Here is a 57,671-nt window from a genome sequence, read left to right as displayed (position 1 = left end):
TGCCAAATAAGGAAGTCCGATCCTTCCGCTTCGCCATCACCGTTGGCATCTCCTGTGGCGGGATCTGCGGAGTTCCCATAATTTGCCATGAAAATTGCCAAGTCATCGCCGTCGACAATCGTGTCGCCATTAAAATCTGCCATCAGCCCACCGAATGAGGAGAAGGCGAGCAGCAGATCCGCTCGGAACTGACCGGTGTAGCCTTGCGTGTCTGCATCCGCTTCCGTGACCGGAGTCTGCCCGAGTACGTTGACCCAGGTGTTTGCGATAACTTCTAGGTCGATCAGATTGACCAAGTTGGCGTCAATCGCGTTGAACGCATAGCTCGGGTCGATGCTCGCAAAGTCGCCATCGATCCAGGTTTCTTCCGTCTGACCGGCTATCGTGAAATAGTTGGCCGCCATAATGTCAAGGTCTAGGAAATCGATCGATCCATCAAGATTGGCATCGCCGTCTTGGATGTCTGTAAAGTCCTGCAGAATCTTGACATCCTTCCAGTCGACGACCACGGCCCCGTTCGAGACGTGTTCAAAGCGCTGATCGTCCGGGTCGAAAGCCAACTCGGCATTGCCGTTTAGGTCAAACTTATTGTTCATTGAGTCCGCGGCAGTGCCACGCGTTCCAAGCGCCGCCCCAAACATGGCAAAGTCGTCGTTATCAACGACATTGTCCCGATCGAAGTCGCCGATTTTATAAGCCAACACTCCAACCGGAGCGTCTAGTGTGTCGTCAGTGTAAATGAGTTCATTGACGGCGAAGCCTGGTGTATTTGTTGTGCGGACTTGAAGATCGAGGACTGTATCGTTGCGTCCGACGCCGTTGGCCACTTGGAAATCGTTGTGCTCGGCCTCGCTGGCAATCTTCGCGAAACGCCCCTCCGTGTCATAAACGAAAATGCCATCGGTGCGGATCTCATGAAAGTAAAGGTTTCCAACTGCGTCGGCAGTCAGTGACAGGTATTGCGGGGCGCTGTCTCCGATGTATTCGGCGAAGTCACGGAATTGCTGATCGGTAAATAGCGGCTTGAGCCGCGTAGCGGTCGATCCACCGGCATCGAGATAGACGTTGACTCCGCCCTCGTTGCCGCCCATCGCAGAGCCCTCGACGACGATCTGATCGCCTTCGGCTGAGTTTGACGGATCGAAATTTCGGACGGACGTGTGAATGATTGCCGGCTCACTATTAATCCGGCTGCCGCTATCAGTCGTGCGCGTATCGATCCGAATTCTTTGCGCGGGAGATTCGCCGGTCGCATCGATACGGTAGATTCCCCCCGTGTTTGATCCCGCATCAACGGCGTAGAGCGACTGCCCGTCGCTTGACCAAGCAAATGACCTACCAAAGTTGTCGCTGCCACCATCGCGGAGGCCGAATTGCTGCTGCCACGTCAGGAAGTCAGACCCTTCGGCGAGGCCGTTACCATTTGTGTCGCCGGTGGAAGGCGTTGCTGCATTACCATAGTTGCTTCGCCAAGTTTGGATGTCGGTTGCTCCGACCTGCATGTTGCCGTTGAAGTCTGCTGAAAGTGAAGCGACAGTCGCGTCTTGCAAGTCTTGCTCGCTCATCACGATACTGAAGGCATCGTTGAAGTCGGTGAATCCGAACGAGCCAAACGTGATCGTGGTGCCGACGCCGTCGGTAATTGCCGCGGTGGCAAAATCCGGCTGCTGACTAGTGGGGCCACTAACGCGCGTACCGTTGGGATTGTCGACCTTTCTCAGGTCGTAGCGATAGATCTTTTTCGTTGCGGCGAGCAGTGGCGTTCCATCCGGTTCGGCAAGCTGCCCCATCGCGTCGCTAACGTAGGCGAGTTCACCGGGTTGATAAGTCTGCTGTGTTGTACCGCCAGAGCCCGTAGGAATCGTAAGCGTCAGCGGCGCCGGATTGAGTAAGAAGCTGGCGGGGGTGCCAATCTGGGGGCCGCCTAAGTTGGCATTGGCGATGCCAGATGCGAGGTCGACCGTGCGATAGAAGAACGCAAGATCCTCGTCCAAGACATGGGGCTCGGCAACCCAGCCTGAGCCGCTATCGGTGATTTTGCTTATTCTTGGCACCGGAATTGGAGCAACGATCGGGCTCCGCCCTATCACCCAGAAGTCACCATTGGAGTCAAACGTCACCGAGCCAAGATCGCCAACTCCCGCGGTTTGGCCGGAGAAGTAAAACACAAACTGGTCTTGAGCGTGAGCCCTGCTGATAGGAAGTGTGAAAAGAGCAAGGGACGCCAGTACACAAAAAAGTAATCGTACGCTGTGGAATGAAAGCTTCATCGGTTGTCAATCAATCGGCGCAGCGGTGTCGTCCTGATTCAGCTGAACTCGGTGTCGATGGTGAGAGATGACCGTTCCGGTGGTCACAACTCGAAACAGGTCGTGCTGAGGTACTCGACATGTCCGTCGAAGAACAGCGTGTTTTGGCCGCACCCAGTATCGCTTTGTCTGGGGTGTGGACGCTGAAACACTTCTTTGTAGACGTCGTAGAAAGGGTCGTTCTTCGACATCGTCCGAATCGTTAATCCAGCCGCGTCGCCTCGCCAGCCACTACGGGCAGGCAGGCTAACTGTGTTGCACCAAGCCCACGCGATTCGGGCCATCTTCGGAGGGTCGTCGACTGGCGGCTTGAGCAAGAACTTCGCGACTTTTGCATTATAAGCATAACTGACGCCCCATAGTCTGCTCATTTCCTCAAGGTCAGGGCATTTGAAGATGCCGCTCTGCGGAGCGATGAGACGATCGCCTACGAAGGTCGCTTCCATGCCGAATCGTTCGGGCAGCGATCGATTCGATTCGGGCCATTTCCGTCCGTGTGAGACGCGGAAATTGCTACTACCCCGCGTGACCGTCACATAATCCTCGCCCTCAAAGATTTCTTGCTCGTCATCCTCAAGCTCCGCAGGCTTCTTCTTCTGCAAAGCGAAGCCGCCGAGATCGTCGATGGGATGTGGGAAGCGTCCCTTATGGGTATCACGGTACATCTGCGTCAACAAACCAATCTGACGTAGGTGATTAGTACAGGCAACGTAACGAGCGGACGAGCGAGCTGCCTGAACCGCTGGCAGCAACAGCCCAATCAGAACCCCAATGATCGCAATCACGACAAGCAGTTCCACCATGGTGAAACCTGCAGGTCTTGGACCGAGAGTCGCAGAGCGTTTTCGAGGTGTGGATAGCATGACTTGTAATCGCCAACCGAGGGTAGCGGACATCCACATCGGTCCAGCCAGAATGTGCAGATCAACCAAATTATTAATATAGCAACTTGCCAGAAGATGTGATGAGAATCACGATGAGATAGCATAAAAATATTGACAATCGAGCGGGCAAAACGCACGATGGTTGAAAGGCCTTCAGGATCCTTGAATCGCTTGTTTTTCGGTTCACCACAATTCTTCGAGTTGCTGTGAACAAGCCTTTTTTTTGCGCATCATCACAGGAATCCACGTGGTTCGATTTCAACTAGCTTCTGTTCTGGGACTCTGTCTGCTCTATGTCTGTGGGCTTAGCCAGCAGTGCCATGCCGACCCCGTTATTGAATTGCTCTATGTCGAAAACCAGCTCTTAGACGGTGCTGAAAATCTTCCGGGGTTTGACTCGTTCAGAGACCGTGTTCGTCCCAACGGACAGCGTCGTATCACCGCAGCTCTTAATGGGAACTTCGTGGGTGCCGTGAACACTGATAGTTCTCAGGGGAACTCCGGTTTCGTTGGCACCTATTACTTGTTCGGGTCGAGCGATTTTGGAGCAACCCCCACTGCATTGAGGCGCGAGGCGACCTTAAGTGGACTTGAGCAGGAAACAATTGGCTCGAACGGCATCGACTACGCAGGCAACGTCACCTACTCCGCGACACTGGTCAATCCGAACGCCCCGCCCAATCGTTTTGCTAGTCTTTGGGAGAACGACATCAACATCTTCGTCGAGGGCGATACGATCCCCGCTGGCCCGCTGGCTGGCCAGATGTTCGACTCTGCGTTGGGTGTCTATCGTTCTCCGTCTGGTGTGTCGAGCTGGATCAGTGAGTATGTCGGCACACAGAGCGGCTATGCGATATTTCAAGACACGACCGACTTTAATGTGCTTCTCAAGTCGGGCGATATGGTTGGGTCTGAGGGAACCATCGTAGACGAATCGTTCGCGATTAGTGGAAATATCCGTTGGTCTGATTCGGGGACGCATTACATGACCGAAGTAGACGTCGAAAATGGCTTCACGGGTACGGATGAATTACCTGTGATCAATGGAGCTCCAATCACGACACCTAGTGGCGCGATCATTCGCGAAGGAAATCTCGTCCCTGCCGCCGATGGAGGACTTCCTGGAGAAACTTGGGACTTCGCTGGCCTCTTCGACATCAACGATACCGGTGATTTTGTATTCAGTGCATTTAATGACAACGTAGCGAACGACTCGGTACTTGCGGTCAACGGTGCTATTGTGCACCGTGAAAACGACGTGGTGGATGGGATTACGCTATCTGGGCAAGTTCAGGGGGTGGCGATCAATAACGCTGGGGACGTTGCATTCGTGTGGAACGACACGGTGTTTATCAACGACCAAAAGGTCGCTGGCCTGGGAACGCTTGTTGATACCAACGACGATGACATCGGCGACGATCCAATCGTGAACTTCTCGCTTGGTCGCCTAGAGATTACTGATCAACCAGCTGCCGGAGGCGACGGATTTCCTGTGACTTACTTTGCAGGTAGGGTCTCCGGCGATCGAAGTATGTACGTTCGGCTGAAGCCGGCAACCGGAGACCCCGACTTCGACGGCGACTTTGACGTCGACGGAACGGACTTTCTGACATTCCAGCGAGGATTTGGCATCGGTACGACCCAAGGCGAGGGAGATGCCGACGGTGACGGTGACGTCGACGCTGATGATCTAGCACTGTGGAAACCAGCATACGGTGCTTTCGCATCCCCGCTCCCAGCCGGAATTGCGATCCCAGAGCCAAGTTCAACTTGTCTAATGTTCTGCGCGTTGCTGTTTTCTCACTTGGCAACAAGGTGCCGTGACGTTGACAATTCCTAGTAGTGAGTCGGACGTATTTATCTCCGATAGGTAATCGGGCCTCTCGCGAGAAAATGGAGCACCGTTGCATGAAAAACCCTAGCCCTAGCCTTGCCTTAATGGCTTTGGTCTCGCTAGCGCTAGCTCTCGCGTCGAGTTGGTCGCAGGCAGCGCGACCGAAGCCACGCCCGTCGCTTTCTTCCAAAGAGCGCGCTACGCATATTGCAGAACTACGTGAGCAATACTCGAAACCCCGTGATGCTTGGCCAGCTCCCGACGTCGATGAAGGCATCGAATGGGTCGAACTGGGACCAATTCCCGAGATCAATCATCCCGAGAATAATCTGGGCACAAAGGCGAAGATTGAACTCGGCAAGATGCTCTTCTTTGAACCCCGTCTCTCCGGCAGTGGTCAGATCGCATGTGCCTCGTGTCACGAGCCCGACATGTACTGGAGCGATGGTCGCGCCGTCTCATTTGGTCACAACAGAACACCGCTCAAGCGGAACGCACCATCCGCCCTCCACTCTGGTCTGCGTCGTTCATTATTCTGGGATGGACGAGTTTCGAGTCTTGAGCAGCAGGCTCAAGACGTCCTGAACAACCAAGAGGAGATGCACTCATCCGAAGAGACCATCGTCGAGAACCTGTCCAAATTGCCCGAGTATGGCGAGCGATTTGAAGCTGTTTTTGGTAACAGCCAGCCGACGATGGAACGCGTTACTCAAGCCATTGCGGCATTCGAACGCACACTCAAGGGGGGGAGAAGTCGCTTCGATTACTTCCTAAATGGGAAGACGAAAGCACTCTCCGACGAAGAACTCGCAGGCTTACACTTGTTCCGCACGACGGCTCGTTGCATCAACTGCCACCATGGGCCGTTAATGACGGATGATGAATTCCACAACATTGGGCTGAGCAACTATGGTCGTAAGTTCGAAGACCTAGGACGGTATCACATTACGAAAGACCCCAAGGATGTCGGCGCCTTTCGTACACCGTCGCTACGCAACGTCACGGCAACAGCACCCTACATGCATAATGGCATGTTCACGTTGGAAGAGTTACTAACGCTATACAATGCGGGCATGCGAAACCCACGCCCTCGGAAAGATCAGGTCAACGACCCTTTATTCCCAAGCACGACGCCCATCTTGAAACCGCTGCACATGAACAAACAAGACTTTAAAGATCTAACTGCGTTCTTGCATACTCTAGCGGAGCCCCCACGACGGATCTTGCCACCCAAGTTGCCTCCGTTCGAGAAATGAACGGTCGTATCACCTGAGCAACGTTATTTCGTGTCCAATGAGGATGAGCTGACGTGTAGGTGCACTTCTACGGCATCTAGCCCCTGCACTCTATTCAAGACAACGAGTGCAGATCTTGTGGAGAAGCGATTGACGTCCCATCATGGGCTTATTCCTCAATGGAATTGCTCTTCTTTAGATAGATCGACTCAAACAGTGCCGGCTTCTCGGTCACGGCGGCATCGTAGAAGAAGACCTCCCCTTCGAGGCCGACCTCGCGATTCGCGCGAACCATTGCCGCGATATTCTCTGCACTGTTGTAAACCCGATCTGAGGTCTGGATCAGAATCCCAGGCTTGACCCGGACTCGATTCTCTTTTGAAACCTGCCTGTTGATGATTTTCTCGAGCTCATTTCGGTAAGCGGCCAGGTCTTCGCGATAAATCTGAGGGCAGATTTCATCAACCCACCCCTGCTCTACCCAAGTTGGCCAATCTTGCAGGTATTGGTACTTACTCCAAGGATAGATGCTCGGTGCCATGGAAATCGTTGCGTTGGGATACTTCGCTTTCGTTTCGTGATGCAACCTCTCCATAAACCGATTCAACAAGTTTGCCCTCCAGGTCACCCAGTCGGGATCCAAGGGGTCCTCTGGTGGAGATGCTCCTTCATGATCATTCTGGTAGAGTTCGACTGTCCACGCATCGTAACCAGACGTGCTCGGACAAGCAGGTAGTCGATCGTCACCTTGGATGCCGTCAACTTCGTAGTTCTCTAGGACTTCGTGGATCAATGACAGGAGAAAGTCCTGCACCTCGGGACGAAACGCGTTCATCCATTGAAACCCATTCTTGGTGACGAGTTTCCCTGAGCTATCTTTGGCGGCCCAGTCAGGGTGCTTGCGAATCAGCAGGCCGCCGTCGGGTTTGCGATAAGAACAGGAAAAGCCAAATTCAAACCAGGCGATCACCCGCATCTCTTCGGCATGAGCCGTGGAAACGAACTCCTTGAGGACATCGAAATCCGCGTAACGTGGATCACACGCTTTCCCTACCTCGCGTTGCATCACAGCGCTCGGGTAAGTCGTGGCCCCTCGATTCCAGACCACAACGTAGAGAGTATTAAGCCCGCATCGCTTGGCTTGGCTAACAAATTGACGAATACTTTCGGGGCTCGACAACACACCGGAGGCAACGTTGGCAACCCAGACGCCTCGGACGGGCTTACCTTGAGAATCTGAAGCGAATGAGAGCCGAGCGAAACCTGACATGAAAACTAAGCCAAGCAGAGCGAAAAGCGAACGGCGCAATGTGCTGCTCATGGATTTTATGTCTGCACGCAATCGGTAACCGCTAGTTGGCTGGTGAGAAGCGTCTTTCGCCCTACTTCGGCAGTTTCAGCGGAGGTCCCGTAAGGCGGAATTCAAAAGGCTCGTTGCCCTCTGCTTTCACTTCCGCAGTAAATCCGCTGGTGTCGAAAGACGTGTATTTTCGGGGGATCAACAAGGCTCCGATCGAACGCTCTCCAACAACCGGCTTGCTTTGTGCCGCGGGACTTTGCGAGGAGTAGCAGTTGATACGCACTTTTTGTGGGCCGACAGTCGCTCCATCCTCGGGGCTAAATGAGGACATGACGAAGGAACCGTCTGGTTGAATCTTCCCCGTTGCCGGTTGCCCTTTCGCCGGTTGGAACATGACGGATCCAAAGGGTAAGGGTTGGTCGTTGTAATAAACCTTTCCCGTTGCCGGGGCGATCTCAGGCCCGCTGTCGCAACCGCATGTGATGACGATGAGGCACGACAAGCTGGAGAGCAGAATGGTTATTGGACGACGCTCTTCAAAAATCTGAGTTAACAACTTCTTCCCCATTGGCGGTGGCAAGTGCTTTGAGCGTAACGAGTTCGATATCATCGGAGATCGTACTCACACTCCCATCAATATACGCTACTTGGATGATTCCCGGATGATAACTTCCCAATGGCAAATGGTTGAGTGGTACTGGGGTGTTTTGTCGGTGAACACAGATATTCGGAGCATTCTCCACCACCTTTAGATGGTAGGGAACGTCGCCGAAGCCGCCGAGGTACCAGGGACGGACGTTGCCAGGAATATCTTCAGGCAGGATCTGTCCGAATTCGCAGTTAATGTGAATGTACTCAGCGAACATCATAGTATTGCTCTGCCCATCGGTAATCTGCCTCAGCTCTCTTCCTTCAGACACTCCCGTTGGGAAGGTGTTGTTCACCAGTTCCTGTCCCATCAAGAAGGCCCCATTGTCAGGAATAGATCCCTCGACAGAGGGAACAAGGTTCTCTCCTTGGTTTTGAATAGCACCTCCAACGCCTGTGTACGTTACGATCGCTCCCAGTCGATACTCGAAATTCGGGGCCGCCGCAGTGATTACTTTTTCGAAAGGCCAGCTCGTGCAAACGAATGGTTCGATTGAGACATCTCGAGCAGGATCGGCGAAATACGCCTGTCCTTGATCGTAGTAGTCGAGTACCAGAGTATCGACGGCACTCTGTTGTTCCATGTAGGGGAGGATCTCGTTAAAGAGCCCCCGTTTGACGAACGAGCGTCTCGTATCGAGCGCGTCCTCGAGTTCCCGACCGTAAGCTGGTGGCAGTGTGTTGTGGGTGGAAGCGTAGTTCTGCGCCGCCAATCCCATTTGGTGGAGGTTGTTGGAGCATTGTGCACGTCGAGCAGCTTCTCGAGCGGCTTGAACCGCGGGCAGCAACAGTCCGACCAGGACTCCGATAATGGCGATAACGACCAAGAGTTCAACAAGAGTGAAACCCTGATTCGTTCGGTCTCGATTTTCACGTCGCATGTAGAGTCTCCTTTCGCGCCGCGAGAGGTCTTTCTACGCGACGATTCGCATTTGCCCAAAACTGACAAAACTCATCGTCAAGCTAGCTTGCCGGCTGCCCCAACCGGCGAGCTGAGCGAGATGACAGTGTCAGCGGGTTCTTCTTGCCGGGAAGCAACTCAGGAGGCCACAAATCACGAGCCCGAAGGTCGAAGGCTCGGGCACTCCTGCAGCAGCGGCGACTACCGGTACGGTTCCGTAGTCAGATTGCCATTGCGGTATCAGTGACGCATTCGTGCGTTGGATCGCTAAGAAGTCCGCTCCGTCGACATCGCCGTCGTCATCAACATCGGCGTCGGCAACTGCTTCCCCGAGTGAGAAAATGTGAACATTGCGATTCGAGATGTCCAGCAATGCCAAAGTTTGCGAGACGGAATCAAAGTCGTAGTCGTACCACCCCGCACCGTCTTCAGGCAAAAACGGCGAACTGTCGGCGTTCGGGAGAAAGGTGAAAGTGGCCGTCTGCTCGGTGCCTGCAGTATCGATGACTTTCGTTACGTCGGAAAAAGCCTGCATGCCGCCTCCGACGCTGCGGTCGTTGAGAATCAGGAGGTCGCCATCGTTGTCGGTATCGAGGAACGCGATGTGCTGATAGTTCACAAAGGGCCCATCAGTGAGATCAAGAAGTAAAGAGTTGTTGCCTTGATTCGTCGAGTTGTCGCCGTTGCGTTCGGCAAAGAAGACGTCGTTGCGAGACCTAATGAACATGTCGCCCGTGTCAGGATCGAAGGCGATGTCACGGGCAAAGTTGTTCGAGACTCCGGCATTTGGTACCCAAATCATCCCGTCTGATGGCGTCCAGATGTCTGCCCCTGTTGCTGCATCTTGCAGTGCGCGTCGTCCGCTTCCGAAGGATTCGATGTAAGCAACGCCAGAACCGGCGGCGGGGTTGCCACCGGGAAAGCCGGGATCGAAATCGACGCCGCTACCACCGCGTACAGCCTTTGACCAGCTTTGTGTGTTGTTGGTCGTGTCGAAAACCTGAATTCCCAAAGGAGTGTTGGCAAGTCCATTGTCGAACGAAGCCGCCAATTGCGAGCCATCGGGGCTCAATGCCAAGCCGGTAAACCCCCGCCCCCCTGGCGTGAAGGTATCGGTCGAGAATTTTGCACTGTATGTAGGAGTGACCAATCCGGTCGCGGTTGGATTGGTGACTTCGATGATGCTAGTCTCACCGAACGAGGCGCTATTGTTATACCCCGCCAAATAAAGACTAGTTCCGTTCCAAGCCATCGCCACCGTGTTCACTCCGACGTCATCCGCGTCGGGCGGAGGATTCTCTAAATCGGTTGATGTCGCACTAATGTCGAAGCGTGCAATCTCCGTAAAATCCACGGCAAATGCAGTTGGGGTCGAACCGAGTAAAAACAAGCTCGACAAGACGAGTGGCCGGATAAGTTTATTCATTGCCTTCTCCCCCGAAGACCCAGAACGGATCGAATACGAATGTGCTGATGACATGTTTAAAAAATGCCGCAGCTATCGAGGCTTCGATAGCTGCGGCCCGTTTCAGTATGGCCTTAGGAAACTCGACGTTTGCGAGAAACTCCTACCAGTCCAAAGGCAACCCCTAGTAAAGCCAGTGAAGCGGGCTCAGGGATTTGAATAATCGAATCGAAATCGGTCGACAGTCGGATCTCATCAAAGAAAGCCGCGCCCGACTGACCGGGCGACTCATACTTTGACTGTGTGAATGGCGCAAGAGAACTCGTCAAGTCTTGGTCGGTAATGATTACATCAGCGGTGCCAAGAGGATCAACGCTACTGGGGTCGGCCCACACAGAGATTGTATCGTTGCCGACGGGGTCAATCTCTAGCTTCACCAAAACGTATTGATTGTCACTGGATGCCGTATCGGCAGCAATCACGGTGTTGATACCGTTCGAGCGAAGTACCAAGTCAGGGTTAGCATCTTGGCCAGCCGAGTTGTCATAACCAACTTGCAGGCCATTGCCGCCAGCATCGGTGAATCCACCAACGACGTAGGTATCGTTTGCCGGATCATTTCCCCAATTCAAGCGGTTGACCATGATGCTCATCCACCATTCGCTTGAGCTTGGCGTTGGATTGAGCTGACGTGTGATGTTGCGATCGAATGGGAAATTTGGGACACCGAGCCATTGGACGCGCCCTCCTTGCTCGTAAGCGACGGCAGCAGAATCTTCTCCGAGCGCGTTCGCTTGGAAGTTGCCTGTACTGCCTGAGTGAGGGATGCCAAACCCGTCAAGACCTGACGTTCCAACCCAACCGAGTGCTGCGGCGCCCATGGTGCGCATGTCGTTGCCAGCGGTGTACTCCCCTGCCCCTCGGTTGTTGCCGCTGAGAAACGGATCATACGCGACCAGTTCCGCCTGGGACTTTGCAGCGCAACTGCCAAGCAGCAGGGCGCACGCTAGCCCGTAGAAAAGCTTTTCAAGTCTCATTAGTCATCCCTCCAAATAGAAATCTAGTGACAAGACAGAGAACAAATTACCTAGTTCTTACTCGCTATGCAGGTAGGCTTTAGGTTTGAAGCCAGTTGCATCCTAATATTCCCACCTGTGAACACCAAGCGATTGTGCGTATATTTTTCCATCAAAAGCGCACGAGCCGGATCTAACTGCTATGCAGCCCTTTGCGAAAGGCCAGCGGGGTTTGGCCGTACTTCTTGCGGAAAGCGACTCCGAATTGGGTCGAACCCGCATAGCCACACGCGGTCGCGACGGACTCGACGGAAATCTCTGACTGAGCCAGGAGTTCCTTGCCGCGTTCCAGTCGTAGATGGCGTATTTCTTCGGCCGGGAGTCGCCCAAAATACCTTTTGAACTGCTGCTCAAGATATCGACGCGAGACGGGGACTTCACGCAGCACGTCTTCAACGATGATTCCCGCAAAGGCGTGCGTCTGGATGAATCGCATCGCCTTGACGACCATCGGGTCGTTGATCGCCAGTGCATCGGTCGACTGCTTGCTCACGACTCCGATCGGGGGAACCAATTCCGGTTCGCTTGGTGTTTCGCCCTCGTGGATCATGCGATGGAGCATGGCGGCAGCCTCATAGCCCAGTTTTTGGCTGGCTACGACAATGCTGGAAAGGGGCGGACTACTCAACTCGCAAAGCAGGTCGTCGGTATCTCCCGCAAGGATTGCCACCTCATCGGGTACGGCAATTCCTTCCATGCTGCAGACCTCGGTCAGTTCGCGCCCGCGTCGAGCATCGACTGCCAGAATCGCCACCGGACGGGGCAGCTGGTTCAGCCAACGCAGGATACGCCGATGTTGCTCGTCCCGACCGATTCGTCGGCTCACCCGATAGCCCGGCTTGTAAACGTGACATTCCGTTCCTATTTCGGCGAGCGCTTTTACGAATTCCACTTCCGAACATCTCGAGTACTCGTTGCTTGGCGGAGCGTAATAGGCAAACTTCGTCATGCCGCGCTCCCGAAAGTGATCAATCGCCAGGCGCGCCTTTTCTGCTTGATTAGTAAGCACATTGCCCACTCGATTACGGTTGGCATAAACATCATCAACATTCACACTCGGCAACTTTGTGTTGAGGATTTCCTCCAGTTGTGGCGGCGTACTGATCCGCGCAATGATGCCATCGCCACGCCAGCGGTCAGGCAATGACCACCGCTGGCTGTAATCGCGGGGATCGATCAGAAGGTTCCAGGGTCCAAACTTGCTGGCGAAATCAGCAATCCCCTGCACAACACTCCGCCCCCAACTGTTGTCCGTTTCTACAAGGACAGCAATCTCAAGCGGCTTGTGTTTGGCAGGTGCTGTCATGGCAAGTTTGGGGCTCGTGGGATACTTCCACTGTAAACCAAAGTTGCTGCCCCCTGCGCTTTATGTGGAAAAAAATGCGCTTTATGTCAGGCCGTTCTACCCTTCCGCTGTTAGACTGAAAACACGCTTTCTCTAGGAAATCACGCCCCATTTTTGGCAAATAGGCAACAATCCATTGGCACCTTCCCCGTTGTATCGTTCGGTAGGCTTGGCCAGCTCGGCCTCCGGTGATGGGGTCGAAGCGGCGGTGATCGACACCGACGGACAGGACGAAGTTCACTCGCTCGGTGGGATCTCGCTGCCCTACGATGATCAGCTGCAGTGGAGCATCTTGGAAGCGACTCAGAATGACTTGCCGACGACCGAAATCCTGCGACTAGAGAAGAAACTCACGCAGCATCACATCGAGGCATTCGGAAAACTGCGAAGTGAGTGCCAAGCTGCGGTCGCAGACACGCAACTCGTTGGCTTTCGGGGACACCTGCTTCGTCATATTCCTAGCCAAAGCCTGTCATTAGAAATTGGCAACCCTTGGCAGCTCTCTGAAGCTCTCGACTTGCCGGTTGTCAGCGACTTTCGTAGGCATGATATGACCATCGGCGGGACAGGCGCACCGCTGTCAGCCATGTTCCACTGGGCCTTGATGGCCAAAGAGCCACGCCCGGCACTGATGTTGAATCTCGATTCCATCGCGAGTGTCACTTGGCTTAGTCGCGAGAATGAGATTATTGCTGGTGACGTAGGGCCTGGTGTCGGATTGCTCAATGAATGGGTCCAGGAGATGGCCCAGCAGCCGCACGATCTTCACGGAAGAATCGCCAGCGAAGGGAAGATTGATCAGGCGCTTGTCGAAGCCTCTCTCCAAACTCCCTTCTTCAAACGTCCGCTCCCCAAAGCTGCGGATCGACACGAGTTCGACCATATTGACCTGGGAGGGCTCAGCGCTGCCGACGGAGCAGCGACCATGTGCGCGATCACGGTCCGTGCTTTTATTGAGGCAGCAATGCTACTTCCTGAGCCCGTCGATCTCGTTTGGCTGACCGGCCCCGGCAGTGAGCATCCCGTCATCGTGGAACTCCTGAAAGAACACATTGACAGGGTTCAAAACGTCACGCAACGAGACTTGAACCCTCACACGATGTCGGCTGAGTGTTTTGCCTGGATGGCGGTACGCCATTTGCGCCGCTTGCCGATCACAACTCCAGAAACCAGCAACTGCCGCAACGCTGAATGCGCGGGCTTTAGCACGTTGCCGCTGCAATAGAGCTATTCCATGTCGACTGAACCATCATCCAACAAGAGAATCGGTTACTACGATTACCGCCTCGATAACTTCCATGCGGAAGTTTATCTGTCGGCTCTTCGTGGTCCTCTGGCAGATCGAGGTTTCGAAATAGCAGGGGCGACAGCTCTAGAGCCTGAACCCAGTGCTACTTGGGCCGCAGAGCGTGACCTGCCTTACTACGATACGATCGAGCAGCTAGCGGGTGAGGTCGATTACCTGATGGTACTCGCCCCCTCCAACCCCGAGTTACATCTTGAGATGTGCCAACAGGCATTCCCGCTGGGCAAACAAACCTTCGTCGACAAGACATTTGCTCCTGATGTTGCCACGGCTCGCGCCATTTTTGAGCTTGCTGATGCCCACGACCTACCGATTCAATCCACCTCCGCATTACGCTCGACACCAATTCAGGAATTCGTGAAACGGCAAGATGAGAAACCCTACAGTGTTCACATCTGTTCCTCTGGCAGCACCCTTGAGGAGTATGGAATCCATCCCTTGGAATTGGCCGTCAGTTGTCTTGGGCACGAGGTTCAGTCACTGATGCGACACAAGGCTGACTGGGGCCTGCAACTCTCGTTGACTTACCACGATGGTCGGATTGCCGTTATTGATTTTCTCAGCGGCACGGACTGCCCGTTTAGTGCGACGCTGACAGATCGAGAGGGAAGCCATCACTTTGAGGTTGATGGTGGTCACCTGTTCGTCGACGCGGCGGCAAGCATCTTGGATTTTTTTGAAGCTGGGGAGAGCCTGATTGACAGCCGAGAAACGCTCGTCATTCGTCGGCTCCTCGATCTGGCAACCTCAGCCAACGACAGCCACAAGTTGATTCCGGTTTCCACGAACTCGCGGCCGTTGGCCGCGCCCCACTGGAAGACGACACCGCAGACGGCGTCGCAAAGAGAAAACTAATACGTTGCCAGAACGGCATTCACAGGCCGCTTGTCGAAGCATAAGGACATTCGGGAGACATGAAACTAGGGATCATTGGCGCCGGAGCGATTGGTAAAAAGCACGCCCAGGCTGCGCAAACGGCGGGCATACCGATCGGTATGGTTGTCGACAGCAACCAGGAGATTGGTCGCGCATTCGCGGAAGAGTTCAAGACCACGCACGCGCTAGCGCCTGAGGCGCTTTACCAAGACGGTTCGATCGACGCGGTCGTGATCGGCATTCCCAACTGGCTGCATCAATCCTTTGCCATCGCAGCCCTGCGAGCAGGGAAGCACGTACTTCTGGAAAAGCCAATGGCTCTCTCTTACGAGCAGTGCGAAGAGATTGATCACGTCGCCCAGGCCGCGGAACGAGTGCTCCAAGTCGGTTTCGTTCACCGCTTCACCGGCGTTGCCGAGGCTGCGAAGAAGATTATCGAAAGCGGAGCTCTCGGCGACCTCTATTTCGCTCAGGCTTTCCTGTTCCTCCGCCGTAACGTGCCGGGGCTAGGGCGTTGGTTCACAGACCGCGAGCGTTCGGGAGGTGGAGCGGTGATTGACGTGGGAGTGCATCTACTCGATCTGGCACTCTACGGATTCAATTTTCCACCCGTTCAAGAAGTTGCGGGACAGACCTTCCAGCACTTCGGGGTGCGTATGGAAGACTACAAGTATGAAGACATGTGGTCCGGACCGCCCGACTACTCTGGTGTTTGCAACGTGGAGGACGCTGCCCAAGCGATGGTGAAGCTGGCAGGAGGCAAGACTCTTGATTTCCACGTTGCGTGGGCCGGTAACTATCCTCAGGGACTCATGCCACCTTCCATGGTCAGCTTCTGCGGTACGAAAGGCGGAATTGCCTTCGAACTCTTCGGCGACAAGATCCACCAGACCACTGAACGCGAGCAACTTCACGACGAAGTGATTCCCGTTGAAGAGAACGACTTCTTTTTAAAGCAGTTGCTTGACTTTCAAGAGAATATTGAGTCGCGTACATCTGTCGGTGCCAACTGCCATGAGGCCTCGGAAGTGCAGGCGATCGTTGACGCGATCTACGCTTCCAGCCAGCAAGATGACTCGCCTCAGAAAGATTCACCAACCAACCTTTTCGAGTCGCTCCCCAGCATCTCGGTCGAGTAAGCTCTTCGACGCTCGAACCCTCTCTGCCATCCTATGGAATTTGCCAAAACTCACAGCATTGATGTGGCGGTCATCGTCATCTATCTGGCGGGTAGTTTTGGCATTGGTATCATCGCCAGTCGGATGTTGAACACTTCGACCGATGAAGAGGGGTTTTATCTGGCCGGACGCCGCATGCCAGGTTGGGTGAACGGAATTTCCTACGCCGTCACGGCGATGAATGCCGATGTTGCCCCGCTCTATTGCGGCTTGGCCGTCGTGATCGGTCTGCCGGTCGCGTGGTTTTATCTCTCACGGTTTGCTTTCGCTTGGTTGATCGTCGCCCTGTTGTTTGCCGTGCGGTGGCGGGCCCTAAGAATCACCACGGGGCCGGAGTTCTACTCGCTCCGTTTCGGTGGCCGCGGTGCGAAAGTGGTACGTGTGATCTCCGCCTTGTTTGCCGTGTCAATCAATATGATCCCTTGGATTGGTGCTGGCCTGCTGGGAATGCACAAGATCCTCGCCCCAGTCTTTGGGATTGAAAGCAAACTCACGACGCTGATCTGCGTGTTGCCAATTCTCGTTTCTTACGTTTGGATTTCTGGATTCGCGGGCGTCGTGATTACAGATGTCTTGCAATCGGCGATCATTGTCCTAGCAAGCTTGTTTTTGCTTTGTAGCGTACTCTACGAGCATGGAGGCCCAAGCGGGCTGGCCGAGGCGGTGGTCGCGGCGCATCCTGAAGAACACGGAGAGATTCTGTCGGTTACCCCGGTCCCTGGGCATGAAGTGCTTGCCCCAATCGTTGTGCTCGCTTGGCTGATTGTGCCCACGATTGGCCGAGGCGGAAGCGTCGATCTCGAAGGACAAAGGCTCTTCTCGGCTCGTAGCACCCACGAAGCAGCGAAAGTGCCGATCTGGGCAGCCGGTTCTCTGTTTCTCATGCTCTTATTGCTCACCTTACCCACCCTGGGCGTGATCGCCACTCATCCCGAAATGTATCACGCTGATAAGGATCTCCGTGAAGAGACTTATGGAATGATGCTGCAAGAGAATCTCCCAGTCGGTGTGTTAGGAGTCGCGATTGCAGCGTTACTAGCGAGCGTGATGTCCACGATTGATAGCCACCTCAACTACGGAGCGCAAACGATCGTTAATGATGTTCTGAGGCAAATCTTTCCCAAGAGTCAGCTGCTCGATGCTTCCAGTCGTGCTTGTTTGTGGATCGGCCGCTTCGCGATGCTCGGGATTTTAGCGCTTGGCGTCGGAGTCGTGTTCGCGACGGATTCACTTTTCGATATTGTCACCGTCATTGCCGGAATGTTTGCTTCTAGTGCCGCGTTTTACTGGGCTCAGTGGTGGTGGTGGCGGGTAAATTTCCCCTCGTGGGTCGCCGCGATGGTTGGTGGCCCCGTGGTCTACCTCAGCCTCGGTTGGTTGCTTCCGCAGTGGTCGTGGTGGAAGGAGCAGCTTGCTGTCAGTCCGACCAACGCCGATGCGATGGCCATGCTGCAAGCGATCATCTCGATTGGGCTGACCTCGCTCATTTGGATCAGCGCTGTCCTGATCTATCCACCGGAGAGTGAAGCGACTTTGAAACGCTTCTACCGCCGCGCTGCCCCACTGGGCCTGTGGGGGCCCATCCGCAGGAAAGTGCTGAGCGAGCAACCGGGGACCGAGGGTCACGACTTTCCTTACCTGTTTACGGGCGGTCTAGCGGTCGCGTGCCTGGGGGCTATTTTTCTAATTGCGGGTGTCCTGGGTATCGCGCAAATATTGGTCGGAAAGTATGGCATAGCAACGATCTTAGCGGCCGCCTGCCTGGTCTCCGGTGGAATATTTCTACCCGCTTTCCGCTGGCACATTCGCCGAATGGAAGATTCGCAAGTCTTGCTTGCCGACGCAGCAGTTGAACCAACCTAACGCTCTCGCGATTGTACACATAATGAATCGAAATCAAGAAAACGCGAACTGGATAATCGTACAACGTCTTCAAAAGCTAATCGTAGCCGCGTTGCTCCTCGGCATCGTCGGAAACACTGCTGGTGGAGCCACGCCAGAGCCAACGGAGACGCACGAGTTCGACGTCATTATTGCCGGAGGATCAACAGCCGCCTTTGCCGCGGCTTTGTCTTCAGCGAAGAGTGGAGCACGCACGGCACTGCTGGAGCCTACTGATTGGGTCGGCGGACAACTCACCTCCAGCGGCGTGCCAGCGATTGACGAAGCGTGGCACAAGATCACCGACAAAGAGACTGGAGAGCAGTTGCTGAATGTCTCGCAAATCGCTCGCGACCCCAAAAACATCACGGGCAACTTTCTGCAAACTTTGACAGGCCTCGACGAATGTGGCGATTGCTGGGTGAGCCGGTTCTGCTTCCGCCCAACAATCTATTTAGAGAAGCAACTCATGCCGCTTCAGGAAGCAGCAGGCGAGAATCTGGTGGTGTTTCATGAAACGGTGGTCAAGTCAGTCACTCTGGATGAACAGGGAAAGAAGATTCGATCGCTGATCGCGATCCAAAGAAGCCCTCGTTCGTCCCTCGTTGCGCGCGGCTACGACCTCCTGCCGTCGCAAGATCTAGCGGACTGGTACTCGCCCGACGATTCACAGCGTTTTACGAAACGTGTTTTGAAATTCTGTGCCAGTGCAGGCAAGATGCCGGTGTTCATTGAAGCTACCGAGTGGGGCGAAGTCCTCGCACTCAGCGGTGCGGACTATTTGCAAGGGGCAGAGATCGAAGAGCAGAAGAAAGACTGCCTCGACACCGCCGGTCAGTCCACCGTCTATTGTTTTGTCCAAGAGATCCACGACACGGCTCAGACGCAGCCAGAAGCGGGGCAAGAAGTTGAGCACCTCGGTTATGGCGATTACCAGGAGAAGCCGAACGCTTGGGACCTCATCTGGACGTATCGACGTATCGGCGGCGAAGGGCCTCCTGCAGTGGGCGACCTTTGTTTGCAAAACTGGGGTTACTCGCCAAGTCGCGAACAAGGCGGCAACGATTATCCGTTCGGCTATTTATTCCTGTCGAAGGATAAGACGGCTGCTTCGGTTGACGACTGGCGGGGAGGCATCAATCTGGAGACGCTTGCGGCAGCGGAAGCGCGTGCTTACGGCTGGCATCATTGGTTTCGGAAACAGGCACCGGAAAAGTTCTCTCCCGAGAACATCGCACTTAACGGGCGGGAGCTCGGCACCGCCCACGGCCTCGCGAAGCTCCCTTACATTCGCGACACCCGTCGCTCGATCGGGTTGGACGACTTCGTCCTTCAATTTGCTAGCCTGACTGGACCCGCTTCCCAAGTAACCGGTGAGAAATTCCCTGATCGCATTGCATTAGGGGCCTATGCCGCTGACATTCATCCGCTCACCGGTAAAATTCTGCCGGAGTATTTGAAGGAAGCGCACGACACGCTGCCGTTTTACATTCCGTTCCGTGCACTGACGCACTACCAGTTCGAAAACCTGCTGGTTGCCGGAAAAACGATGTCGCAGAGTTTTCTCGCGAACTCCGCGACGCGACTGCACCCTATTGAGTGGTCGACGGGGACTGCTGCAGGTGTCGTGGCAGCAGATATGGCCAAAGAAGGGAAAACGACACGCGAGCAGTTCGAGTCGATCGAAAGGGTCCAGAAACTTGTGAAGCAGCGCACCCCCATCGACTGGGATCTTACGAAGCACCAAGCGAATACGCCGTAGCCACATTCGCCAGAAAGTGGAAACGAGAACCACAGTTATGCTAACCCACATCCGAAGATCTACGCTTCTTTTGACGACGCTTACCGCGGCAATGGTAGCGAGTACACTTCTTCAAGCGGCACCAGCCGAAGTGCGCGGCACCTGGCTCACAACGACCGGGCCGGACCATATTCGCTCTGGTTTCAACACGGAGTCGGTCACCGGCGATCTACGCTCGATTGGATTGAATACCGTCTACGTCGAAAGTTGGAAGAACGGCTACACGAACTTTCCTTCTCCGACCCTTGCTACACTGACCGGCGGGCCTGATCGCTCAACTTTTCTCGGCAGTAATCGCGACCTGATGCAGGAGACGCTCATCAATGCCCACCGCAATCAGATGAACGTCTCCGCTTGGTTCGAGTACGGCTTTGCCGCCCAATTCGTTGGCTCCGGAGGTACTCCCTCGAATCCACTAGCCACTCACATGCGCAATCAGGGCTGGCTTCTGCAGGATCAAACTGGGCAATTCGCGAACGGTTCCAATGGCTTCGCTTGGATGAATCCGGCGGTTCCCGAAGTGCGGCAGTTCCTCATCGATATCACGTTGGAAGCCGTCGAACGTTACGATCTCGATGGGATCCAGTTCGATGATCGACTGGCTTGGCCGCGTGAATTTGGCTGGGATCCGACAACCGCTGGCCTCTATCACGCTGACACGGGTAATCTGCTTCCGCTGAACGTCAACGACACCGCCTTTAGCAACTGGCGTCAGCAACAGGTGAGCGAGTTTGCCGCTGAGTTGTCCGCAGCCGTCCGCTCCGCCCGACCTGATTTGCAGCTTTCCGTCAGCCCGTCGATCGCCGGATTTTCAGAGCCTAACTTCAACGCCGATTGGACGACTTGGGTTGATGACGATCTGTTCGATGAGTTTGTGCCGCAAGTTTATCGCAGCAGCATCGGCTCGTTCAATTCGACAATCGACTCCCAAGTCGCCCCATTCGAGCCGAACGATCTCGACGAACTGATTGTTGGCATCCGAATTAACGGTTCCGGTGCTGCCACGCCAGCCGCGGATGTCCTGCAAATGATCAACCGCACCCGGCAAGAGGGGGCTGCTGGACATAGCCTCTGGTACAGTAGCGGCGTGCGCGATCTGTACGATGACGAGCTTGAGTCGTTCTATGATGTCGCAGGCGAGGGCCATGCCGACAACCCCAACTTCCCGACCGACCATCGCCCGGCACCGCTCGTGGCAAGTTCCGTCGGCGCCAACGACTGGAATGTTAACGTCACCGAAGCCGGACGCTACCGTGTTATTGGCAGGCAGGGTGGTATTTGGAAAGAACTAACCGTAGCGGCTTTGGACGCCGGCACGCACCAACTGGCGGCAGCCAATGTCACGCAGCTCGAGTTGCTGGTAGATCGCCGTAGTTCAACGGTACTGCTGGGCGATTTTGGCGACGATGGCAACATCGCCGGCAACGATTTTCTCAAATGGCAAACGGCCAAAAGCCTTGTTAACCCAGAGAGTTCTCTAGGAGATGCAAACCTGGATGGCCTCGTCGACTCCCTGGACCTCGAACGCTGGCAGCTCAACTACGGGTGGAGCAGTTCGCCACTGGCCCAACAGACATTCCTCGTACCGGAGCCAGGTTCAATCGGTTTGTTCGTTTTAGGGTTCTTGGCTGCTTCAATCAGATCGCGCAGCGGCAACCTCGGGCGCGGACTTCGTTGATGACCCAAGTCACTCCACACGAAGCACAAGCTGAAGGACGAAATCGACCCCCGTCTTCAGAACGACCAGCAGCGCGATCACCGCCCACGACCCGCCGAGTGCCATTGCTAGGAACACGCCAAGGACAATCGTCACGTGCAACACGAGCATCCGCGGATAGGGCCGCCACATGAGTTGGTTGGGGCTTAGTTGTCGTCCACGGCCTTCCCAGAGATATTCGTAGATGAAATCGAAAGCATGACTACCGACCAATGAAATCGCGGTCAGACCCAACAGCCACCAATTGTGTTCCCAGATTTTCCCGCCGTAGTATTCCTCGCCAACGAATCCACCTAGGGCGAAGACAAAGACGCCGTGCACAAGTGTAAAGATCCCGTAGTGCAATGCAAAGAATCCGCCGGTGCCAACACGTTCTTTGATTTCTCCTCCCTTGCAGAGAAAGATTTTCAGCGCCGTTGTGACCCCCACGGCAACATTCTCTAACCAGTACAGCAACAGGATGATGAAGGGACTCCAGTCCCAGAGAATCACGCCTACAAGCGGGAGAAAGTTGGAGACGAGCAACAATGCCGCGCTGGGAGGAAACTTCGGCCACGGCCACTGACTCAATTCATCGAGGCTGCCGGTCGGCGTTGCGTGTGGTGGGCATTGAAGTAGCAGCTAAACATGTTGCATGGTTCGGGCGACGACATTCGCGATTTGCTCCACTTTCCATTCCCACACACTGCGCAACCCACCTTGCGGCGTGATGACATCTTCAACAAGATTGGCAGCCAAGTTTTCCGCAGTGAAGAAGGTCTGCATTTGTTCGTGTTCGAGGTACTTCATATTCCAACCGAGAAACAATCGCGATTCGATTGGCTGCACTGAAAGTTCATCTTGAATCGTGTGCCGCGTGTCCTTTTGCAGTCGCTCTCTGAGCGATCGAAGGGCAGTCTCCGGCCCCTCAACGTACTGATAGAAATAATGCATGTGAAATGTCAGAAAGCCAGTGAGTCCTTCACGCGCGTTTCGCTCGCCTGAAGAGGCCGCCAGCTCTTGTAGCAACTCAGGATTGAATTCAATCGTGGCGTGGCTGATGTACGAGTAACGATGCTCTTTCATGGCCAAGTCAGGGTCTTCTTGCGCAGTTTTGAGAGTCGAGCCTGACTGAGCGATAGCATAACTCAAGGGGCGGTCGTGTCGATAGTCGTGATGTCGGCTCACGCCTCATACCCTAGATTAGGCCGCAGCCAACGCTCGACCTCTCCCACGCTCATCCCTTTGCGGCGGGCATAGTCTTCGACCTGTTCTTTGCTAATTCGATCGACAGCAAAGTAGCGTGCCTCGGGGTGGGCGAAATAGAGCCCACTGACGCTTGCAGCGGGGTGCATGGCGAGCGATTCCGTGAGCGTTACGCCAGTTTCTTTCTCTGCGTCTAACAAGTCGAAAAGTGTCCGCTTTTCCGTGTGGTCCGGCTGCGAAGGATAGCCGGGGGCCGGGCGAATACCGCGGTATTTTTCGGCGATGAGGTCTTCGTTATTGAAGCCTTCGTTTTTGCCGTAGCCCCACTCGTGGCGGACTTGTTCGTGGGCATACTCGGCAAAAGCCTCTGCGAGGCGATCGGCGAGTGCCTTCACAAGAATCGAATTGAAGTCGTCGTGTTCAGCATCGTATTTCGCAGCAAGCTCATCGCAACCGATACCGGCGGTCACAACGAACCCGCCCAGGTAATCGTTTCCTCGCGGTGAGATGAAGTCTGCTAGGGAATAGAACGTGTCTTGTCCTTTGCGTTCCCACTGTTGTCGCAAGCAACAGAATCGTGCTTGAACTTCTGCCCGCGAATCGTCCGTGAAAACCAGAATGTCGTCACCATCGCTGGTGGCGGGCCAAAAGCCATAAACGCCCTTGGCCGTTAAGGAACCATCCGCAATGATTTGGTCGAGCAGTTCATTGGCATCGTCGAAAAGGCGTTTCGCTTCTTCGCCAACACTCGGGTCCTCGAAAATCCTCGGATATTTACCCTTCAATTCCCACGTCAGGAAGAAGGGGGACCAGTCGATGTAGTCTCGAAGCTTGCAAAGCTGAACGTCCTCGAAACGACGCACCCCAGTAAAAGCAGGTTGAGGAATATCGATCGCATCCCAATCGGACCGGAACTGCTTCTCCTTCGATTCTTGGTAAGGCAATAGTGCCACAGCCTGTCGCTTTGCGAACGACGCGGCAAGTTGCGCCTGCTGCTCACGGTTCTCCGCATCAAACGCAGGGCGGCTCTCGGGGTTGATCAGCTTCTCAACAACGCCCACGGACCGCGACGCATCGAGCACGTGGGCAGTAATGTTCTCGTAGTGCGGGGCGATTTTCACGGCCGTGTGCTTAGCACTGGTCGTAGCTCCGCCAATCAGCAGTGGCGTGTCGAACTCGGTACGCGACATCTCCCGCGCGACGTGGACCATCTCGTCGAGGCTCGGAGTAATGAGCCCCGAAAGGCCGATCAAATCCACGTCGTGCTTCTTCGCTTCTTCGAGAATTGTCTCGCACGCAACCATCACGCCCAGGTCAACCACTTCAAAGTTATTGCAGCCAAGCACGACGCCGACGATATTCTTGCCGATGTCATGCACATCTCCTTTCACCGTCGCCAGGAGCACTTTTCCGCGCGCCTGCCCCGCGGTGCCCGCGGCTTCCTTCTCCGCTTCCATGAAGGGAGTGAGGTAAGCGACCGACTTTTTCATTACACGTGCCGACTTAACGACCTGCGGCAGAAACATTTTCCCGGCACCGAACAGATCGCCGACCACACTCATGCCGTCCATCAGTGGGCCTTCGATGATTTGCAGGCACGTGTCGTACTTCTGGCGGGCTTCTTCGGTATCTTCCTCGACATGTTTGACGATGCCTTTGAGCAGGGCGTGCTGGAGGCGTTCCTCGACCGTGCCGTTACGCCACTGCGTATCCGCTGAAGCGGAACGCCCACTCGACTTGTCTTTGATGTTTTCGGCGAAGTCGACAAGGCGTTCAGTGGCGTCGTCCCTTCGGTTGAGCAGCACGTCCTCGACGCGTTCCTTCAACTCGGTATCGATGTCGTCATAGACTTCAAGCTGCCCGGCGTTGACGATTCCCATGTCGAGACCGGCGTTGACCGCATGATAGAGGAACGCGGAATGAATTGCCTCGCGGACTATATCGTTACCTCGGAAGGAAAAGCTTACGTTCGACACGCCACCAGAAACGTGCACGCCAGGGCATGCCGCTTTAATTTCGCGTGTCGCTTCGATGAAATCGACGGCATAGTTGTTGTGCTCTTCGATCCCGGTAGCGACCGTAAGAATATTCGGGTCGAAGATGATGTCGCTCGCCGGGAAGTCGATCTTCTCGGTCAGCAGTTTGTAGGCACGTTGGCAGATCCGCACCTTGTCTGACTTCGTTGCGGCTTGGCCTTCCTCGTCGAAAGCCATCACCACCGCGGCAGCACCGTACTGGCGGCAGAGCTTGGCCCGCTGGAGAAACTCCTCTTCGCCATCCTTGAGGCTAATCGAATTGACAATCGGCTTGCCCTGAATCGCCTGCAGGCCGGCTTCCAAGACCGACCATTTACTACTGTCAACCATCACCGGGACGGCCGCGATATCCGTCTCGCCGGCGATCAGACGCAGGTATTTGGTCATAACCGCTTCGGAGTCGAGCAGTCCCTCGTCCATGTTGATGTCGATGACGTTCGCTCCGCCTTCTACCTGGCTGCGTGCTATTTCGATCGCTTCTTCGTAGTTCTCTTCCTTGATCAGGCGGGCGAACTTTCGTGAACCGGTGACGTTCGTGCGCTCGCCGATCATCAGGAAGTTGCTTTCAGGACGCAATTCCATCGGCTGCGTGCCACTGAGACGCAGGCGTGGTTCCAATTTCACGCGTTGATGCGGCTTGGCGTTTTTCACGCGATCAACGATTGCTTCGATATGCGCGGGACTGGTGCCGCAACAACCGCCGACGATATTCAGCCAGCCGGCGTCCGCAAACTCACCGACATACTTGGCCATGCCCGCAGGGTCGAGATCGTAGGCGCCCATCTCGTTCGGTAGGCCAGCGTTGGAGTGGCAACTGATATAGCATCCTGAGACGCTCTGCAGAGTTTCCAGGTGCGGTCTCATCAGTTCAGGGCCAAGCGCACAATTCATGCCGACGGTAAGCATCGGGAAGTGCGAAACTGCATGCCAGAACGCTTCAACCGATTGCCCAGAGACAAACGTCGCACCGCCTTTATCGAACGTCGCTGAAACCATCACCGGTAGGCGGCTGCCCGACTCGTCGAAATAGCGTTGGACGGCGAAGAGGCAAGCCTTTAGGTTCAGCGTGTCGATGACCGTTTCGGCCATAAGGATATCGATGCCAGATTCGGCCAAAGCTTTGATCTGTCCGTAGTACGACGCTTCCATCTCCGTGAAAGTCGTCCCGCGGTACGCAGGGTCGTCAACCTTGGTGCTGATGGCCGTTTGCTTAGTCGTCGGGCCGATCGAACCGGCGACGAATCGGGGTCGGTCGGGCGTCTTCTCGTTGAACTCGTCCCGTGCTTTCACCGCGCAGGCGACTGCCGCAGCGTTGATTTCTTCAACGAAGGAGTCCGGCAGATCAAACTCGTCCATCCCTACGACACTAGCGCCAAAGGTGTTAGTCGTGACAATGTCCGCCCCGGCTGCGTAATAGCGGCGATGGATCTCCGTGATGTCATCAGGCCGGGTGAGGCAGAGGATGTCAGAAAAGTTCTTGAGATCTTTTGTGTGATCAGCGAACCTTTCCCCCCGGACATCTGCCTCTTCAAGTCCCAGGGCCTGAATCTGTGTGCCCATCGCCCCATCGAGAACGAGGATACGTTCCTCCATGAGCGATTGGAGAAGCTCGGTGTGGTCGACGGAAGTAGTGGGCATAGCTAGGGATGGATGGTTTGTGTGTGGGTAGAACCGCTTATGATACCGGCCTTATGAAGGACCGCCCAGGGCGGGAGCGAGTTCACAAGCGGAGAATACCGCCTCTCTAGCCCGTGGCGCAAGGCTTGGGTTCACGTTAGAATATCGGCTCCGGAATCGACCCCCAGCTTGCGCTGGGGGATAGGTAGGCTCGATACTTAATTCACTTTTCGCTCTTAACCCCTTGCCCCTCACAATGCTTAACAAGTTCAGTAGCAAAATCACCCAAGTCAAATCCCAAGGTGCCAGCCAGGCGATGCTCTATGGCACCGGCATGACTGAAGAGGACATGCAAAAGCCCCAGGTGGGCATCGCCAGCGTTTGGTATGAGGGCAACACCTGCAACATGCACCTGCTCGACCTCGCGGGAGAAGTGAAAAAGGGGATGGCAGAAGCGGACCTCGTGGGGATGCGGTTCAACACCGTTGGGGTTTCTGATGGCATCTCCATGGGCACCAGCGGGATGAGTTTTTCTCTGCAGTCGCGTGACCTGATTGCCGACAGCATCGAAACCGTCATGGGGGCCCAATGGTACGACGCCCTTGTGACCATCCCTGGGTGCGACAAGAACATGCCGGGCTGCCTGATGGCGATGGGCCGCGTGAACCGCCCTGCCCTGATGGTTTATGGCGGAACCATTAAACCAGGCTTCACTCATTTCACGGAGGAAAGCGAGAAACGCGACATCGTCAGCGCGTTTCAATGTTACGGCGAATACCTGGCCGGAAAAATCACTGAGGAAGAACGCAAGGAAATCGTCAAAGTCAGTTGCCCAGGTGCCGGTGCCTGCGGCGGCATGTACACGGCCAACACGATGGCTTCAGCGATAGAAGTGATGGGCATGTCGTTGCCGTACAGTTCTTCAATCCCCGCGGTCGACCCCGATAAGTTGAAAGAATGTCGCGAGGCGGGTAAGGCGATCTATCATCTCCTGGAGAAAGATATCAAGCCACGCGACATTATGACGCGCGAAGCGTTTGAGAATGCAATCGTCTACTTGACGGTCGTCGGCGGTTCCACCAATGCAGTTCTACATCTGCTGGCGATGGCCCGCTCGGTCGATGTGAAGCTCACGATTGACGACTTCCAAGCCGTGAGTAATCGTACGCCACTTTTGGCCGACCTCAAGCCGAGCGGTCGATTCGTTCAAGAAGAACTCCACGAAGTCGGCGGCACGCCCGCAGTGATGAAGTTGCTGCTGGATGAAGGCATGATCACCGGCGACTGCCTGACGGTTACTGGCAAAACCATCGCGGAGAACTTGGCTGCGTTGCCAGCGCTATCTGAGGGCCAAGAGGTTGTCCGTCCGGTGACCAATCCGATCAAGGAAACCGGCCACTTGCGGATCATGCGAGGCAACTTCTGCCCGGAGGGTGCGGTAGCCAAGATCACTGGCAAGGAAGGCCTGCTGTTCGAAGGAATCGCTAACTGCTTCGACAGCGAGGAAGACATGCTCACCGCCCTCGAAGAGAAAAAAATCAACAAAGGCGACGTGGTGATCATCCGCTATGAAGGCCCCCAAGGCGGTCCCGGCATGCCAGAGATGCTCACCCCCACCAGCGCAATTATGGGTGCTGGGCTAGGAGCCGACGTTGCCCTGATGACTGACGGTCGCTTCAGCGGCGGTTCCCACGGATTCATTGTGGGCCACGTCACGCCCGAGGCCCAAGTAGGCGGCCCCATTGCGCTGGTGCAGAACGGTGATCGGATCACGATCGACGCTGAAGCGAACACCATCACGGTAGACGTCAGCGACGAAGAACTCGCCCAACGAAAAGAAGCGTGGAAAGCTCCCGCTTACAAGGCGATGCGAGGGACACTCTACAAGTACATCAAGAATGTGAAGAGTGCGAGCGAGGGGTGTGTAACAGATGAGTGAACAGTGTTGAACCCGCTGACTTTTCTGTAGTTCGTCATTCGTCACTAACCCCTGCTTTCTAGATGCCATGGAAATCACGCTCCTGCTGCTGTACCTAGCAATCGCCATCGGTTTTTCCTTCCTCTGCTCAATCGCAGAAGCGGTACTGCTTTCGGTCACTCCAAGCTTCCTCGCGGAGCGGAGACAGGAGGAGACCGCGTCTGCAAAGCGGATCATACGCCTCAAGCAAAACATCGATCGACCGTTGTCAGCCATCCTTAGCCTCAACACCATCGCCCACACCGTCGGCGCCGCGGGTGTGGGTGCGCAGGCGACGAAAGTCTATGGCGACCAATATGTGGGCGTTATCAGTGCCGTGCTCACGCTGCTGATTCTTGTTTTCAGCGAAATCATCCCCAAGACGATCGGCGCTCTCCACTGGCGCAGGCTGGCCAGCCCGGTGGCATGGATGATCGACTGGCTGATCATTTTGATGTTGCCGCTGGTTTGGCTTTCGGAATTTGTCACGAAGCTGCTCAGCGGGTCGAAGGAGCAGGAGCTCGTAACGCGTGCCGAAATTGCTGCCGTCGCAGAATTGGGCGCTACAGCCGGCGAGCTGCGTGGCCATGAGACCAAAATCCTCCGCAATCTCCTGCGCATGGAGAAGGTCACGGTCGAAGATGTGATGACCCCAAGCACCGTGGTGATTGCCATGGAGCAATCGCAAACGGTGAGCGACGTTGCCCAGCAGATTCCCGATCTACCTGTCTCGCGTATTCCGCTCTTCGACAAACAGCGTGACCACTGCACTGGGTTCGTTTTGCGAAGTGATCTTCTCAACGCGATCGCTACCGGCGAGACGGATCGCCAGCTAAATTCCTTCACCCGCCCACTGCTAGCGATAGGAGAGGATGACGGCATCACGGTTGCATTCGAGCTATTACTGGCCGAACGTGCCCATATCGCGAAGGTGGTTGATAAGTTCGGCGGCTTCGAGGGCATCGTCACACTTGAAGATGTACTCGAAACTCTGCTGGGGCTGGAGATCGTCGACGAGTACGATCAGACAGATGACATGCGCAAACTCGCCCAAGAAAAGTGGCAGAAACGCAGCCAGCGGCAGGGACTTTCCAAGCCCGAATAGCTGGAGGGCGAATCATCACTTCATGATTCCCTTTCCTGCTTGCGGAAAAGGATTGGGGGGTGAGGTTGTCGGTATTTCCAGGCACGTTGTAGCGTGTACTGGCGGGTATGACGCGAACGCTTCTACCGAATTCCTTAAATCCGGAGGCGCCTTCTTTAAGTCCTCGGTGAGTTCGCTGACTATACTAGAGGGCTGTTTCCACAAATCTCTGTGCACAACCGGCACATAATCTGCATAACTTTACGGAGCTCGTTTGAATGTCCCGCGGTTACTTGATGACTCTCTTCGGCGGCCTACTTTGTCTTTCATTTCTCGTTTCGGCTTCTTACGCGGACCATCACAAAGAAAAGCAGGAAGCGAAGGCAGAGTCAGAAACTCCTGAGAAGAAGTCCGATGCAAAGAAGGACAATGACGCTAGCGACCCCAAAGTCACCAACGGCTCGGTGACGATCGACGGCCAAGAAGTTGCTTACACCGCGACCGCCGGCAAGCTGCCGCAGAAGACCGACGACGGGAAAACCAAGGCCGATGTTTTCTTTGTTGCGTACACCGTTGAGTCCGATGGGCCCCGTCCGGTCACGTTTTGCTTTAACGGCGGCCCTGGCTCTTCGAGCGTCTGGCTCCATCTGGGCATGCTCGGTCCGCAACGCGTGAAGCTCGATTCCGATGCGGGCCGCATGAAACCGCCGGCGGAACTGATTGCTAATCCCTACTCGTTGCTCGACAAGACGGACTTGGTATTCATCGACCCAGTCAGTACTGGGTTTAGCCGGCCCGCGAAGGGCGAGAAGAAGAATCAGTTCCACGGTTACGACGAAGACCTCAAGTCGGTCGGTCAGTTCATTCACGACTACACCACCAAATATGGCCGTTGGGGATCGCCCAAATTTCTGCTCGGTGAAAGCTATGGCGGCTTGCGGGCAGCAGGACTCAGCGGTCGCTTGCAAGATCGTTACCACATGTATCTCAACGGGGTCGTGCTGGTCTCGGCGGTCGTTGACTTTCAAACGCTTCGAGCGGGCGGCAACAACGACATCGCCTACGGCCTATTTCTCCCCGGCTACGCGGCGACCGCTTGGTATCACAAGGCGTTGCCTGAGCACCTGCAGAAGCAGTCGTTGGAAAAAGTCGTCGCTCGGGCGGAGAAGTTTGCCAGCGGCAAGTATTTGAACGCCTTACTCCAAGGCGACACGCTGCCTGAGGAAGAGCGAGCGAAAGTCATCAAACGGATGTCGGAGCTTACGGGCCTTAGCGAAGACTACCTAGACCGGGCAAACTTGCGCGTCAGCATGCACCAGTTCGGTAAGGAGTTGCTGCGCGATCGTCGGCTCGTCGTTGGCCGATTTGATAGTCGCTATACGGGAAGCGATAAGAACTCGATCGGCGAATACACCGGTCACGATCCGAGCGGGGCAGCCGTTTTTGGTCCCTTCACCTCGGCGATGAATCAGTATCTCCGAGAGGTGCTGGAAGTCGAAGAAGAACGTGTCTACGAAATCCTCACCGGCAACGTCCATCCCTGGGACTACAGCGAATTCACCAACCGCTATGTCGATGCCACCAATACGCTCCGCAAGGCAATGACCGACAACCCCTACCTGCGTGTGTTTGCCGCGTGCGGCTATTACGACCTCGCCACCCCACCGTATGCGATGGAGTACACCCGCAATCACCTCAGCCTTCCCCCCGAGTACCGCGACCATATCCAGCTTGAGTACTACGAAGGGGGCCACATGATGTACGTTCACGAGCCCTCGTTGGTGAAACTACGCAAGGATCTGCTGAAGTTCTACGATTCGGCTCTCGATGCTGAAGCTGAGTAGTGCTAGCTATTGTAGCCCTCTCGCTCCGCGAGAGGTTCAGCAGTAGTCGAGTGCTCTAGTTTATCCGTACTCATTGCGAAGTGTTGCTAGAGTGTCGCCATTCCTCTCGCGGAACGAGAGGGCTACAGATTTCAGCCAGTTGAACTTGATCTAAAGCTTTCGTTTTCTTACGGTTCGCCACGCCTAATAGGCAACTTTATGGGGATAATCCGCGCGCATCATGTCGCGCAAGGCTATTGCTATGCGAATCGATCACATCAACACCCTCGCCACCGGCGGTGCTGCCGTCGCGGCCATGCGCCTGCACGAATCGCTGTGCGCGGCGGGTGTGGAGAGTCGATTTTGGTATAGGCCGCCGCGGCGAGACCGCAAGCGAGGGGCTAACCTTCAGAAGCTGGCCGCAAGCGAGGAGTTACGTTGGACAAAGCCTGAACCATCGTTCTGGGGGCGACTGAAGAGTCGGGTCCGCTATCGCTGGCAAAGAATCAATCTCAAGCGTTCGTTGAAAGGGCGCCCTCATGGGCTGGAGATCTTCACACTGCCAAATCAAGCGGAAACGACTCCCGTCGACTTCGACGCCCGCGGGACCGACGTTATTCACCTGCACTGGATCGCCAACTTCGTTGATTACGAGTCGTTCTTCGCGAGTATCGACGACCAAACGCCCATCGTCTGGACGCTGCACGATATGAACCCGCTGACTGGCGGTTGCCATCATGCGGACGCTTGTGAAGAGTACAAGCAGTCCTGCAGCGTTTGTCCGCAAATGGGACCAGCGGCACTCCCCCGGCTCGTCCCGGAGGCTTGGAAAACAAAAGTCGATTCCCTGGCCGGCAAGAACTTGCACCTTGTTGCCCCCAGTCGTTGGATGGAACAGTGCGCACGCGCTAGTTCGATCGGTCAGCAAGCAAATAGTATTCAGACGATTCCCCACGGCCTTGATCTAGAAGTCTTCAAGCCCAGCGAAAAGCATTCTGCCAAGCAGCGACTTGGCATTCCCACCGACGAACCAACCATCGGCTGCGGTGCCGCTTCACTGAGGAATCCTCGGAAAGGTTTTCAAGACCTGCTTGCCGCAGTAGCAAAGGTGAAACACGAGGGACCGATCCACCTGATTGCCTTCGGAAATGCGACCAAAGACGTGGCGCTACCCACAGGTGTCCAATTGCATCCGCTTGGTGTGATTGAGAGCACCACTCAACTTGCCAAAGCTTACTCGGCGATGGACGTGTTCGCTCAACCAAGCCGGGCGGAGTCGTTCGGGCTCGTGAGTGTTGAGGCAATGGCCTGCGGCGTGCCGGTCGTTGCGTACGACACGACCGCTGTCCCCGAATACGTGTTGCCTGGTCAGACGGGGCTACTCTCGCAGCTAGGCGATGTCGCTGGCTTGGCGGACGACCTGCAGTGGATGCTCGACAATCAGGAAGCACGACAGCGGATGTCGCAAGCAGCACGTCAGTTTGTTCTCGAGCACTTCGATCAGCGTGTGCAGACGCCACGGTATGCCGAACTCTACCGCGCTCTGGTAGCCCAGTCCGCAGAAACGAGGGCCGCCTAATGGGACCCCACCCCTTAGAAACCCCTGTCGTGATGTTGGTGTTCAACCGCCCAGACATGACCGCCCGCGTGTTAGCGGAAGTGGCCAAACAACGCCCCAAGACGTTGTTTGTCTGCGGAGATGGACCGCGTGTGGATCGTCCCAACGAAGCCTCGCAGGTCGCCGCGACGAGGGCACTTTTCGAGAATCTCGATTGGGATTGCGATCTAAGAACACGGTTCTCTATGGAGAATCACGGCTGCAAGCTCGGCGTCGCCGAAGGTTTGAACTGGGTCTTTGGGCAAACTGAGCAAGCAATCATTCTCGAAGACGATTGCCTGCCCGACCCCACATTCTTTCCTTTCTGCGAACAACTGCTCAAGCGGTATGCAGACGATCAGCGCGTAATGGCTATCAGCGGCAACAACTGGCAAGATGGGCAAAGCCGCTCCCCGGACAGTTACTACTTCAGCAAATACATGCACTGCTGGGGCTGGGCCACGTGGCGGCGTGCTTGGCAAAAATGCGACTTGTCGCTTAGCCGTTGGCCAAGTTTCCGCGACTCAGGCGGCCCGGAACTCATGGCCGACTCCCCAGCCGAAGCCGACTACTGGCGCTACATCTTCGAGCGTCAGTTCGGCGGCGAAATCGACAGTTGGGCGTTCGCTTATCAATTCACCTGCTGGGCAGAGCATGGCCTGACCGCTCTTCCGGCGACCAACCTCGTCAGCAACATTGGCTTCGGCGAAGCAGGAACGCACACAAAAAACGCAGATCATCCCCATGCCAACCAGCCGACGGTGCCGATACATGAGATAACTCATCCGGCCAGCGTCTATCGCCATCGGGAAGCAGACCGATATTCCTTCGGTCGCTGCTATTACCAAGACAAACTCACACGAAAGCTCCGTCGAGCCGCCCGCCAGCTCTTCTCAAACAACCTGCTAGCACCCTCGCGAGCCGCCTAAGCTTCTCCAAACTGCATGTCACGATTCATCCTAATTGATCACGGTCTCAAGCGTATGGGAGGACACAACTTCCAGTACGCGCGCGACATGCTGACCGCCGCCGAGAAGCAGGGGCATCATCCGGTACTCGCCACTCATCGATCGCTTTCTCCCGATTCGTTTCCTGTAAGTTGGGAAGTGATTCCGGCATTCGACTATCAAGCACGCAAGGCTCACCAACTAGGTGTGGATGGTCGGAGCCGGTATGCCGTGGATGTTGAAGGTCGCCCCTTGGCTGAGAAGGGACCGCGAATGGTCCTCAGGCCGCTCGAACGCTGGCGGCAGCGGCAGCGGATTGATCAGCTCGAAGCGTTTGTCGCTGGCTGCGAACAGGTTTTTGCAAAGACCGATTGGGATCCTGCGGACCGTGTCTTCTTGCCGACCCTTGGTGAATTCGACCTGTTGGGGCTGATCCGCTTCTTGCGGACCCACCCTGAGAGCGTTCAACTCGACTGGCACATGCAGTTTCACTTCGACGCCTTCAAAGGTCGCGAGACCGAGCACGCCTCGCAGCAGGAACGCCAGCTTCGATTCGATCGGCAAATCAATTTCGCCAAGCAAGCTGTCCCCGACCACAAGTTTCATTTCTACGCCACCACTGAGGCAATGTGCCGCCAGTACAATCGCTTGGGCATCGGCGATTTTCAACATCTGCCCTACCCTGTCGGCGAGGTTTTCCGCAAGCCGAACGAGAAGCCTACCGTGGGGCGGCCGCTAAGAGTTTCGTGTGCCGGGATGGTGCGTCGTGAGAAGTATGGCTACTCACTGACGAACATGCTGAGCGATACGGCAGACCTCTTGCAGCAGGGCGACATGCAACTGGCCGTGCAGATCAACCCGAAGCGAGTCCGTCGTCATCTGGGCAAAGCGGGACTGGCAAGAGCCACGGTTAGTGATTGCTCAGCGGCTGGGGATCGTTCTCCCGTAGTCGTTGTGAAGCATCCCCTTACTTCGGACGAGTACGAAGAGTTTATCCGTGGCTCCGACGTCGGCTTGTTCCTTTACGACAGCGATCGGTACCACTCACGCGCAAGCGGAATCCTCCTCGAGATGCTCAGCGCCGGCGTGCCAGTGATCGTGCCGGGAGGGTGCTGGCTCTCGGAACAAATCCAAGGCGAGCAATATTGCCACGCTCGGCATTTGCTGAAGGAAGCCAAGATCAGTCTCGATGCGAACCTGCCCTCAATCTGGAAAACTCGAGATCATGGCCGGGTTGCTTCAGCGACCGTGGCGATCCCCGAATCCAATTCACCAACAGAACGAAAAGCCGTTCTCTCGTGGAATTGGGACCCTGAACAATTCCAAGGTCAGTACGTGCGGATTACAGTCCGTTCGATTGACGAATCAGGTAACGCGAAGGGAGATCAGCAAGTCTCCCTCTGTGGCGTCGCCCGTGACTCTGCCATTGAGCCGGCGATTCTGATCAACGTGCCCAAAGATGCTTCTTACCTAAACATCGAACTGTCCAATGCGTACGCCAATCGAATGATGGAGCTCGACCATCTCGAACTCAGCTTCATCAACAGCGCGTCCGACGCTCCGACGAGTCGGGTCGGCCTCATTGCTGCCGAGCCGCAACAGATCCCTCTGCTGCTTCGAGAAATGCTGAACCACTACCAGCACTACCGCGATTCGGCTCGAAGCTTCGCCCTCCAATACGGCGAGCAACACGCCCCTGAGCGCACGCTAGAGATTCTCCAGGCGAACACTCACACCACCCGCTTGGCGGCTTAGCCACGAGCAGTGTCAGAAGTGCAGCGCGTTAAGTTGGCAAGCCAGGTTACGGCTCTATAATCGTAACTTCCCCCGCCAACTCCCCTCCGGTACCCCTGGCAGCATGTCCGACACGCCCGATTCCACTCCGCAAGCTTCTACCCTTGCTGAACTCAAAGAAAGCAGCTGGAAAAGTCGCACCGTCAAGCAAGAGATTCACGATAACTTCCTCGAAAAGCTACGTGGTGACGAGCCCCTGTATCCGGGGATTGTTGGCTATGACAGCACGGTCATCCCCGAACTCAACGTCGCTTTGCTCGCTCAGCACGACATGCTTTTCCTCGGCGAAAAAGGCCAAGCGAAGAGCCGACTGATGCGACTGATTGCGGAGTTTCTCGATCCGGCGATTCCCTACATCGATGATCCTGAGATTCCTCTGCACGACGACCCGCTGAATCCAATCACCAGGCGAGGTAAGGAGATCGTTGCCAACCTGCCGCCTGAGGAGATTCGTATCGGCTGGTGGCGCCGGGAAGATCGCTACGCGGAACGGTTAGCTCCCGGCACGAAGTTCGCTGACATCATCGGCGAGATCGACCCCGCGAAACTCGCAGCGGGCGTTAGCATGGGCGCCGAAGGAGCTTTGCACTTCGGTTTGATTCCGCGCATGCACCGTGGCATTTTCGCGATGAACGAACTGCCTGAGCTTGACGAGCTCGTCCAGGTGGGCCTCTTCAACATTCTCGAAGAACGCGACGTCCAGATCCGTGGCTATCCGGTGAAGTTCGATATCGACGTGCTGATCCTCTTCAGCGCCAACCCTGCCACCTACAATCGTAGCGGCAAAGTGATTCCGCAATTGAAGGATCGCATCGGCTCGATGATCCAGACCCACTATCCACTCGAACGCCAATTAGGCGTCGAGATTATGGAGCAAGAAGTTGAGGACGGCAGTAGCAACGAAGTCGTGGTCCCGTACTTCATGAAGGAACTCGTTGAAGAGATCAGCCGCGCTGCTCGCGAGTCAAAGTTCGTCGATCAACAATCGGGTGTCTCGGCAAGGTTATCGCTGGCCAACTATCGCACAATGCTTGCTTCCGCCCGGCATCGTGCGGCTGTACTTGGTGAATCGCCAGCAGTGCCGCGGATCAGCGATCTGGGACATCTGTATGCGTCGTCGCTCGGCAAGCTCGAACTCGACCTCATGGGCACCCACCAAATGAGCGAACGGCAAGTGCTCGACGCTGTGGTTGCCGAAGCGATTTCCACCGTGTTCAACGAGTACGTGGACAAACATGGCTTAGCCGAGATTGCTGAGATCTTTTCCCAGGGCGTCAAGATCGAAGTGGGCGACATGCTCCCTTCAACCCACTACGCTGAGCTAATCCAGCGTGTTCCGCCGGTTTGGGACAAGGCTTTCGAGGTGAATGCGAGCGAAAGCCCCGCTGTGCGAGCTTCCTGCGTGGAGTTCATCCTCGCGGGACTCTACGCGACGGACCGGATCAGCCGAAGCCAGAGCCACGGGCGGATTGTTTACGAAACCTAACTTATTGACGCAAATACGCGAAGAACGCAGAGAAGCGCAAAGTAGAAGTAACCACAGATGAACACGGATAGACACAGATCTCAGTTCTACGGAGTCTGAGGTAAAGCTGACAATCTCCCTATGCTCGATTACTTGTTGTCTACCTATATTGAAACATCTGCGTTCATCTGTGTCGATCTGTGGTTCCAAAAAGTTTCTTTGCTTCCTCTGTGTCTTATCGTCGAATATTAAGGAGTAGAATTTTGTACACCCTCACTGCCATCCAAGAACGCCGTTCGGTCAAGCATTACGACACCTCGTTTGACATGCCTCAAGCAGACATTGATCGCCTGCTCGACCTGGCCCTGCTCTCGCCCACGTCCTTCAACATCCAGAACTGGCGATTCGTACTGATCAAAGATCCTGAGCTGAAGAAGTCCGTCCGGGCCGCGGCTTGGGACCAGGCACAAGTCGAAGAGGCACAACTGACGTTTGTCCTTTGCGGGGACATCAAAGCTTACGGTCGGGAACCTGAACGCTATTGGCAGAATGCTCCTGAAGAAATAGGCAATACGTTGGTTCCGATGATCGGCAACTTCTACAACGGGCGTGAGTCCGTCCAGCGGGACGAGGTGATGCGTTCCTGCGGCATCGCTGCTCAGACGCTGATGCTTGCCGCGAAGGCGATGGGCTACGACTCGTGCCCGATGATCGGCTTTGACCGTGACCGCGTTGCCGAGTTGATCCACCTGCCGGACGATCACGAAATTGCCATGATGCTTGTCATCGGCAAGGCCGCCCAGCCCGCGCGCCCACGAGGAGGGCAACTACCGCGTGAAGAGGTGGTTATCGAGAACTTCTTCCCAGCGGATTGAACCCTCCGGGAATCTCGATCTCTTTCCACACGGCTCGATCTCGTGGACGCGACGGGTGGCTGGACTGTCATCTTTATTTCACCACGGAGATCACAGAGAACACGGAGTTCTTTTTGACAGGATTAACAGGATGCACAGGATTCTGTGAACGAACTTTCGATGTCTATTCCTATAGCAAACTTGGATAGCGAATACTTCACTTAGTTTGTTGTTGCTGTTGCAGCTCTCCATGATCGGCAGAACTGCTTCTAAACTTGTATATCCTTTAAATCCTGTCTAATTCTTCTCCGTGTACTCCGTGCTCTCTGTGGTTAATTCTTTTACGTTTCCATTCTCTGTGTGCTGCGAGTTTTCAAGGATTACTCCTTCTCGCAAACGTAGTAGTAATTCATGTCATCGTGCGGCAGCTCCTCGACCGCGACGTTGCTGAAACCTGCGTGGTCGAGCATGTCGATCGCCAGTTCCTTACCCCACACGGCTCCTAAGCCCGCTCCGCCCGAGGCGAGCGAGACACTCATGCAGTGCATGCAAGAAATCGTGTACAGAAACGTCCCCATGGCGTGGTCTTTGTTTTGGTGGGTATGGCTGGAAGCACCAATGTCTTGCATCAAGAAGACACCGTCCTCGCGTAGCGCCGAGTAGATATTCTCTAACACTCGGCCCGGATCGATCTGATCGTGAACGGCGTCAAATGCCAGCACGAGATCAAACTGGCCACGTGCATTCCAGTCGCCCGCGTCTTGCAGCATGAAGCGGACGTTACTCAAGCCGCGTTCACTCGCTTCGGTCATCGCGGCGGCGATCGCGTCTTCACTAAAGTCGAGCCCGGTGAAGCGGCTGTTGGGAAACAAAGTTGCTAATCTCAGCGCCGCTTCACCGCGCCCACATCCTACGTCGGCCACCTCAATCCCCTCCTCAAGCCGCTGCGTCAGGCCGGGGACGAGCGGCAATATGTGTTCTTCCAGAGCGTTGACGACCGTGTGTTCGCTCTCCTCAGCCATCACTTCGTGAAAGCGTCGGTAAGCCGAGTACGGCACGCCCTGTCCATGCTTGAACGCTTCGGCCACCAAGTCCTCAGCACTCCCCAGCAAACCAATCCATTGAGCGAGCGAGGCATAGTTATCTCCCAACCCGCCCCGCGTCAGCCAATGGGCGTGCCGGGGTGGAAGGCGATAGGTATTCGCCTCGGCATCCAACTCAACAATCCCGCCGGTGAACATCGCGCCGAGCCACTCGCGAACATAGCGTTCGTTCAGCTTGGCTCGCCTAGCGATCTCTTCGCTGGTGGCTGACTCCATTGCCGCCATCGTGTCGAGCAATCCCGTGCGATGCCCAAGCGAAAGCATCAACATCAGACTGGCCTCGTTCATCGCTTGGTCCATGCGGCTCGCGAATGCGCTGAGCTGCTCGCTCTTGGTTGCTACCGTACACATCTGTTTCTCTCCTCAGTTCCGTAAGTCGTCGCTTGCAGGCACGACGCTAGGAAGAGTAAGCAGGAACGATGCCAAACGGCTGCTTCGCGGATTCAAGTCACTCGATGAATTCGCGAAGTTCCACGATTTACCGAGAAAACAAGCGCTAACCAGGATCAAATTGTCTGCTGGAAAGCCACGAAACAGGGTGATGCTCGATCGAGACGGTCGTCTCATAGCGAGATAATCGAGGATTCAAAATTTCGCCGCGGTGCTTGCACCGCGCTCTTTCAGGTTGAATGATCGTGAGAAGTCAATCTACAACTTCGCGGCGCAAGCACCGCGGCGAAATAGAGAGATTGCGAGTACCTAGAGCGAAAGAAACGCCCCAGGCAGAAAATCCAAGAGATCGCTTGAAACCAACGACAACTGCCCCAGTTTCTCTGCCGCCTGGTCTCCTGCCTTGCCGTGGACATGCACGGCAAGTCGCGCTGCCTCGAAGGAAGGCATCCCCTGGGCGGCTAAACCCGCGATCACGCCCGTCAAACAGTCACCGGTGCCGCCGGTAGCCATTCCTGGGTTCCCCGTGTCGTTGACGGCGTACTCGTCTCCGCGGGCAATGACGGTTCGATGACCCTTGAGAACAACGGTTGTTTGCCCAGAGGAATCTCGGGACGCGAAGTCCGACGCCTTTCGAGCCCGTTCTTCCTCGGACGTCGGAGACTCTTCGCCGAGCAGACGCGCGAACTCTCCCGGATGTGGCGTCAGGAACCGTGGCCCGGCGGGGTTTTCAAGAATCTGTGGTGATCGCTCGACTAGCTTCGCTAAAGCGTTAAGCCCGTCGGCATCGACAACCAGTGGACACGGTACGTCGCAATACAGTTGGCCAACCAACTCCGTTGACCCTTCAGTAATACCCAAGCCAGGGCCGATCGCCCAAGCATCGTATTGATTGCGGACCGAAGAGAGCTCAATAACGTTGCCCAAATCCACGATGCCGTACTCGTCTTCGAGCAGCGGAATCGTCGTGTAGCACGGTGAATAGCTCGCAACCGTATCCTGAACGCCAACGGGTGTGGCTACGGTTACCAGTCCGGCTCCGCTACGCAATGCCGCCATTCCCGTCAGCCCCGCCGCCCCCGCCATTCCTCGCGAACCGGCGATCACCAACACCCGACCATAGTCGCCCTTGTGGCTATCGGTGTCACGCTCTGGCAGTTGAGGCAGCGGTTGTTCCGTTAGATTTTGCATGAGTTTGCTGCCTAACGAGAGTGCTTTTGGGTGGCCACGAGCCCGGCCAGGTAACCTGCCTTGAAGCCCGCGTCGATGTTCACCACGGCCACGTTACTTGCACAGCTGTTAAGCATCGAGAGCAATGCCGAAAGCCCGCCGAAGTTCGCACCGTAGCCCACACTCGTTGGCACGGCAAACACGGGGCAAGCAACATATCCGCCAACGACGCTGGGCAGCGCTCCCTCCATTCCAGCGACCACAACGAGGGCGTCTGAGTCGGCAAACTCCGGTAGTCGCTCCGGCAAGCGATGCGGCCCGGCCACGCCAACATCGTGAATGATGCTCGCTTCAACGCCCATCCACAACAGGGTTTCGCGAGCCTCTTCGGCGACGGGTAAGTCGCTCGTCCCGGCAGAAATCACCGCGACTTTTCCTAATGGCTTGTCGTTCGCGGACTCGAGACTCACGCGAATCGTTCTGGCAGTTTCGTTGTAGGTGGCGTCGGGAATTAGCTTCTGCAGCTCTTTCGCCTTGGCCGGGTCAACTCTTGTCGCGAGAACGCTTTCTCCACGCTCAAGTAGGAGCGTCGCGATTTCTGCAATGGTCTCAGCCGGCTTTCCTTCTCCATAGATGACCTCAGGAAAACCGCAGCGGCGGGCACGGTCGAGATCGATCGACGCGGTTGCGATTTTTTGAGTCTTCGAGTCCATGCAGCGATTGTAGCGACAAACCTTACCCGCGAGCTACTGTGTGAATGATCGAACTGACCGATGACGGTGAAAACGACTACAATATTCTCTAAACCCCAACACTCCAACATTCTTCTCCTAGCCGTGCCCGAATCCCCAACACGAATCGCCCTCTTCGGCGGCGTCTACAGCAACTATCTGGCTCTCGAAGCAGCTCTTGCTGATGCCGACAAGCGGGGCGTTGATGAGATTCACTGCCTAGGCGACTTCGGAGCGTTCGGTCCTCATCCTGATCGAACGCTCGAAATCCTCAGAGATAGAAACGTTATCTGCCTGCAAGGGAACTACGACGATTCGATCGGCAACGAGCTGGAAGACTGCCAGTGCGGCTACACCGATCCGCGGGACAATTACTTTGCGCAGCTAAGCTACGACTACACGTTGGCCAATACGTCGTCGGAACACAGGGCCTGGATGCGCGCGCTTCCTCCGACTCGACGATTGGAAATAGCCGGTCGCACTGCCCTGCTCTGCCACGGCAGCCCACGCCGCGTCAACGAGTTCCTTTGGGAAAGCACTACCAGCACGCACTTTCTTGACTCGCTCGCAGCCGAACACAAGGCTGATCTCATCCTGGCTACCCATACGGGCATCAAGTGGCAGCGTGAATTAGCCGGCGGTAAGCACTTCGTAAACGTCGGCGTACTCGGACGCCCCGAAAACGATGGCCAGACGAACGTCTGGTACACGCTTCTCGTAATCAGCAGCGAAGAGGTGAGAGTCGAATTCGTCTCCATCGAATACGATCACCGACGGCTTGCGCAAGAAATGCGAGCAGAGCAATTGCCCGAGGAGTTCGTCGAAGCGATTCTCACCGGCTGGTGGACGACGTGCTTGGAGGTTTTACCAAGCAAGGAGCGAAGGCGGGGAAAACACTAGCCGCTTGCGGCTTAGCCGCTAAATAGTGGTGACGGCTAAGCCGCGAGCGGCGTGACGCCCACCAACTCGTCCCGCACTGATTGAAGCGTCTCCGCGTCGATCGTTGGCTGCTCATTAGCAAAGCCCACCAGCAATGCAAGGTCGCAAAGGCGATTAATCCTCCGCGGCAGCCCGCCCGTCAGTTGATGTGCCGCCAGCAAAGCATCCACGTCGAAGATTTCGCGTGTCGCACCGGCAGTTTTTAGGCGGTGCTCAATGTATTGGCAGGTGTCTTCAGCATCCAAAGGTTGCAGAGTCGCCTTGGAGTCGAGTCGTTCTTCGAGTGCTCCGAAACGAGCAATCGCTGGCAGTAAGCTTGGTTGCCCGACGAGCAACAATGTAAACAAAGGCTGTCCCGCATCGTTTAGATTCAGTAGTAACCGAAGTGGTTCTAGCAGCCCTGTATCTTCGAGGAGGTGGGCCTCATCCACGACAACCACTGCGTGACGCTCTTGCTGGGCGTTGTTTTTCAGGACGAATTGCAAACGGCGCAGGCTTTCTTCGACGGTGTAACGGGGTTCCGCAGCCGGCGGTGCCCCAAGTTGCTCCGCCAAGTAGACGAGCAAATCGCGTTCAGTCATCTGTGGAAAGACCACTTCGACAAACGGACGATTCGATTCACCCGCTTGTTGCTTGAGCACCGAGATGAGCTGTGTCTTGCCAACCCCGGCTGGACCGGCAAGCAGGCCCGCGGCTCGACGGCTACCGAGCAAGTAACGCAGCTTGTGAAGCGTCGCCTGATGAGCAGCACAGGAGAAGTAGAAACTCTCGTCGTACCGTGCTTCAAAAGGCTTTGCCGCAAGTTGCCAGTAGTCAGTGTACATGGGTGTTCGTCCGCCAGGGGGTGTCGCTTATTGTGCGTTGAGGAGTTCAGTGTCAACCCGCAGCGGCAAGTGGGATGCGAGCCGGCTCGTTCTCAAGCGTACCGAGGGTGACAGCGGCAATGCTTGGCGCGAGCCGATCGTAGTTCCCCGCACTGGCGACCGTCGCTTGAGCATCGTCCGTGACCAACAGGGCCGCATCAAGGCGACACTGCCTAGCAATCGTCTCCGCGAAGCCCGCTTGTTGGGCGTTTGAAAGTGAACCAAGATCGATCAACACAAGGTCGTAGTGGTAGCGGAGCACTCCGGCGGTAACCGATGAGTGGATCGAATCCAAGTGCCCCGCGGCACGAAGCCCGCCGCGCACCAATGGCAGGAGTGCAATCGAATCTTTCAGCGAGCCGACGACCGCTTCGGCGAGCGATGAATCTCCCGAGAGAACTTGCTCCCATCCCAGATCAACTTCCAGCCCGAGGTGAGTTGCAAGTCCCGGTGCACGGAAGTTACCATCGACAATCGCGACCGACTTGCCAGCCGCTGCCAGACTCCGGGCAACACAAAGCAACATGGTTGTGCAGCCAACCCCTTCGTTCGTTCCCGCAATCCCCACGACGGTTCGGCCTTCGTCAGTCGCCTTGTAAAGAGCCTCGTGAAGTTGCTTCCAGTAGGGAGCTCCCACGGCTGTCAGCTCGTTGCAAACGTCCGACCAGGCGAACGCATCCACTTCAAGGCCCGGCTGGAATTTCGCTTCGACGGTTGTTGGTGCTGGGGTGAATGCCGAGAGCGGTTTTCGTTCGATGGGCGCAGTGGGCGTTTCAGAGAGTGGCAAGCTGGCAGGAAATGGAATCGATGGCTGCCGATCCGGTGGCAGTTCGGCTTGCTCTGTTACAGGCAAAAAAGGACGCGTGAATGCTTGGCCAAGTGGTTCTGTGTCGTGGACGGCACCTGGAAGCCTATCGAGCGACGCCGGCGGCGGATCGTTTCGGTCATCATACGCGCGAATAAATGCTTGATCGACGTTGTTCATTTTAGGATTCGCCGTTACTTCTCTTAGCCTGGTGCTTTGTTTAGCCTAGTGCTTAGTCCGCTCAGCGTGTTTCTTGCGTGGGTCTTTTCGCCATGTTCGTTTCGCTGTGGATCGCACTGAGGTAATCCGAGGCAAACCCGGTTGAGTGGTAACCACCTTCTGCGGGTGCCAACAGCGGCGGTGCTTGGCTTGAGTCCGGCAGGGCGTCTAACTGTTGAGGCTTCTGCTCCGCGGCGAAACGATCGAGTGGAACTTCATCCGAGCAGACGGGTTCCACGGAGTCAGATTCGTCCAAGTTGCACGATCCCGAAGGGGATTCCGTAGAATTAGAAACCCACTGCGGCTGATTCTTTCCCTGGCTGCTAAAGGCAAACGAGGTGGGATCATATCCGCCCGGCTGATCGCCTGTCGAATTGATCCACATCAGCAACCCACCCGCGACAAGCAGCGTGGCAGCCATAACGAACCCCGAGTGTGGGGCGATCGCTTCGTGGAATCGAAACAGTCGGCTTGCAAGCGTGACTTTGTGGTCAGGCTCCTGTATACGCTTCGAAACGAAATCACTTTGTTTTCGCGGTGGGAGCTTAACCTCCGCTTGCGGTTTCGCCGCCGCCGCTTCAACCAAAGGAGCGATTTCCACCGGTGGTAATTCAAAGGCAGCGACCAAAGTCTGGGATTTCGCGGGCTCAGCGGCACCTACACGTGGCAAGCGAGCCAGTACAGGTAGCGTCCGTGCGGGCGAAATCCCAGCGGTAACCGTGGCTGTTGTCGATCGTGGTTTCAAGATGAGCTTTCCCGTGTAGCTTTTGCTAGCACTGTCCGCGCGTACTAAAAGCGCGGCTCACCTTGTGAGTATCGGTAACGATTGTTCCGGTCTTGAGGGTTGCCGAAGGTAAGTGGCTGGGGCTTCCAGCCACAGCGAAAGAAAACTGGGGCAAGATGCCCCAGCCACGTTTAGCTAGCAGCCGAAAGATCGGCAGCCGGTTGGGGCACAGCTTGCAATTGTTCTGCCAGGAACTGCGAGAGCGTCGCTGGCGTAGGATAGCTCCACGCGGCATCGGGTGGCAATTGAAGATTCAGAGCCTGCTCGAACTCCAGGCTCAACTCAATAGACGTCATCGAGTCAATGCCGAGCTCAGAAAACGGTGTGTCGCCCGAGATGGTCGCAGTGTTGTTCTCAACCTTGGTCGCTAGTAACGCTAGCATCCAGCGTTCGACGGCAGCCGCCAATTCGGTTGCCTCCATGCCGGAGACGTTATCCAAAAAGTCGGGAGCTGGAACTGCGGTTGGTGGAGTGATGCCGAGAGGAGATTCAAGCGACGCTTCCGTCGAGCTCTCCAATACTGGCTGCTTCCAATAAGCCAGAACGCTCAACTCGCCCGCCTCGTAGAGGTCGCGACAGCGACTTCGCTGGACTTTCCCACTGGTCGTGAGCGGCAGGCTTGCCGGCTTGATGAGGACGATGGCTTGTGGGTTGATCTCGTGTTGATCGACGATCGCCGACCGGACGGCTTGCACCGCTTCGTCCAAGTTGCCACGACGATGCTCGCGATGCACCTGATGGACGACTACCAACTGCTCCCCACCCTCGGCTTCCACGCTGAACGCGGCTCCCATATCAATCGCCAAGTGGGCTTCTTGCGCTGATCGTTCAATGTCTTGAGGATAGTGGTTGCGGCCGCGAATGATGATGACGTCTTTCGTGCGCCCGGTGACGTAGAGTTCCGGTTCTCCAGGCTCGTCGTCGATGAATCCAAGGTCACCTGTCCGCATGAAGCGATTCTGCCCCTCGATGCCATTTGCTAAAGTCGCGGCGAAGGTCGGGCAGTCTGCTGACGCTTGCTGCCAATAGCCAGTAGCGACCGATTCGCCACGGACCCATACTTCGCCGATTTCCCCCGGAGCACAAGTCTTTTGGGTGGCCGCATCGACGATCAGCACTTCCTGACCGCCTAGCACACGACCGCAACTGACGAGCGTCTTGGCTTTCGCAGGGCTAGGAATCGAGCCATTTGATTCAACGCGGACGACTCGCTTCTGGGTGAGTTCTTCGCGGTCAAGATAAACGATTCCTGGCTGTTTCTCCCGGTATCCACCGGTCACCATTAGCGTTGATTCTGCCAGCCCGTAGCAGGGATAGAACGCTTCACGACGAAAACCGTGTGGCTCAAACGCTTCGGCAAATCGGTTGAGCGTCGCCGGATCCACGGGTTCCGCTCCGCAGAAGGCCAGCTCCCAACCACTGAGATCAAGTCCGGCTCGTTGCTCCGGAGTGGTCTTCTCGACGCACAAGTCGTACGCAAAGTTCGGCGCACCACTGATTGAAGCGCCGGTGTTGCTCATCGCTTCGAGCCAAGTGATTGGGCTTCGCAGAAAAGCTGCCGGTGCCATCAGCGAGCTATCGCCACCGACAAAAATCGGTGTGAGAACGCCGCCGATCAGTCCCATGTCGTGATAAGCAGGCAGCCAGAAGGCTCCTCGAGTGGCGGGGCCTTCGGGTTGGTACTCGATCCCGAATCCTTGGCAGATTGAAGCCAGGTTGTGCATGACGTTGCCATGTGAAACAACAACGCCCCGGGGCTGCGAGGTGGAGCCGGAAGTGTATTGCAAAAAGGCCGCGTCGGTGGGTTGCGGCGCGAACGGCTCAAACGATTCGCCCGTTTCGACAGGTACTGCGTCGGTGGCTAGCCACTCGAGTTCGCGGACGGCAGTTGATTGCTCTTCGAGCTTGAGCAGACTCAGCGTGTCCGCTGTCGTTAGCGCTGCCTTGGGAGCACAGTCGGCGGCGATCGCATCGAGTCGCGGTAACGGGCGACGCGGTTTGGGGTACGTTGCAGGAACGGGCAACAACCCGGCGTAGAGCGTTCCGAAGAAGCCCGCAATAAACTCCAACCCGGGTGGGTAAACGAGTAGAACCCGTTCACCAGGGCTGTAAGCTGCTTGCAGCTTAGCCCCAATACCCTTGGCACTTTTATGAAGCTGCTTGAAAGTCCACGTCGTTTCATTTCCCGAGTCGTCGGTGAAGCGAAACGCGATCCGCTCAGGGCATACTTCCGCACGCGCCGAAAGAAGTTGCGTGAGTGTAGTTGGCGTGTTCTGGGGGCTGGCCGTGGGCATGACGTTGTCTCGAGCTGCAGGTACCGAGTCAACCGTTGTGATCACCCGGACAGTGGGTCAGTGTTCACAACGGCCGCAGCTTGCGGGAATTCGCAAGCTACTAGAGTAAGCGTTGGCCACGGTGATTTGCAACGTACTCGATTAGCAACTCGTAGAGAAAAGGCAAAGTAGTGGCTCAAACCGCCAATATAACGCTTTGCTTCATTCTTCTAAAGGAGATTGCTCGGTCTGAACGGCCTCAGGTTCTAGCCTGTTCGGCTTCTCTTTCGCCTCCTCTGTCGTTGGTTTTGGCTGGCCCTTTTGAGGCAAACCCTTCTGAGGCAGCGGTGTGAAACGCTGTCCGGGGGCACCGAAGTAATTCTGATTGTTCACCGAGACGATTCCGACAACTCCAGCTTGCCCGGTCCGTTCGTCACGTGCCATTCCGCTGCCAAGTCGAATGAGCGGGTTCATATTCCTTTTATTCGCGACCACACGAGCATCCTCGCAGACAACGCTTTTCACATAGAGCTGGTCATTAGTCACGCCACAGAACTCGTTTCCTTGGTTGTCCCTTAGTACTAGGACACCCAGGCTGCGCTCGGCAGCTGGCTGGGTCACCGCTGCCCCCAATTCTACCAAATGCAATTTTGGATTATCGGGCGCATGCACAACGACATGCTGGCAAGAAATTCCTGTCTGACTTGTTACCTCCCCAGCGAGTAACGAAGTGAACTGCCCCCCCTCGCGGCAGATAATCTTGTCGGCAACCAGTGTCTCGCACCTGACGTCCTTAGTTGCCACATGCCGAAACAGTTTGTCACGGATCGCGGCTCCCAAAGCAAAGAATAATAGTGGGTAAACAATCCAGCGTTCGCGTTCGCTCATAGTTGGCAGTGGGCAGAAGGCAGTGGGCAGTAAGAATTCTGAGCCGAGAAGCGTAAGCTCTCGGGTTGGAGCTCTCGGAGTTTTTCAATCTTGCGAATCGTCAGTCGCTGAGACGTTTTTAGTTTTGGCTTGCTGACCCTTGCGAACAAAGTACAGCCTCCCAACTTGGCGGTCGGCTCCTTCTTCATTCAAAGCGAAGCCCGTGAGTTTCTCTTCTTCGAGTTCGGGAATAATTTCGAAACGTCGCAGAACCTTGGAGGGTTGCGTCTCAGTCGCCGGTTCCTCGTTAGTTGGCGGCTGCTTCGTTTCGGTAATGAACTCAACGAGAATATTCGCCGGCGTCTGTTCAAGAACGCGCCACTTGGCAACGACCTTGTCACTTTGGCCGTCCATCGTCACTTCGACTTGCGAATCGGTGAACTTCATCCCGACCTGCGCGTCGTAGCTTTGCCAATCGGTGAGTTTCACCTCTTGCTTCGTCGCGTTCTCAGACTGCGTGACCGGCTGGCCTGCGTCTTTGGTGGCTGCTTTCTTTGGAGGTTTGGGCGTCCCCACCCACTCCCCTTGCAACTGACCAACGATACCTTGCTGGCAGCCAGCGGAGAACAGCACCAAAAGCGAAAAACAAAGTAATAAGCGGGTTATAGAGGTTCGAGTCGACACGGCACTATCAGAATTGGCATGGGATTCAAAAGGCTACGAACGCTCAAGAATTATAGCCCAGCCTGCCCGGTTCCGCTGGAGGGTATTCCGGAACCACGAATTAAACGAATATCTAGCTTACTCGGCTAGCCGAGTAAGCGATGCAACCAAAATTCGTGTTATTCGTTTAATTCGTGGTTTGAAAGATCAATAGGCCGCTGTCGCTCGTCCGTCTTGGTGCTTCCAAAACGGCAACCAAACCAGCGTCAACTTATCCACGCTGATGTCGCTTTTGCGTGGACCGATCTCGATCTTTTCGATTGGAAGCCGATTCGGTTGATATTCAATGTCAAGATCTTCGAGCGCGACACGCTCTTGTTGCTTGAGGTCTTCGAACTCTTCTTCTTCCTCGGCAAGTTTCTGTTCCGCGCGATTCGCTTGCGAGCGCTCCCGCATCGTCTGCGTCGTCGTGCCGCCGCTGATCCTGCGTGACTTGGAGCCGGTCAATGCCGAAGCGATCATCATGAGGGCGTTGATCAGCCAAGGAAATAGCCGCGCCCAGAACTGTGACTTTTGCTCCTCCAGGTAGCTTCTCGCCTTTTCGACGCGGGCCTCCTGTCGCTGAATCTTCGTGGCGAATTTTTCACGCACCATTTCTTTCTCTGCGTCCCGTTGTTCGCGCGCTTGCTGCGTGATGCGAATGCGAAAGTCCGCTTCCGTTTCGCCGGATTCGCTCCGCACATCCAGCGGTTCGCATTCAAACGTCACGTAACGCTCGGTCTGATAGAGATGATCTTTGAGGTCGCGTTCCCAGCCTCGGTAATTCTTCTCCTGCGACATTTCGCTAGGCAAGTCGTCAAAAGCAGCGTCGGCAACCGGTTCCGCTTCGAGTCGCGGACGTTGCTCGTAAACGATGGCCGAATCCCAAACCCGGCGAGGAAGCTCTTCGTGCACCGTGAGCAGTGCGGCAAAGTCTTGCCAGTGGTCGACATCGGCGGCGGACTTAACGAAGTGCATTTGGCCAACGCCCAACAGCCCCGGTTGATAGAAGAGTGTCGCCCCTTCGGGTCGGCGGTCGTTGATCTCGTAGAATTCCTGATCAATGTCGGCACTAATCACCGGGCGTGACGACTTGGCACGGGCGGCTGCCTTTGTTGTCTGCTGTACTTCCTCCGACGAGGGCTCAGCCGCAGCTTGCAACTCGGCGAGCTTTGCTTTCGCGTCTGCCATCAGCTTGCTGATCTGATTCCGCGTGAGAGGGCCGCTCAAAAAAGACATCGCCCAACGCGTGTGAAACACGGTCGGCGCGTTCTCATGCACGTTGTTCATGAGGAACACACGGCTGCCGAGTGCCGCAAGCATTGCTTCCATCTTGCCACGGTCAAACTTCGCCCCCGCTTGGGCGGATGCCCCTTCTAGGCCTTCCATCACTCGCGATTTATCACGCTCGGTCTGCAACCGGCCGAGCAACCAAGTCCCCGCATTGGAGAGTCCCTTGTAGTCAAGGTCCACCGGATTCTGTGTCGCCAGAACGCATCCTACGCCGAACGCTCGTGCTTGTTTCAGCAACGTGAGCATCGGTTTCTTGCTCGGCGGATTGGCTGTCGGTGGGAAGTAGCCGTATACCTCGTCCATGTACAGTAGCGCACGCAGGCTGCCGACGCCGGGCTGCGAACGCATCCAACTGAGCATCTCGTTCAGCAGGATCGTGACGAAGAACATTCGCTCCGAATCGTTTAAGTGAGCGATCGACAGAATCGAAAGCTTCGGTTTTCCTTTGTCGGTGTAGAGCAGTTTCTGAATGTCGAGCGCTTCCCCTTCGAGCCAACTGGCGAACGAAGGAGAGGCGAGCAGATTGTTCAGCTGCATCCCCAATTCAAGTCGATCGTCCGCTGGGAAGAATGTTTCTAGGTCGACCACGCCCACTCGCTTGAATGGCGGCTGCTGAATTTCTTGAATCAACTGCGGCAGGTCGAGATTCCGCCCTTCTTGCCAGGCGTGACTTAAAACATTGGACAGCAGAATATGCTCGCGACTTTTCACCGGATCGGCATCAATCCCCAGCAACGCCAACACGCCTGAGGCCGCCGATTGAACCCGATCGCGAAATGCATCCCCATCGTCCAGCACTGCCTGTGGCGGCGCGTTGAACGATTTAAGAATTGTCAACGGTACGCCAGCGCTACTGCCCGGCGTGTAGATGACTTTCTCGACCGACTCGTTGTATCGGCGGATCCGCTCCCCATCCTGCCCCCACTTGGCGAGGCCATTCTTCCACAACTCAGCAAAGTTCTCCGCAAGCTGCTCGCGGGTGATTCCCTTCTGCGACGCGACGCTTTCATCCACCCAAGGTTCAAAGTCAGCGGGTTTCAGCTCTGGGAAAGTCAGCAGTAAGTTGCCCAAGTCCCCCTTCGGATCGATGGCAATAGCTGGAACCCCGTCGAGCCCCGCTTCCTCAAGCAGCGACAGGCAGAGCCCCGTCTTTCCGCTGCCGGTCATTCCCACACAGACGGCGTGCGTGGTCAGGTCCTTGCTGTCGTAGAGGACGTCCGTGTCGGAAGTCTGGCCGGTCGAAAGATCGTGCTTGCGACCGAGATAGAACTCGCCGAGTTTCTCAGTGACGCGTGTGTCAGTCGGATTCGCGTTCGTTGTCATTCGTCAGAAGTTGCAGAAAAGAAAGAGTAGTCGGTGGCTACTAGTTTAACGCTTTTTCAAACACCCGTAGAGCCTGTTGATCGAGCTTGTTGGCAAGAAACTCACGCAAGGCTTCGGTGAATGTACCGATCAGGTTGTTGGTAAGCCCCAACGCCTCGAAGACGGGCTTTATGGAGCGTAGCTTTCCCAGCCCACCACACCACCGGCTAAGCGTCGACAGCCAGACGGGAACTTGAGGGTCGAATACGGGCGACTTAGCCACCAGATCGGAGAAGCCGGGAATCGCATCGGCTAGTGTCTCTAACTCGTTGCGTTCAAGTTGCTCCGAAACAACGATTAGAATCGCCCCCACACCGCCCGCAGCTTGCTCGTCGGTGACTTGTAGGTGCTTGGAAAGTGAATGAACCAGGTGCATGTAGCTCGGGCCTCCAGGCCTGAGTCAGTGTGTTATCTTTCTCACAAGCGGAAACGTCGCCCTACTCAGGCTCGGAAGCCAGAGTTGCTAAAAACTCCCCGTACTCACGATCGAGCGTTTCGAACGAAACGCCGGCGACTCGTTCCAAAGTATTAGGTTCGTCTCGCCCAGCATAGATGCTTGCTAACAATTCGCGAAACACCGGTCGATATTTTCCCTCTTCGTACTCCAAGAAAAAAGTCGCCAAGCCCGCAGACTGACTGTAAAGTTGCGGCAAGTCTTTCCGACTCTGCAAGTCGACCATTCCTAACGCGGAAAGTTCACGCAACGGCACATAGTACTTGTCAACGAGACGCCGATGCTGAGCAGCCGGGAGGCGACCTGCGTCGGGGCTGCCGAGTGAGAATGAGTTTGTGGCATTTCCCAAACCCTCCGCGCCAGACGTAGCTCGCGGGCTAGTCTCGCTTCTCGCCTCTTGCCTCCCGCCCCTCATGAGCGACTCAAAATAACAGGCCACGCCCTCAACGGCCCACGCATTCGCGAGCCTCGCGAACTGCTTGTTCGCTTTCTTCGACTCGAAGAAGAATTGGTGAACCGCTTCGTGATAAATGGTCCCTGCGTCTTGATCCTCACCCGCGAAGAAGTGCAATTCCCGTTCGCGATCAAAATAGATTCCAAGGGTCATCTCGATCTGCTGCTGGCGACGTCGTAGTGCCGCGTTGTACTCGTCGCGAGTTGCATGATAGATCACCCGGAAGGGCTTGCGGCGATAGCCCGTCGGCTGCTTACCGTCGAGCCGTGCCTGCAACTCTCGTGCACTCACATCGAATTCGCCAAAGAGTTGCCGCCAAATCTGGTGAAGCGTTTCCAATCGTATCGCCAATTCGATAGAGGACGCACGGCTATGATTCGTCGTGATGTGAAAATGATCCGTGCGAACCGTCCAGCCCCGTTTAATGGTCGCGTGCCGCTCGGCGTCTTCCTCCTTCGTGATCCACTTTTTCCCCCAAGGTCGCTCACCCGCTTCCCAACGCGAAACATCTTCGGCCTTCACCCAGCCGAAATCCTGGTGCCAGACGTTGCCACGCTCGAGCATGAGTGCTGCGTAACCGCCACACCAATGCTCCGTTCCGGCCGGCGAAGAGACACGCTGGTAGCCAAGCAGACGGCGGGCCGTCGCGTTGTTAGGATCGAGAACCAAGACATCCGTGGCTAGCCGGATCGCCTCGGAGACCTGTTCCTCGGCGAGCAACGCAGGCAGCTCGGCGAGTAGCGCTTCAGCTTTGGACGCGTCGCCTACTTGCTTTGTGGCAGATACCTGCGTGTAAATGTCCGCCGCGACATGAAGCCGTGTTTCCGCCTGACACAAGGAAGTGCACAGCACGAAGAGCGGCAAAAGCAAAAGACGGAGCACGATTAGCATACACTATTATACCATGCCCTTTCGGCGTAGAAGACACCAGAACAGCCGCGACCTAACAGGTCGCCGGGGTTCTGCGAGTAATTCACCGGCGACCTGTTAGGTCGCGGCTGGCTGGAACTCCACTAACAGAAAGCTGAAGGCTGATAGCTGACAGCCGATAGCTCCTAATCATCAGCAAACGCAGCATCAAACGCCACATTGCTCGGCGCAAAGTCGAGTTTGCGGACGAACTCCGCCGCTTCAGCCGCTCCGTGCGCACGGTCCATGCCGATGTCTTCCCATTCGACTGACAGCGGACCTTGGTAGTTGATGGCGTTGAGCGCTCGGATGATTTCCTCGAAGTTCACCCCGCCGCGACCCGGCGAGCGGAAGTCCCAGCCGCGACGAGCGTCGCCGAAGTTCAAGTGACTCGCCAAGATGCCGCTGCGTCCGTCGAGCGTGACGATCGCGTCTTTGATATGCACGTGATATATGCGGTCAGGAAACGCACGGATGAACTCGACCGGATCGACGCCCTGCCAAATGAGATGGCTCGGATCGAAGTTGAACCCGAACTCCTCACGGTGACCAATGGCTTCCAGGGCCCGAGCCGCGCTATGCAGGTCAAAGGCGATCTCCGTTGGATGAACTTCCAAGGCGAACCGCACACCGCACTCGCCGAAGACATCGAGAATCGGATTCCAGCGATCCGCAAACTGCTGGAACCCGGCATCGATCATCTCTTCGGGCACGGGAGGAAAGGAGTACAGCAGCGGCCAGATGCTTGAGCCCGTAAAGCCGTTGACCACACCGACGCCAAACTTCTTCGCCATCCGAGCGGTGTTCTTGACGTCTTCAGCGGCTCGCTCGCTCACTCCCGCTGGGTCGCCATCACCCCACACGTAGGGTGGCAGGATGGACTGATGACGGGAGTCGATGTTGTCACACACCGCTTGCCCAACAAGATGCGTACTGATTGCGTGACATTGCAGTCCGTGCTTTTGCAGGAGCTCGTGCTTCGCGTCGCAGTAGCCGTCCTCAGCAACCGCTTTATCAACTTCAAAGTGGTCGCCCCAACAGGCCAGCTCCAGCCCGTCGTAACCAAAGCCCTTCGCCATACCGGCCAATTCATCCAACGAAAGATCGGCCCACTGACCAGTGAACAAAGTGACGGGACGCGCCATGGCAGAAAACTCCTGAAAGGAAAAGTGTCGGTTATTGTTTCAACTATTTATGACCCGTATTGTCGTGAATTTGACTTGGCTGACAACCAGTAGCTCAGGCCTGGAGGCCCGAGCTACGGTCCCAGAGCATGCTACAATTTACAGTCCCGCGAAATCCAATAGCGAGCTTGCATAGTGCGTCCATTCACTATCACGATTCTACTTCTCCTCCCCTGCCCTGCCCTCGCGGCATTGCCGATCGAGTTGGAGGTCGCTGCGGATTCCCCAGAAGCGATGCAGCGATGGTCGCGCATCTTGGGCGAGTGCGATTTGGCCCGTGTCCGGATTCGTGGAGCAAAACGAGGGGACCAGATTGGCATCCGTACGATCGACACCGGGCGTTCCAAACGGTACGTCATCACCGCGGCACTCGACGCCCGCGATCGGTTAATTCTGCCGGGCGGAAAGTTCACCGATGGCCAAGTCGTTGCCCTGAAAAAGTTCTTTCAAGAGTTGCCGCTCAACACCGAACACAACGCCGTCGAACGCGGACGCTTCGGGCTCACGGCTCAGCAGTTCAAACGCGTGTTCGAATCGTTCTCGCAGCCGGTATTGAATTCTTCAGAGGAGACGAAGCCCGCAGCTTTCTTTTCTTCGCTCACGCGACAAACACGCCTCCCGATTGAGGGCGACTTTTTCGCGGAGGAACGGCTAAGCGACAAGTCGCCAGAGAAGAATACGAAATCAGAGCTGACTCTGGGCACCACGCTTGCGATGTTCTTGCGAACGCACGGTCATGCGATGGTCCCTGAACAGCCCCGTGGGGGACAACTTCAACTTCGCATCTTTGACCTTCCCACCGATCAGCGAGAGTTAGAACAATGGCCTGTCGGCTGGCTCAGCGAAGCCCCGCCACGGCAACTTGCGCCGAATCTCTATCGAGCCACCACCATCGAAATCAGCGGCTTCTCCCTCGAAGAAGCCCTGCGAGCCCTTGAACCGGCTGCCGGTTTGCCGCTGGTGTACGACCAATACATTCTCGACCGAAAGAAGATCGACCCGACGAAAGTCCAGGTGAAGGTCGCCCGCAAGAAGATGTTCATCAAACGCGGCATCGACCTCGTCCTCCGCCAAGCACGCCTCACTGGCGAAGTCCGTGTCGACGAAAACGGCCAGCCGTTCTACTGGATCACCCAGTTCGGGAAGGACAGCCCGAGGGCGACGAAATGACCAATGTCCAAATCCAAATGACCAAGGCAGGTATGCCTATCGCTTGCGTTTGGTCATTTAGGTTTGGTCGTTTGTCATTCACCGAGATGTTCTTGATCAATTCTAGGAAGTTAGTAACTTCACCCCCGTCGCCACCATCACGACGAGCAAGAACGCCAGCACCAGCCGCTCGCCCTTTTTCATCGCCAGTTTCGCCCCGACGATGCCGCCGGCTAAATTTCCCGCGGCCATGATCAATCCGGGCCGCCAAGCGACCTGGTCGTGATAAACGAAGACGCCTAGCGCGGCCACCGTGATGATCAGTCCCACCGCGTTCTTCACGGCGTTTGCGTTTACCAACTCACGGGCGTGGAATAGCCCGATCCCTAGCAGCAGCAACAGCCCCGTGCCTGCTTGAATGAAGCCTACGTAGAGACCGATCACGAAGAACAGAAGGGCTTCAAGCCACGGCGACTCGTAGGCTTCGCGGTCCGCAGCCGTCAGCAACTGCGGCTTCCGCCACACGACCAACGCCATCAACAAGAAGAGCACGCCGAAGATCTTCTTAAACAAAAACGGATCGAGCGTCGCCGCGATCCACGCCCCAGGAATTGACCCCAACACCACCGGCAACGCTAACCGCCATGTGAGTTGCCGATCCCAATGTCCCGCCTTCCGAAAAGTCGTCGTTGCCGAAAGATTCGATACTAAAACAGCAACCCGATTTGTCCCGTTGGCGAGCTTCGGTTCTAGCCCTCCAAAAAACATCAAAGCCGGCAGCGTCAGAAACGAACCGCCACCAGCAATCGTATTAATCACGCCCGCAGCAAAGCCGACCGGTATAAGCAGAAGTTCCCAGTGCCAAGGTTGCATACTAGTCGGTATTTGGAGCCTCGCGTGGAGGCGCAGAGTTACAGAGAACTAGTTTAGATAGGTCATTATGTCATTTCGACCGAGCGACAGCGACCGAGAAATCGGGAAGAAATCTGGTTCGTACTCTTGTTGGTCTTCTAGCCGGATTCCTCGGTCGGTGAGCCTCCCTTCGGAATGACACGTGCTACACTGCGACTCCGCGTGAGACTTCAACTCCGCTACTCCTCAGGCACCGCCAACAGCTCACACTCTTTCAGCCGCGTTCCCAAGAGCTGCCCCGCCATGTCAGGGTCGGCAATTCGTCCAGAGACGACAACCCTCTGACCCGGTTTCAACTGCGCCAGTTGCCGTTTCGCCAACGCGGAAAAATGGCACAACGCCGGCGTCGGTTTCAACGGGTCGACACCTTCCCGCGCCTTCTCGTCCTCAAACATCACCAGGATGTAAGCGCTGTCGCCACTGACCTCGCCGTACTTGATCGCGTTGTACTGATCGAACACGCCTAGCCAGGTGACCCGCGTGCCGACTTCGTCACCGAAGATCGCCTGCCGTTGCTCGACGCTGAACTTGTCGCGCACTGCCGCTTGCCAGTCGGCGAAGCTGATCGGACTTTCGGCGAGCAACTTCTGATAGTCGGGTCGCGTGTCGGTAGAAATCGGCTGCGGCACAGGTGAGGGAGGCGACGGAGGATTCACCGGATCAGGCCCCGGACCAAAGTGCCCCAACGCCCAAGTCGTAACGCATGCCAACAGGGTGCCGACAATTCCCATCGCCCCGGTAATAACCGCCGCCCGGGTGCCATCGCTCATTTCTTTGCCCATGCTCGTCCTACCCTTGAAGGAACCAGAGATTTTTCGCACGAAGCGTACGAAAACTTCCTCCAAATGCAAAGCTGAATTTGCGACTATCCACTGCTAGCACCCCATCGAGCCGCGGGGAATTGAACCACGGTCTAGAGCGTGTTACATCTATTCGTAGCGGTACCCACAATGTCGAAAGTAGTTTCGGATCTCGGTTTCGGTGAAGAGTTCGAGGACTTGTCCGCAGAGTTCAACGAGCCTTTCTTGGGTTCTTCGTGCGCCGTCTCGTAGC

At 55.9% G+C, this 57,671-nt stretch carries 43 protein-coding genes and 1 pseudogene (1 of these 44 running past the window's edge); 18 read left to right on the top strand and 26 right to left on the bottom strand.

Annotated features, from left to right (window positions below; all coding sequences use genetic code 11):
* Both RIB44_20645 and RIB44_20640 read right to left on the bottom strand, forming a co-directional pair.
* A protein-coding gene (locus RIB44_20645) for a hypothetical protein (protein MEQ8618991.1) crosses the window boundary here: on the bottom strand, nt 1-2,270 show its 5' portion. 118 nt of this gene lie to the left of the window's left edge; only the first 2,270 of its 2,388 coding nucleotides appear in the window; it begins with the start codon at nt 2,268-2,270; the stop codon falls past the left edge of the window.
* Between the two features lie 671 nt (nt 2,271-2,941).
* Nucleotides 2,942-3,172 (bottom strand): annotated as a pseudogene (locus RIB44_20640) (type II secretion system protein).
* Between the two features lie 268 nt (nt 3,173-3,440).
* On the opposite strand from RIB44_20640, the gene RIB44_20635 reads away from it, so the two are divergent.
* Together RIB44_20635 and RIB44_20630 are read left to right on the top strand one after the other, a co-directional pair.
* Nucleotides 3,441-5,033 (top strand): hypothetical protein, encoded by a 1,593-nt coding sequence (locus tag RIB44_20635; GenBank protein ID MEQ8618990.1) that lies wholly within the window; start codon nt 3,441-3,443, stop codon nt 5,031-5,033.
* A 68-nt stretch (nt 5,034-5,101) separates the two neighbouring features.
* On the top strand, nt 5,102-6,283 hold the full coding sequence (locus RIB44_20630; protein ID MEQ8618989.1) for a cytochrome c peroxidase: 1,182 nt from the start codon (nt 5,102-5,104) through the stop codon (nt 6,281-6,283).
* Nucleotides 6,284-6,431: 148 nt separating this feature from the next.
* On the opposite strand, the gene RIB44_20625 is transcribed toward RIB44_20630, so the two are convergent.
* The 6 genes from RIB44_20625 to RIB44_20600 form a co-directional block, all read right to left on the bottom strand.
* Nucleotides 6,432-7,583, bottom strand: coding sequence for a family 10 glycosylhydrolase (locus RIB44_20625; protein ID MEQ8618988.1), 1,152 nt, complete (start codon nt 7,581-7,583; stop codon nt 6,432-6,434).
* 61 nt (nt 7,584-7,644) lie between these two features.
* Nucleotides 7,645-8,064 carry a hypothetical protein gene (locus RIB44_20620; protein ID MEQ8618987.1) on the bottom strand — a complete coding sequence of 140 codons (420 nt, stop codon included), beginning with the start codon at nt 8,062-8,064 and terminating at the stop codon, nt 7,645-7,647.
* Nucleotides 8,065-8,098: 34 nt separating this feature from the next.
* A complete protein-coding gene (locus tag RIB44_20615; protein ID MEQ8618986.1) occupies nt 8,099-9,091 on the bottom strand; it encodes a DUF1559 domain-containing protein in 993 nt (330 codons plus the stop codon).
* A gap of 129 nt (nt 9,092-9,220) precedes the next feature.
* A complete protein-coding gene (locus RIB44_20610; GenBank protein MEQ8618985.1) occupies nt 9,221-10,537 on the bottom strand; it encodes a hypothetical protein in 1,317 nt (438 codons plus the stop codon).
* A 113-nt stretch (nt 10,538-10,650) separates the two neighbouring features.
* Nucleotides 10,651-11,553, bottom strand: coding sequence for a PEP-CTERM sorting domain-containing protein (locus RIB44_20605; protein ID MEQ8618984.1), 903 nt, complete (start codon nt 11,551-11,553; stop codon nt 10,651-10,653).
* A 172-nt stretch (nt 11,554-11,725) separates the two neighbouring features.
* On the bottom strand, nt 11,726-12,898 hold the full coding sequence (locus RIB44_20600; GenBank protein MEQ8618983.1) for a DNA-binding transcriptional regulator: 1,173 nt from the start codon (nt 12,896-12,898) through the stop codon (nt 11,726-11,728).
* A gap of 175 nt (nt 12,899-13,073) precedes the next feature.
* On the opposite strand from RIB44_20600, the gene RIB44_20595 reads away from it, so the two are divergent.
* From RIB44_20595 to RIB44_20570, 6 genes are read left to right on the top strand one after another with little or no spacing between them, the layout of a single operon-like run.
* Nucleotides 13,074-14,162 carry an anhydro-N-acetylmuramic acid kinase gene (locus RIB44_20595; GenBank protein ID MEQ8618982.1) on the top strand — a complete coding sequence of 363 codons (1,089 nt, stop codon included), beginning with the start codon at nt 13,074-13,076 and terminating at the stop codon, nt 14,160-14,162.
* A gap of 9 nt (nt 14,163-14,171) precedes the next feature.
* Entirely contained in the window at nt 14,172-15,098 is a 927-nt protein-coding gene (locus RIB44_20590) for a Gfo/Idh/MocA family oxidoreductase (protein ID MEQ8618981.1), read from the top strand.
* 59 nt (nt 15,099-15,157) lie between these two features.
* Nucleotides 15,158-16,258 carry a Gfo/Idh/MocA family oxidoreductase gene (locus RIB44_20585; GenBank protein ID MEQ8618980.1) on the top strand — a complete coding sequence of 367 codons (1,101 nt, stop codon included), beginning with the start codon at nt 15,158-15,160 and terminating at the stop codon, nt 16,256-16,258.
* A gap of 33 nt (nt 16,259-16,291) precedes the next feature.
* On the top strand, nt 16,292-18,160 hold the full coding sequence (locus tag RIB44_20580) for a hypothetical protein (protein MEQ8618979.1): 1,869 nt from the start codon (nt 16,292-16,294) through the stop codon (nt 18,158-18,160).
* Nucleotides 18,161-18,182: 22 nt separating this feature from the next.
* Nucleotides 18,183-19,940 carry an FAD-dependent oxidoreductase gene (locus RIB44_20575; GenBank protein ID MEQ8618978.1) on the top strand — a complete coding sequence of 586 codons (1,758 nt, stop codon included), beginning with the start codon at nt 18,183-18,185 and terminating at the stop codon, nt 19,938-19,940.
* Between the two features lie 37 nt (nt 19,941-19,977).
* Nucleotides 19,978-21,657: a family 10 glycosylhydrolase gene (locus RIB44_20570; GenBank protein MEQ8618977.1), complete on the top strand. Its 1,680-nt coding sequence runs from the start codon at nt 19,978-19,980 to the stop codon at nt 21,655-21,657.
* A gap of 9 nt (nt 21,658-21,666) precedes the next feature.
* On the opposite strand, the gene RIB44_20565 is transcribed toward RIB44_20570, so the two are convergent.
* The 3 genes from RIB44_20565 to metH are packed head-to-tail and all read right to left on the bottom strand — an operon-like array spanning nt 21,667 to nt 26,555.
* Nucleotides 21,667-22,266 (bottom strand): DUF6498-containing protein, encoded by a 600-nt coding sequence (locus RIB44_20565; protein ID MEQ8618976.1) that lies wholly within the window; start codon nt 22,264-22,266, stop codon nt 21,667-21,669.
* Nucleotides 22,267-22,317: 51 nt separating this feature from the next.
* Nucleotides 22,318-22,863, bottom strand: coding sequence for a BLUF domain-containing protein (locus RIB44_20560; protein ID MEQ8618975.1), 546 nt, complete (start codon nt 22,861-22,863; stop codon nt 22,318-22,320).
* Nucleotides 22,860-26,555, bottom strand: a complete 3,696-nt coding sequence (gene metH, locus RIB44_20555; GenBank protein ID MEQ8618974.1) for a methionine synthase — start codon at nt 26,553-26,555, stop codon at nt 22,860-22,862. The genes RIB44_20560 and metH overlap by 4 nt, the downstream gene beginning before the upstream one ends.
* A 235-nt stretch (nt 26,556-26,790) precedes the next feature.
* On the opposite strand from metH, the gene ilvD reads away from it, so the two are divergent.
* The 8 genes from ilvD to RIB44_20515 all read left to right on the top strand — a co-directional run bounded on the left by ilvD (nt 26,791) and on the right by RIB44_20515 (nt 38,076).
* On the top strand, nt 26,791-28,473 hold the full coding sequence (ilvD, locus tag RIB44_20550) for a dihydroxy-acid dehydratase (protein MEQ8618973.1): 1,683 nt from the start codon (nt 26,791-26,793) through the stop codon (nt 28,471-28,473).
* A 67-nt stretch (nt 28,474-28,540) separates the two neighbouring features.
* Nucleotides 28,541-29,596, top strand: coding sequence for a hemolysin family protein (locus RIB44_20545; protein ID MEQ8618972.1), 1,056 nt, complete (start codon nt 28,541-28,543; stop codon nt 29,594-29,596).
* 257 nt (nt 29,597-29,853) lie between these two features.
* A complete protein-coding gene (locus RIB44_20540) occupies nt 29,854-31,419 on the top strand; it encodes a peptidase S10 (protein MEQ8618971.1) in 1,566 nt (521 codons plus the stop codon).
* A 220-nt stretch (nt 31,420-31,639) separates the two neighbouring features.
* Complete coding sequence (locus tag RIB44_20535) at nt 31,640-32,977, top strand: glycosyltransferase (protein ID MEQ8618970.1); 1,338 nt, start codon at nt 31,640-31,642, stop codon at nt 32,975-32,977.
* Complete coding sequence (locus RIB44_20530) at nt 32,977-33,924, top strand: glycosyltransferase family 2 protein (GenBank protein MEQ8618969.1); 948 nt, start codon at nt 32,977-32,979, stop codon at nt 33,922-33,924. The genes RIB44_20535 and RIB44_20530 overlap by 1 nt, the downstream gene beginning before the upstream one ends.
* 15 nt (nt 33,925-33,939) lie before the next feature.
* On the top strand, nt 33,940-35,697 hold the full coding sequence (locus tag RIB44_20525) for a glycosyltransferase (protein MEQ8618968.1): 1,758 nt from the start codon (nt 33,940-33,942) through the stop codon (nt 35,695-35,697).
* A 103-nt stretch (nt 35,698-35,800) separates the two neighbouring features.
* Nucleotides 35,801-37,222 (top strand): magnesium chelatase, encoded by a 1,422-nt coding sequence (locus RIB44_20520; protein ID MEQ8618967.1) that lies wholly within the window; start codon nt 35,801-35,803, stop codon nt 37,220-37,222.
* A gap of 242 nt (nt 37,223-37,464) precedes the next feature.
* Nucleotides 37,465-38,076 carry a nitroreductase family protein gene (locus RIB44_20515; protein ID MEQ8618966.1) on the top strand — a complete coding sequence of 204 codons (612 nt, stop codon included), beginning with the start codon at nt 37,465-37,467 and terminating at the stop codon, nt 38,074-38,076.
* Between the two features lie 359 nt (nt 38,077-38,435).
* Here RIB44_20515 and RIB44_20510 read toward each other — a convergent pair whose 3' ends face one another.
* From RIB44_20510 to larB, 3 genes are all read right to left on the bottom strand, one after another.
* Nucleotides 38,436-39,509 (bottom strand): class I SAM-dependent methyltransferase, encoded by a 1,074-nt coding sequence (locus RIB44_20510; protein MEQ8618965.1) that lies wholly within the window; start codon nt 39,507-39,509, stop codon nt 38,436-38,438.
* A 348-nt stretch (nt 39,510-39,857) separates the two neighbouring features.
* Nucleotides 39,858-40,739, bottom strand: coding sequence for an NAD(P)H-hydrate dehydratase (locus RIB44_20505; GenBank protein MEQ8618964.1), 882 nt, complete (start codon nt 40,737-40,739; stop codon nt 39,858-39,860).
* An 11-nt stretch (nt 40,740-40,750) separates the two neighbouring features.
* Nucleotides 40,751-41,431, bottom strand: a complete 681-nt coding sequence (larB, locus tag RIB44_20500) for a nickel pincer cofactor biosynthesis protein LarB (protein MEQ8618963.1) — start codon at nt 41,429-41,431, stop codon at nt 40,751-40,753.
* A gap of 123 nt (nt 41,432-41,554) precedes the next feature.
* Between larB and RIB44_20495 the strand changes: the two genes are divergently transcribed.
* Nucleotides 41,555-42,349 (top strand): metallophosphoesterase family protein, encoded by a 795-nt coding sequence (locus RIB44_20495; protein MEQ8618962.1) that lies wholly within the window; start codon nt 41,555-41,557, stop codon nt 42,347-42,349.
* A gap of 35 nt (nt 42,350-42,384) precedes the next feature.
* On the opposite strand, the gene RIB44_20490 is transcribed toward RIB44_20495, so the two are convergent.
* The 10 genes from RIB44_20490 to RIB44_20445 form a co-directional block, all read right to left on the bottom strand.
* A complete protein-coding gene (locus RIB44_20490; protein ID MEQ8618961.1) occupies nt 42,385-43,212 on the bottom strand; it encodes an AAA family ATPase in 828 nt (275 codons plus the stop codon).
* Nucleotides 43,213-43,264: 52 nt separating this feature from the next.
* Nucleotides 43,265-44,236, bottom strand: coding sequence for a hypothetical protein (locus RIB44_20485; GenBank protein MEQ8618960.1), 972 nt, complete (start codon nt 44,234-44,236; stop codon nt 43,265-43,267).
* Between the two features lie 61 nt (nt 44,237-44,297).
* A complete protein-coding gene (locus RIB44_20480; protein ID MEQ8618959.1) occupies nt 44,298-45,020 on the bottom strand; it encodes a hypothetical protein in 723 nt (240 codons plus the stop codon).
* 170 nt (nt 45,021-45,190) lie between these two features.
* Nucleotides 45,191-47,353, bottom strand: coding sequence for an AMP-binding protein (locus tag RIB44_20475; GenBank protein ID MEQ8618958.1), 2,163 nt, complete (start codon nt 47,351-47,353; stop codon nt 45,191-45,193).
* A 201-nt stretch (nt 47,354-47,554) separates the two neighbouring features.
* Complete coding sequence (locus tag RIB44_20470) at nt 47,555-48,220, bottom strand: hypothetical protein (protein MEQ8618957.1); 666 nt, start codon at nt 48,218-48,220, stop codon at nt 47,555-47,557.
* A gap of 84 nt (nt 48,221-48,304) precedes the next feature.
* Nucleotides 48,305-48,883, bottom strand: a complete 579-nt coding sequence (locus RIB44_20465; GenBank protein MEQ8618956.1) for a hypothetical protein — start codon at nt 48,881-48,883, stop codon at nt 48,305-48,307.
* A 186-nt stretch (nt 48,884-49,069) separates the two neighbouring features.
* Nucleotides 49,070-51,517 (bottom strand): ATP-binding protein, encoded by a 2,448-nt coding sequence (locus RIB44_20460; GenBank protein MEQ8618955.1) that lies wholly within the window; start codon nt 51,515-51,517, stop codon nt 49,070-49,072.
* 40 nt (nt 51,518-51,557) lie between these two features.
* On the bottom strand, nt 51,558-51,932 hold the full coding sequence (locus RIB44_20455) for a DUF2780 domain-containing protein (protein MEQ8618954.1): 375 nt from the start codon (nt 51,930-51,932) through the stop codon (nt 51,558-51,560).
* 61 nt (nt 51,933-51,993) lie between these two features.
* Nucleotides 51,994-53,346 carry a hypothetical protein gene (locus tag RIB44_20450; protein ID MEQ8618953.1) on the bottom strand — a complete coding sequence of 451 codons (1,353 nt, stop codon included), beginning with the start codon at nt 53,344-53,346 and terminating at the stop codon, nt 51,994-51,996.
* Nucleotides 53,347-53,519: 173 nt separating this feature from the next.
* On the bottom strand, nt 53,520-54,518 hold the full coding sequence (locus RIB44_20445) for a sugar phosphate isomerase/epimerase family protein (protein ID MEQ8618952.1): 999 nt from the start codon (nt 54,516-54,518) through the stop codon (nt 53,520-53,522).
* Between the two features lie 174 nt (nt 54,519-54,692).
* Here RIB44_20445 and RIB44_20440 point away from each other — a divergent pair, with 174 nt between their 5' ends.
* Complete coding sequence (locus RIB44_20440) at nt 54,693-55,727, top strand: hypothetical protein (GenBank protein ID MEQ8618951.1); 1,035 nt, start codon at nt 54,693-54,695, stop codon at nt 55,725-55,727.
* Nucleotides 55,728-55,829: 102 nt separating this feature from the next.
* On the opposite strand, the gene RIB44_20435 is transcribed toward RIB44_20440, so the two are convergent.
* Both RIB44_20435 and RIB44_20430 read right to left on the bottom strand, forming a co-directional pair.
* On the bottom strand, nt 55,830-56,579 hold the full coding sequence (locus RIB44_20435) for a sulfite exporter TauE/SafE family protein (GenBank protein ID MEQ8618950.1): 750 nt from the start codon (nt 56,577-56,579) through the stop codon (nt 55,830-55,832).
* Nucleotides 56,580-56,797: 218 nt separating this feature from the next.
* Nucleotides 56,798-57,400 carry a hypothetical protein gene (locus RIB44_20430; protein ID MEQ8618949.1) on the bottom strand — a complete coding sequence of 201 codons (603 nt, stop codon included), beginning with the start codon at nt 57,398-57,400 and terminating at the stop codon, nt 56,798-56,800.
* Nucleotides 57,401-57,671: the final 271 nt, after the last annotated feature.

It is taken from the genome of Lacipirellulaceae bacterium, assembly GCA_040218535.1.
GTDB lineage: Bacteria > Planctomycetota > Planctomycetia > Pirellulales > Lacipirellulaceae > Adhaeretor.
This window is presented reverse-complemented; position numbering and strand designations above follow the sequence as displayed.

Excerpts from the sequence above, each read along its gene's own strand:
- RIB44_20570 (MEQ8618977.1), top strand. The coding sequence starts at position 19,978 with ATGCTAACCCACATCCGAAGATCTACGCTTCTTTTGACGACGCTTACC.
- RIB44_20590 (MEQ8618981.1), top strand. The coding sequence starts at position 14,172 with ATGTCGACTGAACCATCATCCAACAAGAGAATCGGTTACTACGATTAC.
- RIB44_20585 (MEQ8618980.1), top strand. The coding sequence starts at position 15,158 with ATGAAACTAGGGATCATTGGCGCCGGAGCGATTGGTAAAAAGCACGCC.
- RIB44_20435 (MEQ8618950.1), bottom strand. The coding sequence starts at position 56,579 with ATGCAACCTTGGCACTGGGAACTTCTGCTTATACCGGTCGGCTTTGCT.
- RIB44_20615 (MEQ8618986.1), bottom strand. The coding sequence starts at position 9,091 with ATGCGACGTGAAAATCGAGACCGAACGAATCAGGGTTTCACTCTTGTT.
- RIB44_20460 (MEQ8618955.1), bottom strand. The coding sequence starts at position 51,517 with ATGACAACGAACGCGAATCCGACTGACACACGCGTCACTGAGAAACTC.
- RIB44_20540 (MEQ8618971.1), top strand. The coding sequence starts at position 29,854 with ATGTCCCGCGGTTACTTGATGACTCTCTTCGGCGGCCTACTTTGTCTT.
- RIB44_20485 (MEQ8618960.1), bottom strand. The coding sequence starts at position 44,236 with ATGAACAACGTCGATCAAGCATTTATTCGCGCGTATGATGACCGAAAC.
- RIB44_20610 (MEQ8618985.1), bottom strand. The coding sequence starts at position 10,537 with ATGAATAAACTTATCCGGCCACTCGTCTTGTCGAGCTTGTTTTTACTC.
- ilvD (MEQ8618973.1), top strand. The coding sequence starts at position 26,791 with ATGCTTAACAAGTTCAGTAGCAAAATCACCCAAGTCAAATCCCAAGGT.
- RIB44_20445 (MEQ8618952.1), bottom strand. The coding sequence starts at position 54,518 with ATGGCGCGTCCCGTCACTTTGTTCACTGGTCAGTGGGCCGATCTTTCG.
- RIB44_20455 (MEQ8618954.1), bottom strand. The coding sequence starts at position 51,932 with ATGCACCTGGTTCATTCACTTTCCAAGCACCTACAAGTCACCGACGAG.
- RIB44_20525 (MEQ8618968.1), top strand. The coding sequence starts at position 33,940 with ATGTCACGATTCATCCTAATTGATCACGGTCTCAAGCGTATGGGAGGA.
- RIB44_20605 (MEQ8618984.1), bottom strand. The coding sequence starts at position 11,553 with ATGAGACTTGAAAAGCTTTTCTACGGGCTAGCGTGCGCCCTGCTGCTT.
- RIB44_20545 (MEQ8618972.1), top strand. The coding sequence starts at position 28,541 with ATGGAAATCACGCTCCTGCTGCTGTACCTAGCAATCGCCATCGGTTTT.
- larB (MEQ8618963.1), bottom strand. The coding sequence starts at position 41,431 with ATGGACTCGAAGACTCAAAAAATCGCAACCGCGTCGATCGATCTCGAC.
- RIB44_20505 (MEQ8618964.1), bottom strand. The coding sequence starts at position 40,739 with ATGCAAAATCTAACGGAACAACCGCTGCCTCAACTGCCAGAGCGTGAC.
- RIB44_20510 (MEQ8618965.1), bottom strand. The coding sequence starts at position 39,509 with ATGTGTACGGTAGCAACCAAGAGCGAGCAGCTCAGCGCATTCGCGAGC.
- RIB44_20575 (MEQ8618978.1), top strand. The coding sequence starts at position 18,183 with ATGAATCGAAATCAAGAAAACGCGAACTGGATAATCGTACAACGTCTT.
- RIB44_20520 (MEQ8618967.1), top strand. The coding sequence starts at position 35,801 with ATGTCCGACACGCCCGATTCCACTCCGCAAGCTTCTACCCTTGCTGAA.
- RIB44_20630 (MEQ8618989.1), top strand. The coding sequence starts at position 5,102 with ATGAAAAACCCTAGCCCTAGCCTTGCCTTAATGGCTTTGGTCTCGCTA.
- RIB44_20430 (MEQ8618949.1), bottom strand. The coding sequence starts at position 57,400 with ATGGGCAAAGAAATGAGCGATGGCACCCGGGCGGCGGTTATTACCGGG.
- RIB44_20535 (MEQ8618970.1), top strand. The coding sequence starts at position 31,640 with ATGTCGCGCAAGGCTATTGCTATGCGAATCGATCACATCAACACCCTC.
- metH (MEQ8618974.1), bottom strand. The coding sequence starts at position 26,555 with ATGCCCACTACTTCCGTCGACCACACCGAGCTTCTCCAATCGCTCATG.
- RIB44_20530 (MEQ8618969.1), top strand. The coding sequence starts at position 32,977 with ATGGGACCCCACCCCTTAGAAACCCCTGTCGTGATGTTGGTGTTCAAC.
- RIB44_20470 (MEQ8618957.1), bottom strand. The coding sequence starts at position 48,220 with ATGAGCGAACGCGAACGCTGGATTGTTTACCCACTATTATTCTTTGCT.
- RIB44_20580 (MEQ8618979.1), top strand. The coding sequence starts at position 16,292 with ATGGAATTTGCCAAAACTCACAGCATTGATGTGGCGGTCATCGTCATC.
- RIB44_20600 (MEQ8618983.1), bottom strand. The coding sequence starts at position 12,898 with ATGACAGCACCTGCCAAACACAAGCCGCTTGAGATTGCTGTCCTTGTA.
- RIB44_20625 (MEQ8618988.1), bottom strand. The coding sequence starts at position 7,583 with ATGAGCAGCACATTGCGCCGTTCGCTTTTCGCTCTGCTTGGCTTAGTT.
- RIB44_20490 (MEQ8618961.1), bottom strand. The coding sequence starts at position 43,212 with ATGTACACTGACTACTGGCAACTTGCGGCAAAGCCTTTTGAAGCACGG.
- RIB44_20475 (MEQ8618958.1), bottom strand. The coding sequence starts at position 47,353 with ATGCCCACGGCCAGCCCCCAGAACACGCCAACTACACTCACGCAACTT.